50 protein-coding genes are annotated in these 50,376 nt (G+C 65.0%); 32 read left to right on the top strand and 18 right to left on the bottom strand.

Annotated elements, in window-relative coordinates; all coding sequences use genetic code 11:
- From OEL49_RS15630 to OEL49_RS15580, 11 genes are all read left to right on the top strand, one after another.
- The coding region (locus OEL49_RS15630) for an SEL1-like repeat protein (protein WP_287875558.1) at positions 1-987 on the top strand (987 nt) is incomplete at its 5' end.
- Between the two features lie 6 nt (positions 988-993).
- Positions 994-1,521 carry a DUF2345 domain-containing protein gene (locus OEL49_RS15625; RefSeq protein WP_287875556.1) on the top strand — a complete coding sequence of 176 codons (528 nt, stop codon included), beginning with the start codon at positions 994-996 and terminating at the stop codon, positions 1,519-1,521.
- Entirely contained in the window at positions 1,518-3,146 is a 1,629-nt protein-coding gene (locus OEL49_RS15620; RefSeq protein WP_287875554.1) for an esterase/lipase family protein, read from the top strand. The genes OEL49_RS15625 and OEL49_RS15620 overlap by 4 nt, the downstream gene beginning before the upstream one ends.
- A 111-nt stretch (positions 3,147-3,257) precedes the next feature.
- Entirely contained in the window at positions 3,258-4,247 is a 990-nt protein-coding gene (locus tag OEL49_RS15615) for a T6SS immunity protein Tli4 family protein (RefSeq protein ID WP_287875552.1), read from the top strand.
- 39 nt (positions 4,248-4,286) lie between these two features.
- Positions 4,287-4,475: a hypothetical protein gene (locus OEL49_RS15610; protein WP_287875550.1), complete on the top strand. Its 189-nt coding sequence runs from the start codon at positions 4,287-4,289 to the stop codon at positions 4,473-4,475.
- A 65-nt stretch (positions 4,476-4,540) separates the two neighbouring features.
- On the top strand, positions 4,541-5,575 hold the full coding sequence (locus OEL49_RS15605) for a T6SS immunity protein Tli4 family protein (protein WP_287875548.1): 1,035 nt from the start codon (positions 4,541-4,543) through the stop codon (positions 5,573-5,575).
- A 53-nt stretch (positions 5,576-5,628) separates the two neighbouring features.
- Positions 5,629-5,757 (top strand): hypothetical protein, encoded by a 129-nt coding sequence (locus tag OEL49_RS15600; protein ID WP_274412995.1) that lies wholly within the window; start codon positions 5,629-5,631, stop codon positions 5,755-5,757.
- A gap of 65 nt (positions 5,758-5,822) precedes the next feature.
- Complete coding sequence (locus OEL49_RS15595) at positions 5,823-6,857, top strand: T6SS immunity protein Tli4 family protein (RefSeq protein WP_232058851.1); 1,035 nt, start codon at positions 5,823-5,825, stop codon at positions 6,855-6,857.
- A gap of 67 nt (positions 6,858-6,924) precedes the next feature.
- Positions 6,925-7,275: a hypothetical protein gene (locus tag OEL49_RS15590; RefSeq protein WP_205230089.1), complete on the top strand. Its 351-nt coding sequence runs from the start codon at positions 6,925-6,927 to the stop codon at positions 7,273-7,275.
- Positions 7,272-8,351, top strand: coding sequence for a T6SS immunity protein Tli4 family protein (locus OEL49_RS15585; RefSeq protein WP_014237339.1), 1,080 nt, complete (start codon positions 7,272-7,274; stop codon positions 8,349-8,351). The genes OEL49_RS15590 and OEL49_RS15585 overlap by 4 nt, the downstream gene beginning before the upstream one ends.
- Before the next feature lie 270 nt (positions 8,352-8,621).
- Complete coding sequence (locus OEL49_RS15580; RefSeq protein WP_157870620.1) at positions 8,622-9,509, top strand: DUF4123 domain-containing protein; 888 nt, start codon at positions 8,622-8,624, stop codon at positions 9,507-9,509.
- 26 nt (positions 9,510-9,535) lie between these two features.
- Here the strand turns inward: OEL49_RS15580 and OEL49_RS15575 are convergent, their stop codons facing one another.
- Positions 9,536-10,330: an alpha/beta fold hydrolase gene (locus OEL49_RS15575; RefSeq protein WP_014237341.1), complete on the bottom strand. Its 795-nt coding sequence runs from the start codon at positions 10,328-10,330 to the stop codon at positions 9,536-9,538.
- 157 nt (positions 10,331-10,487) lie between these two features.
- Between OEL49_RS15575 and pepN the strand changes: the two genes are divergently transcribed.
- Positions 10,488-13,097: an aminopeptidase N gene (gene pepN / locus OEL49_RS15570; protein WP_287875541.1), complete on the top strand. Its 2,610-nt coding sequence runs from the start codon at positions 10,488-10,490 to the stop codon at positions 13,095-13,097.
- Between the two features lie 111 nt (positions 13,098-13,208).
- Here the strand turns inward: pepN and OEL49_RS15565 are convergent, their stop codons facing one another.
- From OEL49_RS15565 to OEL49_RS15535, 7 genes are all read right to left on the bottom strand, one after another.
- Positions 13,209-13,883 carry a PqiC family protein gene (locus tag OEL49_RS15565; RefSeq protein WP_287875539.1) on the bottom strand — a complete coding sequence of 225 codons (675 nt, stop codon included), beginning with the start codon at positions 13,881-13,883 and terminating at the stop codon, positions 13,209-13,211.
- A 14-nt stretch (positions 13,884-13,897) separates the two neighbouring features.
- Positions 13,898-15,469 (bottom strand): intermembrane transport protein PqiB, encoded by a 1,572-nt coding sequence (locus tag OEL49_RS15560; protein ID WP_287875537.1) that lies wholly within the window; start codon positions 15,467-15,469, stop codon positions 13,898-13,900.
- On the bottom strand, positions 15,462-16,127 hold the full coding sequence (locus OEL49_RS15555) for a paraquat-inducible protein A (protein WP_152089315.1): 666 nt from the start codon (positions 16,125-16,127) through the stop codon (positions 15,462-15,464). Before OEL49_RS15555 ends, OEL49_RS15560 begins: the two co-directional genes overlap by 8 nt.
- Positions 16,124-16,756, bottom strand: a complete 633-nt coding sequence (locus OEL49_RS15550; protein ID WP_287875534.1) for a paraquat-inducible protein A — start codon at positions 16,754-16,756, stop codon at positions 16,124-16,126. Before OEL49_RS15550 ends, OEL49_RS15555 begins: the two co-directional genes overlap by 4 nt.
- Before the next feature lie 37 nt (positions 16,757-16,793).
- Positions 16,794-17,033 (bottom strand): RNA recognition motif domain-containing protein, encoded by a 240-nt coding sequence (locus tag OEL49_RS15545; protein ID WP_014237347.1) that lies wholly within the window; start codon positions 17,031-17,033, stop codon positions 16,794-16,796.
- Between the two features lie 169 nt (positions 17,034-17,202).
- Positions 17,203-18,987: a PHA/PHB synthase family protein gene (locus tag OEL49_RS15540; RefSeq protein ID WP_287875530.1), complete on the bottom strand. Its 1,785-nt coding sequence runs from the start codon at positions 18,985-18,987 to the stop codon at positions 17,203-17,205.
- 51 nt (positions 18,988-19,038) lie between these two features.
- Positions 19,039-19,536 (bottom strand): phasin family protein, encoded by a 498-nt coding sequence (locus OEL49_RS15535; RefSeq protein ID WP_014237349.1) that lies wholly within the window; start codon positions 19,534-19,536, stop codon positions 19,039-19,041.
- A 223-nt stretch (positions 19,537-19,759) separates the two neighbouring features.
- Between OEL49_RS15535 and OEL49_RS15530 the strand changes: the two genes are divergently transcribed.
- Positions 19,760-20,347 (top strand): TetR/AcrR family transcriptional regulator, encoded by a 588-nt coding sequence (locus OEL49_RS15530; RefSeq protein ID WP_043798111.1) that lies wholly within the window; start codon positions 19,760-19,762, stop codon positions 20,345-20,347.
- Between the two features lie 304 nt (positions 20,348-20,651).
- Positions 20,652-21,251 carry a chemotaxis protein CheD gene (locus tag OEL49_RS15525; protein WP_235832392.1) on the top strand — a complete coding sequence of 200 codons (600 nt, stop codon included), beginning with the start codon at positions 20,652-20,654 and terminating at the stop codon, positions 21,249-21,251.
- Between the two features lie 159 nt (positions 21,252-21,410).
- On the opposite strand, the gene OEL49_RS15520 is transcribed toward OEL49_RS15525, so the two are convergent.
- Both OEL49_RS15520 and OEL49_RS15515 read right to left on the bottom strand, forming a co-directional pair.
- A complete protein-coding gene (locus OEL49_RS15520) occupies positions 21,411-23,381 on the bottom strand; it encodes an acetoacetate--CoA ligase (RefSeq protein WP_287875526.1) in 1,971 nt (656 codons plus the stop codon).
- Between the two features lie 65 nt (positions 23,382-23,446).
- Positions 23,447-23,857, bottom strand: coding sequence for an acyl-CoA thioesterase (locus tag OEL49_RS15515; protein WP_130458382.1), 411 nt, complete (start codon positions 23,855-23,857; stop codon positions 23,447-23,449).
- A gap of 114 nt (positions 23,858-23,971) precedes the next feature.
- On the opposite strand from OEL49_RS15515, the gene OEL49_RS15510 reads away from it, so the two are divergent.
- From OEL49_RS15510 to OEL49_RS15500, 3 genes are all read left to right on the top strand, one after another.
- Positions 23,972-25,618 (top strand): electron transfer flavoprotein-ubiquinone oxidoreductase, encoded by a 1,647-nt coding sequence (locus tag OEL49_RS15510; protein ID WP_014237354.1) that lies wholly within the window; start codon positions 23,972-23,974, stop codon positions 25,616-25,618.
- Positions 25,619-25,675: 57 nt separating this feature from the next.
- The gene (locus tag OEL49_RS15505) at positions 25,676-26,368 is read left to right on the top strand and encodes a hypothetical protein (RefSeq protein WP_287875523.1); all 693 of its coding nucleotides are present in this window, start codon (positions 25,676-25,678) and stop codon (positions 26,366-26,368) included.
- Between the two features lie 179 nt (positions 26,369-26,547).
- On the top strand, positions 26,548-28,962 hold the full coding sequence (locus tag OEL49_RS15500) for an EAL domain-containing protein (RefSeq protein WP_014237356.1): 2,415 nt from the start codon (positions 26,548-26,550) through the stop codon (positions 28,960-28,962).
- Between the two features lie 73 nt (positions 28,963-29,035).
- Here the strand turns inward: OEL49_RS15500 and OEL49_RS15495 are convergent, their stop codons facing one another.
- From OEL49_RS15495 to OEL49_RS15480, 4 genes are read right to left on the bottom strand one after another with little or no spacing between them, the layout of a single operon-like run.
- Positions 29,036-30,829, bottom strand: a complete 1,794-nt coding sequence (locus OEL49_RS15495; RefSeq protein WP_014237357.1) for an acyl-CoA dehydrogenase — start codon at positions 30,827-30,829, stop codon at positions 29,036-29,038.
- Positions 30,830-30,868: 39 nt separating this feature from the next.
- Positions 30,869-31,534 (bottom strand): energy-coupling factor ABC transporter permease, encoded by a 666-nt coding sequence (locus OEL49_RS15490; protein ID WP_014237358.1) that lies wholly within the window; start codon positions 31,532-31,534, stop codon positions 30,869-30,871.
- Positions 31,535-31,563: 29 nt separating this feature from the next.
- Complete coding sequence (locus tag OEL49_RS15485; RefSeq protein ID WP_014237359.1) at positions 31,564-32,493, bottom strand: electron transfer flavoprotein subunit alpha/FixB family protein; 930 nt, start codon at positions 32,491-32,493, stop codon at positions 31,564-31,566.
- The gene (locus OEL49_RS15480) at positions 32,493-33,242 is read right to left on the bottom strand and encodes an electron transfer flavoprotein subunit beta/FixA family protein (RefSeq protein WP_014237360.1); all 750 of its coding nucleotides are present in this window, start codon (positions 33,240-33,242) and stop codon (positions 32,493-32,495) included. The genes OEL49_RS15485 and OEL49_RS15480 overlap by 1 nt, the downstream gene beginning before the upstream one ends.
- 200 nt (positions 33,243-33,442) lie before the next feature.
- Between OEL49_RS15480 and OEL49_RS15475 the strand changes: the two genes are divergently transcribed.
- Positions 33,443-34,027, top strand: coding sequence for a TetR/AcrR family transcriptional regulator (locus OEL49_RS15475; RefSeq protein ID WP_014237361.1), 585 nt, complete (start codon positions 33,443-33,445; stop codon positions 34,025-34,027).
- Between the two features lie 31 nt (positions 34,028-34,058).
- Here OEL49_RS15475 and OEL49_RS15470 read toward each other — a convergent pair whose 3' ends face one another.
- Positions 34,059-34,736, bottom strand: coding sequence for an ABC transporter ATP-binding protein (locus OEL49_RS15470; RefSeq protein WP_152089306.1), 678 nt, complete (start codon positions 34,734-34,736; stop codon positions 34,059-34,061).
- Here OEL49_RS15470 and OEL49_RS15465 point away from each other — a divergent pair.
- Entirely contained in the window at positions 34,735-35,358 is a 624-nt protein-coding gene (locus OEL49_RS15465) for an arylesterase (RefSeq protein ID WP_130458389.1), read from the top strand. The two genes, OEL49_RS15470 and OEL49_RS15465, sit on opposite strands and share 2 nt — an antisense overlap.
- Here OEL49_RS15465 and selD read toward each other — a convergent pair.
- Positions 35,345-36,391, bottom strand: coding sequence for a selenide, water dikinase SelD (gene selD / locus OEL49_RS15460; protein WP_287875518.1), 1,047 nt, complete (start codon positions 36,389-36,391; stop codon positions 35,345-35,347). The genes OEL49_RS15465 and selD overlap by 14 nt on opposite strands.
- A gap of 70 nt (positions 36,392-36,461) precedes the next feature.
- On the opposite strand from selD, the gene mnmH reads away from it, so the two are divergent.
- The 10 genes from mnmH (at position 36,462) to OEL49_RS15410 (ending at position 45,179) form a co-directional block, all read left to right on the top strand.
- Entirely contained in the window at positions 36,462-37,517 is a 1,056-nt protein-coding gene (gene mnmH, locus OEL49_RS15455) for a tRNA 2-selenouridine(34) synthase MnmH (protein WP_287875516.1), read from the top strand.
- A gap of 40 nt (positions 37,518-37,557) precedes the next feature.
- Positions 37,558-38,100, top strand: coding sequence for a hydrolase (locus tag OEL49_RS15450; protein WP_287875514.1), 543 nt, complete (start codon positions 37,558-37,560; stop codon positions 38,098-38,100).
- A 207-nt stretch (positions 38,101-38,307) separates the two neighbouring features.
- Entirely contained in the window at positions 38,308-39,090 is a 783-nt protein-coding gene (locus OEL49_RS15445) for a 3-hydroxybutyrate dehydrogenase (protein ID WP_014237367.1), read from the top strand.
- A gap of 144 nt (positions 39,091-39,234) precedes the next feature.
- Complete coding sequence (locus OEL49_RS15440; protein WP_014237368.1) at positions 39,235-40,875, top strand: CTP synthase; 1,641 nt, start codon at positions 39,235-39,237, stop codon at positions 40,873-40,875.
- Entirely contained in the window at positions 40,872-41,711 is an 840-nt protein-coding gene (gene kdsA / locus OEL49_RS15435; RefSeq protein ID WP_014237369.1) for a 3-deoxy-8-phosphooctulonate synthase, read from the top strand. Before OEL49_RS15440 ends, kdsA begins: the two co-directional genes overlap by 4 nt.
- The gene (locus OEL49_RS15430) at positions 41,711-42,004 is read left to right on the top strand and encodes a Dabb family protein (protein ID WP_014237370.1); all 294 of its coding nucleotides are present in this window, start codon (positions 41,711-41,713) and stop codon (positions 42,002-42,004) included. Before kdsA ends, OEL49_RS15430 begins: the two co-directional genes overlap by 1 nt.
- A gap of 10 nt (positions 42,005-42,014) precedes the next feature.
- Positions 42,015-42,305: a DUF1330 domain-containing protein gene (locus OEL49_RS15425; protein WP_014237371.1), complete on the top strand. Its 291-nt coding sequence runs from the start codon at positions 42,015-42,017 to the stop codon at positions 42,303-42,305.
- A 39-nt stretch (positions 42,306-42,344) separates the two neighbouring features.
- On the top strand, positions 42,345-43,628 hold the full coding sequence (eno, locus tag OEL49_RS15420) for a phosphopyruvate hydratase (protein ID WP_014237372.1): 1,284 nt from the start codon (positions 42,345-42,347) through the stop codon (positions 43,626-43,628).
- A 79-nt stretch (positions 43,629-43,707) separates the two neighbouring features.
- Positions 43,708-44,046: a cell division protein FtsB gene (gene ftsB / locus OEL49_RS15415; RefSeq protein WP_014237373.1), complete on the top strand. Its 339-nt coding sequence runs from the start codon at positions 43,708-43,710 to the stop codon at positions 44,044-44,046.
- 173 nt (positions 44,047-44,219) lie between these two features.
- The gene (locus tag OEL49_RS15410) at positions 44,220-45,179 is read left to right on the top strand and encodes a bifunctional helix-turn-helix transcriptional regulator/GNAT family N-acetyltransferase (protein ID WP_014237374.1); all 960 of its coding nucleotides are present in this window, start codon (positions 44,220-44,222) and stop codon (positions 45,177-45,179) included.
- A gap of 152 nt (positions 45,180-45,331) precedes the next feature.
- Here the strand turns inward: OEL49_RS15410 and OEL49_RS15405 are convergent, their stop codons facing one another.
- The gene (locus tag OEL49_RS15405) at positions 45,332-46,510 is read right to left on the bottom strand and encodes a DUF2863 family protein (protein WP_014237375.1); all 1,179 of its coding nucleotides are present in this window, start codon (positions 46,508-46,510) and stop codon (positions 45,332-45,334) included.
- A gap of 52 nt (positions 46,511-46,562) precedes the next feature.
- Positions 46,563-48,638: a site-specific recombinase gene (locus OEL49_RS15400; RefSeq protein WP_287875507.1), complete on the bottom strand. Its 2,076-nt coding sequence runs from the start codon at positions 48,636-48,638 to the stop codon at positions 46,563-46,565.
- Positions 48,639-48,683: 45 nt separating this feature from the next.
- Between OEL49_RS15400 and yaaA the strand changes: the two genes are divergently transcribed.
- The 3 genes from yaaA to OEL49_RS15385 are packed head-to-tail and all read left to right on the top strand — an operon-like array spanning position 48,684 to position 50,360.
- On the top strand, positions 48,684-49,460 hold the full coding sequence (gene yaaA, locus OEL49_RS15395; RefSeq protein WP_287875505.1) for a peroxide stress protein YaaA: 777 nt from the start codon (positions 48,684-48,686) through the stop codon (positions 49,458-49,460).
- A gap of 3 nt (positions 49,461-49,463) precedes the next feature.
- The gene (locus tag OEL49_RS15390; protein WP_014237378.1) at positions 49,464-49,937 is read left to right on the top strand and encodes an AtaL-like protein; all 474 of its coding nucleotides are present in this window, start codon (positions 49,464-49,466) and stop codon (positions 49,935-49,937) included.
- A gap of 54 nt (positions 49,938-49,991) precedes the next feature.
- Positions 49,992-50,360 carry a hypothetical protein gene (locus OEL49_RS15385; protein WP_287875503.1) on the top strand — a complete coding sequence of 123 codons (369 nt, stop codon included), beginning with the start codon at positions 49,992-49,994 and terminating at the stop codon, positions 50,358-50,360.
- The last annotated feature ends 16 nt before the right edge of the window (positions 50,361-50,376 follow it).

Below are 50,376 nucleotides of genomic sequence, written 5' to 3'. Positions count from 1 at the left end.
GGCCTCACCGCCTGCGATGCCTTTGGAGACCGTTCCGTGCCCGACCTGCCCGCCATCCAGGCCAAACTGGCCTTCACCTGCACCCACGAGGCCGAGCGCCTGCCGCCCCTGCCGCCGGAGGCCGACATCCTCTTCAACTACGCCCGCTGGCTGCAGCGGGAGAATCTGGTCAAGGAAGACCCGGTGGTGGAGCGGGAGGTGGGGCGCCTGTACCGTATCGCCGCCGCCCAGGGCCACCACAAGGCCCTGTTCAACCTGATCAACGGTATTTCCGGCGGCAAGTTCGACGGCACCGTGGAAGAAATGCTCGATTTCAATGACGCCCTCCTGAAAGCCGGCGTCCCCATGGCCTACTACAACCTGGGGCATTTCCTGGAAAACGGCATGGGAGTCAAGGAAGACCCGGACCTGGCCTTGAAGTATTTCCGCAAGGCGGCGGACCTAGGGAATCCCCATGCCCAGTACTACGTGGCGGAGAAGCTGGCGCCCATTGATGCCGCCCCGGATATTGCCCGCCAGATGCGTCGCTGCGCGGCAGAGCAGGGACATGGCAAGGCGGCTTTAGCCTTAGGCATCAACCTCAAAAATCGAAAGAACTACAAGGAAGCCGTTGAGGCTTTCCAACTCGGCGTCAAGGCAGGAAATGAAAATGCGGCTTCATTTCTTGAAAACGGGTTTAAAGCCCCCCCTCCCACCAAAGACCTTTACTACCTCGACCTGCCCAAGGACGACGAACGCAGCCGCCGCTATAAGGAAATTGGCGATGTGCTGCACGACTACTCCTACCTCAACCCGGTGGTTCCGGAACTGGACGAGATTGTTCCCCTGCCGCCGGCCAAGCTGCCGCCCTGGGATGGCAAGCTGCAATGGCGCACCGAATTCCAGGCCAATGTACCGCCACCCAAGCCCACGGATGACCTGATCGCCCGCCTGGCCCGGGACAAAGGCCTGGACCCGGCCTCCGGTATGCCGATCCGCAAGCGCTGACTCCCCGTGGCACGCAACGTCCTCCTGTTCCTGCTCCTCGCCGGCCTTTCCGCCTGCGACGCCTTTGGAGACCGTTCCGTGCCCGACCTGCCCGCCATCCAGGCCAAACTGGCCTTCACCTGCACCCATGAAGCTGAGCGCCTGCCGCCCCTGCCGCCGGAGGCCGACATCCTCTTCGCCTACGCCAAGGAACACATCACCTTCGCCTGCGGCGGCGCCTACATCAAGATCGCCGGCGGCAATATCGACATCCACTGCCCGGCCACGGCCAGTTTCAAAGCGGGGGACTACAAGATCGAGGGGCCGACGAGCCTGGCACAGGCGATGAATTCATGGCCGGACGGCAAATTCGACGAAGGTTTTGTTCTCCAGCAAGAAAACGGAAAACCCGTGGTCAACCGCAAATTTGAAGTCATTCGAGAAGACGGCACCAAGCTCCGGGGCCAGACCGATGCGCAGGGACAAACCGGCCTTCAGAAGAGCCTGTTCCTGGAAAACGTCACTGTTCGCATCCTGCCGGAGAATTCTCAATGAGCACCGTCAAGACACGCATCGTGCCAACCCTCTATGACGACAAGGGGCGCCCGTACTGCAAATCCATCATGAGCCGGACCGAGAACACGGTCCGGGCCAAATGCATCATTCCCCCCGACCATGTCATTCCGGTGATCTTCGTGCCGGGCATCATGGGGTCCAACCTGAAAAGTACGGCTAAGAAGAGCATTGACGGAAAAGCCTGGATGCCAGATAGCTTTAAATGGGCTAAAAAAATCATGTTTTACGAACCTGCTGAGCGGCAGATCCTGCTCAATCCCGCCCTGGCCAGCGTGGACGACAGCAGCGATGTTCCCAACGCAGAGGCTTCCTGGTTCAGTGATATGGGTGCTGACGTGCAAGCCAACTGGAAAGCCGAATTCAAGCGGCGGGGCTGGGGGACTGTCATGCTTTCCAGCTACGGCCCATTGCTCTATCACCTGGAATACCACCTGAACCGCATGTACCAGAACGGCAAGGTTGCCGAACCCTGGCAGGCATTGATGAAGGATCAGGGCAAAGGCTGGGGAGAACTGAAAGGCTTTGCCGCATTGATGGAAAAGGAACTGCTCGACGCTTCCGACCACTGGTTTCCGGTGCATGCCGTCGGCTACAACTGGCTGGAGAGCAATGACCAGGCAGGGAAGTATCTAGCGGGCAAGATCGAACAATTCATCGCCCATTACCGCAAGCAGGGTTACCCCTGCGACAAGGCCATCCTGGTGACCCACTCCATGGGAGGGCTGGTCGCCCGGGCGGCGTGCCATCCCAAAATCGGCAATGCGGCTAGCAAGGTGCTGGGCGTCGTCCATGGCGTGCAACCGGCCACCGGCGCCGCAACGGCGTATAAGCGGGTCCATGCCGGTTTCGAGGCCGGCCTGGGTAAAGATGCCCTCGTCGCCAAAGTGCTGGGCTGGACAGGGGCGGATGTCACTGCAGTTTTTGCCAACGCGCCCGGCGCCTTGCAATTGCTGCCCAACAAGGTTTACCCCTCTGGCTGGCTGAAGGTCTCCCGCACCGGTACTGGCACCAAGGCGCAGGACATTCTTTCCTCACCCAAAGCCGATCCCTACCAGGAGATTTATCGGGAAAAGGACAAATGGTGGCGGCTGATTCAGCCTGAATGGATTGATCCTTCGGGGAAACTTGTGAACGAAAGCAAAGACCCATGGGAACGATACTTAGATAATCTTGATAAAGCAGAACAATTCCACGACACCCTAGGCGATTATTACCACCCCAGTTCCTGGGTTCATTACGGTGCCGATGAAGATCACCGGGCCTGGGGGCGCGTGCGCTGGTATCCGGTCAGCGAAATTCGCTATATCAAGGATGGGGAAATCGAAAACGCCCGTCTCAAGGCCGACAACAGTCTGGGAAGGCTGGTGCTGGAGTCGCCGGAGATTCGGCGCAACACCTTGACGCCCTGGTGGAACCAGGAAATGGAACCTCCTCACTCCTCAGGCGATGGCACAGTGCCGGAAGAATCCGGCCGGGCACCCCAAGACAAGGTGAAATTCATCGCGAGGATGCGGGGCTTCGATCATCAGGGCAGCTATCAGCATGCCCAGGTGCAGGCGCTGACCCTTTACTGTATCGCCAAGATCGCTGGAGGGAGTGCCTGAATGCCCTGTTTCCCTAAACGCACCTGGGCCGTCGCCGCCCTTCTTGTCGCCGTCTTCGTGTTCTGGATTTATCCAGCCCTTCGTGCCGCATTTCCCAATTACGAGCATGCCATGAACGACTTTACCCGCCATACCCGCCCAGTCTGCATTGGCCGTTTTCTTGTCGACGTCCCTACTCAGTTGGTAACTCAGCAATATTGGCAAAGCATTGGAGGAATGGGTGAGATCACTTTAGTCGCTTCTGAAGGTCAAACCCTCACTAGCATGCGAACACAGGTAACCCGCCGAGAAACAGAGTTACGCGCCACCCCACATACTAAGGAAGGCAGTGTTTTCCGGGAGGTGATTTCCCTCGCAGATACTGTTCGCTTACTTATCTTTCGTGGGAATGGTGTTAGTACACGAAGCTTTGAGTTTGAAACCTATCTCCTGAAAGAGGGGCGCTTGTTCAAGCTCATTTATGGGGCAAGCAATGCACGTCTGGAAGCGGCGAAGAACGATGTCAAAGAAGCGATTTCGAGTATCCACATTCGTAGCAATGACAGCATCCCCTCTGGCAAAGGTCTATGCATAGATAACGGCCTTGTCAGTGATTCTCCAGAATTCCGCCTGGAAAGCACTTCGGTCAAATTCATCCTGCCGGACTATCCGGGATTTGAATTCAGCGTAGACGTCAACAGCACTAACTCGCCAACGGAACGGGGGCTGTTCGAGCGCGTTTCTGGACCGTTACAGATGTTCAGTTCGGTCTACCCTGGTGCAACGCTCTCCACCAAGCGCAAGGCAAAACGAACGCTGGCCGGAATGGAAGGGGAGGAACTCGTCACGGAAATGGTTGCCGAGCGAAAGGGGCTCTCTCCCGAGACCGGCATTACGGGTCGATGGGAGTATCGAGGGCAAGCAAAATCACTGGGCCAACCAGAGGTCATAATTGACTTCGATTATGACTTTGGAACGAACGCAGCCCGTCTGGCCCGCGAAGCGGCAATGAGCGCTGGCAAAGAACTTCCGCCGCCGCCCAAACGCTTGACCCAGGAAGAGGTGATGGCGATCTGGGATTCGGTGCTGGCCTCGTTCCGGCCACGCCCTGGGGCATTCTGATCGGATGAGTAGTCATGGTGTTTGAACATAGGGGGGGCGGTGCCCCACCGTTCGAGCATCGCTCCGCGCGCCTATTGCACAAGCCTGCTCCAGGTCAACGTGGAACACGAACCGGCCTACCGGCACGGCGAAGGGGCCGACAACCTGCGGGCCTGCCGCTTCACCCTGCGGGCCATCGTCAAGATTGCCCAAGCAGCACAACAGACCAGCCTGCGTTACGACCAATGAAACCCTTTCTGCCTCTCTTTCTCCTGCTCGGCGTAACGACCGCCTGCGCTCCCGAGATGCCCCCCATGACGCCCGAAGAAACCCAACGCATGAACCAACTGACATCAACGATGACGACACGCTGCGTCGGCCGCTACTTGATTGACCTGCCCGATGCGTTTGTGCTCAATGAAATTTCCACGACGAAGCTGGAGGACGTCGAGATACTCAAGATCAAGCCGATGCATAAAGTGGATTTTCAGCTTCTTCTGGAGCAGCGGGACCGTGAGCTGAAAGCCACACATATGGATGGTGAGCCGTCCAATCCCTTCCTGAAAAAATACGAAATTCTTCCACCGGGTGGCATTGGGAAAATTTTCAATCGTGCATCTGAAACAGGGTCCGCAGATTTTGGGCGAACGCTGGAATTGATGGCATGGAAAGACGGTTACTTATTTTCAGCAACTATTGAAGCAACGGACAGTACAGGAACCGCTTATGCCAATAAGCCTTGGATCAAAGAGTTCCCCAACGACATTCCTCAAAAACGTGCTCATCTGCTGGACGTCTACAACCGCCTTCAAGGTCGCAAAGATACGGAAGTCCCCAGTGGTCCGGGCGTTTGTTTCCCCAATGGCTTCCTGCGCGGCTCGGCAACCGATCATGAGCAAATCGATCTGCATTACCACCTCAAGACCGTCGAAGATGTTTATTTTGGCTTTCATTACCTAACCGATATTGGCCCGGAAAAAGACACCCTACTTGAGCGTGGGAAAGCCATCGAAAAATCGGTAAAGCAATATAACGGGCATACCTTGCGCAAGGGGAAGCGCGAAGCCAACGGGCTGTCGTTTGAAGAATGGCTATCGGTGCAGGAAACCGATCCAGGCGTGAAGGACTATGACTTAACCTTGGAAATGAATAGCAAGCATGGTGATGCGTACAACCCCTTGTTTATTACCGATTTCTACAGCGGCGTTCGTCACCCCCGCCCCACTCCAAGTTTGGAGGAAGTTGCGGTGAGAAAAGCGATTGCCAAAGCCTCCCTGGGTGAAGCTGAGTCCATTGCCTTGTGGGACAAGGTTACGACAACGCTACGTCCCCGCCCAGGGGCATTCTGAGAAGCAAAGAGTGACATGAGGGCACCCATTGCACAAGTTGTCTCCAGGTTGACGTGGAACACGAACCGGCCTACCGGCACGGGGAAGGCGCCGACAACCTACGGGCCTGTCGCTTCACCCTGCGGGCCATCGTCAAAATTTCCCAAGCGGTACAACAGACCAGCCTGCGTTACGACCAATGAAACCCTTTCTACCCCTCTTGCTCCTGCTCGGCGTAACGACCGCCTGCGCTCCCGAGATGACCCCCATGACGCTCGAAGAAACCCAACGCATGAACCAACTGACCGCAACGATGACGACACGCTGCATCGGACGTTACCTGATCGATTTGCCAGAGACGTTTGTGCTCAATGAAATTTCTACGACGAAGCTGGAAGACGTGGAGATACTCAAGATCAAGCCGATGCATAAAGTGGATTTTCAGCTTCTTCTGGAGCGGCGGGATCATGAGTTGAAAGCCACACATATGGATGGTGAGCCGTCCAATCCCTTCCTGAAAAAATACGAAATGCTTCCACCGGGGGACATTGGGAAAATTTTTAATCGTGCATATCAATCAGGTGCCGCTGATGTTGCGCGGGTGCTGGAACTAATGGCTTGGAAAGATGGTTACTTACTGTCAGCCACAATCCGGGCGAAAGATAGTACCGGGACTGCTTATGAAAATGAGCCTTGGGCTAAAAGCTCACCTAATGATGTCCCCCAAAAACTTGCTCATCTGCTGGACGTCTACAACCGCCTTCAAGGCCGCAAAGATACGGAAGTTCCCAGCGGTCCGGGCGTTTGTTTCCCCAATGGCTTCCTGCGTGGCCCTGCGACGGATCATGAACAAATCGATCTGCATTACCACCTGAGCCAGTCCAAGGATGCTTACTTCTCATTCCATTCATTGAGTGACCTCGTGCAAGAAACTGAACTCTTGGACAGAGGCCCCGCCATTGAAAAGGCGCTGAAACAAGCCTCAGGCCGAACGCTGCGAAAGGGCAAGGTCACCGGCCCCATTCCCTCTGCCCAGGAATGGTTGCTGACACGTAAATCGGAAGAATCCGATCTGATGCTTTTGGATTTCACCCTGGAAGCGAACGCCAAAGCTGGTTCTGCTCAAACCCCCGTGTTGGTCCTTGATTTTGTCTCGGGAGTAGAGGCTCCTGGGCCCGCGCTGACTCTGGAAGAGGTGGCCGTCCGCAAACCGCTATCCAGCAAACCATTCAACGAGGCGGAATCCATCACTCTCTGGGACACGGTGGCGCCTACCCTGCGCCCCCGCCCCGGGGCGTTTTGAGCAGCAGCAAGCGCCATGATGACCATTCTAAGATTTTTCCCAAAGTCAGCGTGGAATTTACGGGCTTATGGCCTGTATGTGTGCCAAGCGCAATGCAGTCATCTCCACGGACCTGATGCGAGGTAGCTGCGAAATTCGCGATCCCCAGAGTGCCGGCAGTGTCTGGGTCAATCGGGGAGGTGTGGGCGTGACGGCCCAATCCCAGGGCAGCTTTTACCGTGCCTGGTTGAGCGACAAGGATGATGCCGGGGATGCCACGGTGCCCGCCCATTCTGGCCTGGCGCCCCGCACCCATGTGCCTTTCTTTGCCCAGATGCGGGGGTTCGAGCATCAAGGAAGCTACAAGGATGGGCCTGTGCAGGCGGTGACCCTCTATTCCCTGATCTCCCTGGCCTGCAAAGCGGAGAAGCCTGCATGACCCCCTCTTTGCGCCGTGTAGCCTGGGCAGGCCTGTTCCTCTTCATCGCCTGGGCCATTTTCAAGTCCTATGCCCTTTTTCGCATTCATTTCCCGATTCGAGACCACGCCATGATTCCCCCCTTTCAAGAAATGCAGACCTTTTGTGTGGGCCGTTATCTCATTGACCTGCCCAAAGGCAGCGTGCTGTTCCGGGCGGAAAGTTCGGCAGGCGGGGAGGCAGACGCAGATTTTTTTGCAGACCATTCCGTAACTCACTCACAATTTTTGGAAAGGGTTCAAGCCCGTTGGGCAGAGCTCAAGGAACTAAAGCAGGATAAACGTGAAGTTTTTGAGAAGCCCTCCGAGAGAATCGAAGCTGTACAGGATGGGGTGGTATTCACGTTTCGCCATACTTCGTATTACCTAGATGAATGGCCCGGAGGTGATAAAGGGCTACAACATTTTTACGAGACGGAAGGCTATTTGTGGCGGAACAACGTGTTGTACAGGTTCAGCGATGCCACAACCAAAGAAGAAGTTGTTTCCTCCATGAAACGCTTGGGCTTTCGCCAAGACGACGAGATACCTTCTCACCAGGGTTTCTGTGGGGGGCGAAGCTTTTTCCCCGGACCGCCTCAAGAAAGGGAGTCGGTTAATTTCGCCTTCCGCTTGCCGACAAATCCACCCATAGAACTTCGCATTAACATGCCATCCGGGCGCCCTCCCAAACAGAATTTAGCTCTTTTCAATTCCAATGATTTCAAGGCCAGCATGGTCCGAGACGCAAAACTTTCCATTGGTAGCATGGGGGGGGAGGAATGGATTACAACCTCAACCGAAAGTAAATTTGAAAATCGGTATAACTCGTCAATGGATGCCCATTGGTACTACGTGAAGGAAACGATCCAGGCTCCTCTGCCAGGGGAGCTTGGTATCCATGTACGCATGGAATTCGATGTGGACACCGAAACGCCCCCTACCACCTTCGGCGAACTTCCTCCCGCCAAGGCAGAAGGCGAGGTTGGTAAGGAGGAATTCCTCGCCCTGTGGGACGGCATCCTCAAAACCCTGCGTCCCCGTCCCGGAGCATTTTAGGTGGAGTGCTCCATTATTTTGAGCGGCCATAAAGCTTGACCAGATTTCATAGCGAAGCGGATTTGAAAGCACTCAGCCTTCTGTTGCGGCGGGTCTTCCGGGGCGGCCTGATCGTCTTCATCGTCTGGGGATTAGTTAAGTTCTCCTTGGCCTTTCGTCTTTATGCCCCGGGTCAGGATTGGGCCATGATTTTTTCCTCACCAGCGATGCAGGCCTCTTGCGTGGATAGGGGCTGTCCCCAAAGTCAAACGTTGGATGGATGGTTGCATCATGGGTAAGTCGATTTCAATTCCGCTGAACGATGCTGCTCACCTGCGGGCCTGGCTGTCGGCTGAGGGGCAGATGATTTCGGCTCAACTGGAAATGCCGCGGCTGTATGTACTGCTGGACGATGACCCAGCCGACCCGCAGAGCCTGGCCTGGTTGCAGGGCCTGGTGCAGCATGGAGCGCCAGTTATCCGCCTGAGTCGCGACGATGGCGGCGGCGCGGATGCGGCGGGGCCTTTGTTTGCCGAAGTGGAAAAGGGACCGTCGGTTTTGTCGCAACTGGCCGAGCGGGCGCTGACCCGGGGTGGCCTGCATTTTCTGCTGAGTTTTGCCGGGGCGGATGAGGTGGTTCGGCATCTCAGACTCTTGCGGAACCTGGCTCTGACGGAAGGTCCTGCGGTGCTCTTTCCCTACGAGAAAGTGCAGGCGGTGGCGGCCCTGATGCCGTCGTTGGAGCCCATGCAGCGGTCGGCCTTCATGGGGCCGGTTGAAAAATGGGCTGTCGTCGATGCCTGCAGCGTCCTGCACAGCCTGGTTGCAGCTCCCAAGCGGGTGACGGCCTGGGCCCTGCGCTTGAACGGCGTACAGATGGCGGTGCTTGAGGAGAGTCTTTTCCCGGGCGTTGTCATGGTCCAGTCCCATGCTGTCGATCCCGATCTGTTGGCCGGCTTTACGCCCTGCGCGGCTTTTTCCCTGATACGGCAGCGCATTGCCCAGGCCAGGGCCTGGGGCCTGGTACGGAGAAAGGACATCGCCCTCTACTGCATTCTCAGCTTGCAGCAGCCGGAAGGCTTCGAATCCACGGCCCCTTACAAGCAGGCCCTGGAGGCCGCCAGGGACTGGGGCCAGCCCCTGGCCGAACAGCTGCCCTCGGTGGCGCCCCAGTGCTGAGATTTTGACGGTGGAGGAGGGCGACCTTAGCGCATTTCCAGCCACTGCAGGATTTCCGCCGCCGCCTTGGGCCAGGGATGGTCGAGCATGAGCATGTGGCCGCAGTGGGGGATGATCTTGAAGTCGCCGTTCCAGCGCAGGGCGGTGAAGCCGATGCTGGAGGGGGGGAAGACGGCGTCGAACTGGCCGCCCATGACCAGCACCGGCAGTTCGGGCCGGGAGCGGTAGCTGCGGTAACCGAGGCCGGCCATGTCGGCGGCGGCTTCGGCGGATTCGGGCTGGATCAGATGGGCAAACTGCAGCAGGCCTTCGGGCGGCATGTCGGGGGAAAAGTAGATATCCCGCATCAGGAGCAGGCTGGCTTCGTCCATCTCGCCCTGGCTGATGGCGGGAATCTTGGCGAAGAAATCCGGATGTTTGAGGGCCAGGCTCATGATGGAACCCTGGGTGCCGGAAGTGGGTACCGGGGCCAGCAACACGGCGGCCGGGGCACCCTGGCATTCGAGCACCCGCTCGATGACGGCGCAGCCCATGGAGTGGCCGATGAGAATGGGTGGCCGGGGCAGCTTGGCCATCACCTGCAGCACGTCGTCGGCGTAGTCATCCAGGCCGAAGCGGTCGAGCCGTTCCCGGCCTTCGCTCTGGCCGTGGCCGGAAAGATCGAGGGCGACGCAGTCGTAGCCGGCGGCGTTGAAGCGGGGCAGGAAATTGACGTCCCAGCAGCGGCTGTCCATGTAGCCGCCGTGGACGAAGAGGCAGGGGGGCTGGCCGTTGGGTTTGGCGGCCGGACGGTGCAGGGTGTGGATCTGGCGGGGTTTCATGGTGGAGGAGCCGGGACGGCGAGTGGGAAATGGTTTATGCCGGAACGATAACACCTTTGTTTTTAATCTGTGTGACGCTCCGGGCGCGGTGGAGGGCTGGCGTATCATTGCCGCCTGTTCCCCATTTTCACGGCTGCACTCGCGGCCCCCGCCGACCATGAAGACCGAAACGCCCCAGACCATTTACCTGAAGGACTACACCCCGCCCGCCTATCTGGTGGACACGGTGGACCTGGATGTGGACATCCGCCCCGGCAGCACCACCGTCACCGCCACCCTGGCCTGCCGCCGCAATTCGGCGGCCGCCGCAAATCAGCCTCTGGTGCTGGACGGCGAGGATCTGGAAACGGTGTCCGTGGCCATCGACGGCCGGGTGCTAGCTGCGGGCGAATACACAGTTGGCGTCGAAACCCTGACCATCCCTGGGGTGCCCGAGCAGTTCACCCTGCAGACCGTGGTGCGCATCGAGCCGGAAAAGAACACCCAGCTCTCGGGCCTCTACCGTTCCACCGACGGTTACTTCACCCAGTGCGAAGCCCAGGGTTTCCGCCGCATTACCTGGTTCCCGGACCGGCCCGACGTCATGGCCACCTTTACCGTCACCCTGCACGCCGACAAGGCAGCCCTGCCGGTGCTGCTGGCCAACGGCAATCCCGTCGCCAGCGGCGACGAGGCCGATGGGCGTCACTGGGCCCGCTGGCAGGACCCCTTCAAGAAGCCCTGCTACCTCTTCGCCGTCGTCGCCGGCAAGCTGGACGTGCTGCGCGACACCTTCACCACCGCCAGCGGCCGCACGGTGCAGCTGGCCATCTACGTGGAGCCGGGCAAGCTGGACCAGTGCCCCCACGCCATGCTGGCCCTGAAGAAGTCCATGGCCTGGGACGAGCAGCGCTTCGGCCTGGAATGCGACCTGGACCACTACATGATCGTGGCCGTGGGCGACTTCAACATGGGGGCCATGGAGAACAAGGGCCTCAACATCTTCAACACCAAATACGTGCTGGCCCGGGCCGACGTGGCCACCGACGTGGATTTCGAGAACATCGACCGGGTGGTGGCCCACGAGTATTTCCACAACTGGACCGGCAACCGGGTCACCTGCCGGGACTGGTTCCAGCTCTCCCTGAAGGAAGGTCTGACGGTTTTCCGCGACCAGGAATTCGGCGCCGATCTGCACAACCCCACCACCGCCCGCATCCGCGAGGTGCGCGGCCTGCGCGCCGCCCAGTTCCCCGAAGATGCCGGCCCCATGGCCCATCCGGTGCGTCCCGCCTCCTACATGGAGATCAACAACTTCTACACCGCCACGGTCTATGAAAAGGGCGCCGAGGTGGTGCGCATGATCCAGACCCTGATCGGCCGCGAAGCCTTCCGCGCCGGCATGGACGAATACTTCCGCCGCCACGACGGCCAGGCCGTCACCTGCGACGATTTCGTCGCCGCCATGGCGGCAGCCTCGGGCTTCGACTTCACCCAGTTCATGCGCTGGTACAGCCAGCCCGGCACGCCCCAGGTCAAGGCCGAGGCTGCCTACGATGCCGCGGCGAAGCGCTACAGCCTGAGCTTCACCCAGAGCAACCCCAAGGCTTCGGACAACGCACCCTACCTGATCCCCATCCGCGTCGCCCTGTTCGACCGCCAGGGCCAGGAACTGGCCGGCCACAGCCGCACCCTGCTGCTCACCGAGAGCACCCAACGCTTCGATTTCGAGGACGTGGCAGAGGCTCCGGTGCCTTCCCTGCTGCGGGACTTCTCCGCCCCGGTGGTGCTGGATTTCGCCTACAGCGACGCCGACCTGACCCTGCTGCTGGCCCACGACAGCGACCCCTTCAACGCCTGGGAAGCGGGGCAGCGCCTGGCCTCCCGCCTGATCCTGGAAGCCACCGCGGCCATCGCCGCCGGTAAGGCGCCGGTGGTGCCGGAAGGCTTCATCGCCGCCGCCCGCCGTCTGCTCAGCAGCCATGAAGAGGCCGGCGCCGCCTTCGTCGCCGAAGCCCTGACCCTGCCCGGCGAGGCCACTCTGGCCGAGATGCTGGAGGAGGTGAATCCGGATGCCCTGCACGCCGCCCGCAACCATCTCCGCCTCTCCCTGGCCGAGGGCCTGCGGGCCGAGCTGGCCGCCGTCTATGCGGAACTGGCCCCCAGCGGCCCCTACCAGCCCAGTGCCGAGGATGCGGGCCGCCGCGCCCTGCGCAACCTGTGCCTCTCCTACCTGCTGGAATTCAACACCGCCGGCATGCGCCAGCTGGCCGTGCGCCAGTTCGAGGACGCGGACAACATGACCGACCAGTTCGCTGCCCTGGCCGCCCTGGCCAACGTGCTGGGCGACTGCCCCGAGCGGGAGACGGCCCTGGCCGCCTTCTACCAGCGCTGGCAGGGCGAGGCCCTGGTGGTGGATAAATGGCTGGCGGTGCAGTCCTCCAGCCGCCAGCCCGACACCCTGGCCACGGTGCAGCGCCTCACCGGCCACCCGGCCTTCGACCTCGGCAATCCCAACAAGGTCTATGCCCTGCTGCGCACCTTCGGTGCCAACCTGGTGCGCTTCCACGCTGCCGACGGCGCCGGCTATCGTTTCTTCGCCGAGCAGATCAAGGCCCTGGACGCCCGCAATCCCCAGGTGGCTTCCCGCCTGGCTCGCTGCTTCGATCGCTGGAAGAAGTTCGACGCCGGTCGCCAGGCCCACAGCCGGGCGGCCCTGGAAAGTCTGCGGGACCATCCCGGCCTGTCCCGGGACGTGTTCGAGATCGTCACCCGGGCCCTGGGTTAAGGCAGGGATAGTCGGGGCCGCCGCCCAGCAAGGTGGCGGCTTGAAAAGAGGGTGGCCGGGAAGGAGCATGGCGCCTTGCTCCCGGCCTGCTGTGCCTGAAGGTGGCCGTCCCTATTGGGCTGCAGCCGGCAGGGGCTGGCTCCGGATGGCCGCGGCTATCTCGGCGGCGGCCTGACTGAGAGCCCGGCGCTGGGCCGCCACCAGGGCGGCGGCGCCGCCGTCGCCCGTCATGGTTTCGTTCCCCGCCGCCAGCGGCTCGTGCACCTGGCTGCGGCCGAGCAGCTCCTTGCCCTGCCGCGGCTGCAGGGTCCACAGCAGATCCAGATCGACGCCCCGGCCCACCTGGGCCTCCAGGCGCTGCACGTGCAGGGTGAGGCGGAAGTCGGCGTCGAAATGGGGGGCGCCGTTGGGCAGGGCCGCCACCCGGGAAGAGGCCAGCAGGCGTCCCAGGTCGGCGGCGATGCTGCGGGCGATGCCGCTGCGCAGGGGCTCGGCCCAGCGCTGCTGTTCGCTGAGCAAGATGCGCTGGTCCGGGCCCCGCAGCACCAGCTGGGGCCGGTCCAGCAATTCGGGCAGGCTGGCGCTGAGCAGCAGCACGCTGGGGCCGTTGCCCTGGCCGCCGGGGCGGCCGTCGTCCAGGGTGTAGAGGCTGGCCTTGGGCGTGGTGCCGCAGGCCGCCAGGAGCAGGGCGGTGCCCAGGATGGCGAGGGCGCCGCGCCGGCCGGCGGCGAAGGCGGAAAGGGTAGAAGGGGCGGCGATGGGGCGGCGCGTGGGCATGGTCGGCATTTCTCTCAATCCTCTCAATCGTCCTTCTTGCCCTTGAGCAGGGCTTCGGGCTGGCGTTCCAGCAGGTCCGCCAGGTTGCGCACGGCGCTGGCGGCCCGGCCCACTTCCCGCAGGGTGTCGCGCACTTCCTGCTGCATCGGGGCGTCGCTGGCCAGGACCTTGTTGGCCTGGTCCAGGGCCTTGCGGGCATCGCGCAGGGTGTCGGCCAGTTCCGGCACCACTTCCCGGTCCAGGCGGGTGATCAGCTTGTCCGTGTGCTGCAGGGTGTGCTGCAGAGTCGTGGCGATGGTTTCCAGCTGGTCCTGCAGGGAGTCCAGGCTGCCGGGCTGGGTCGGCAGTTCGGCAATGCCCTTGCCCCAGCGCATGGCGGCGGGCTTGGCGTTGGGGAAGTAGTCCAGGGCCACGTAGCGCTGGCCGCTGACGATGTTGCCGGTGCGCAGTTGGGCGCGGAAGCCCCGGGCCACCATGGCGTTGAGCACTTCCCGGATGTCCTTGCGGCTGGGTTCCGCGTTGCCCATGCCGCGGCTGCGGCGACTGAGGCGTTCCGGGTAGAGCTTGATCTCCACCGCCATGGAAAAGTTCTTGGTGGTCTGGTCGAAATCCAGGTCGATGCGGGACACCTCGCCGGCGGTGATGCCGCGGAAATCCACCGGGGCGCCCACCGTCAGGCCCCGCACCGATTCGCGGAAGATGAGCACGTACTTCTGGTAGCTGCTGTCGGGAATGCGCTGAGCCGTGGCCTGGTCCGGATGGAGGACGAAGGTGCTGGCGGCGGGGGCCGCTGCCGGCGTCTCGCCGGGCTCCCCTTCGGGGCTGGAGAAGGCGACGCCGCCCAGCATCAGGCTGAGCACGGACTGCATGTTGAGCTTGACCCCGTCCGCATCCATGGCCACATCGACGCCGCTGGCGTGCCAGAAGCGGGAACTGGGACTGACGAAGCGGTCGTAGGGCGCATCCACGAAAATCTGCACATCGACGCCGCGGCCATCGGGCTGCATGGCGTAGCCGATGACCCGACCCACCGGGATGCGTCGGTAATAGACCGGGGCGCCGATGTCGAGGGAACCCAGGGTGTCGCTGCTGAGCTTGAACTGGCTGCCCCGGGTGTCGCTGGTGATTGCCGGCGGTTCCTCCAGGCCGACGAATTCCCGGGCGTCGCTGCCGGAGTGGCCCGGGTCGATGGCGATATGCACCCCGGAGAGCAGGGTGGCGAGGCCGGAAACGCCGCCCACGGTGACCCGGGGGCGCACCACCCAGAAGCGGCTGTCCTCCACCAGCAGGCCCTTGGCGCTGTTATTCACCTGGACCTTGACCTGGACCGAGCTGCGGTCCGGGCTCAGGGTGATGTCCGTCACCGTGCCGATGTCCACGTCCTTGTACTTGAGGCGGGTCTTGTTGGCCTCCAGACCTTCGGCCCGGGCGAACTGCAGGGTGATCTGGGGCCCCCGCTCGAGCAGGGCCTTGATGCCCAGGCCCAGGCTGAGGGCCACCGCCAGCAGGGGAATGATCCACACCAGGGTGGGGCGGCGGCGGGGCGGGGTGACGCGGACCGTCTCGGCGGCGGGCAGGGGCGTGTCGTCAGGCATGGCGGTGTTCCTCGGCGGAGGCGGCAGAAGTGTCAGGGGGTACGGTCTGGGGAACGGCCCGGTCCCATATGAGGCGCGGGTCGAAGGCCATGGTGGCGAGCATGCTCAGCACCACCACGGCGCCGAAGGCCACCACCCCGGGGCCGGGGGAAATGATGGCGAGGGACTGGACCTGGACCAGGGCCACCAGCAGGGTGACCACGTAGACGTCGAGCATGGACCAGCGGCCGATCAGTTCCAGCAGCCGGTAGAGCCGGGCCCGCTGCCGGGTGTTGCGGTGGGAGCCGCGGTGCACGCTGAGCAGCAGGTAGGTGAGGGAAAAGAGCTTGAGCATGGGCAGCACGATGCTGGCGCAGAAGACCACCAGGGCCAGTTCCCAGGAGCCCGTGTCCCACAGCACCACCACCCCGCTCATGATGGTGTCGTGCTGGGTGCCGAAGGGGGAGCGGGTCTCCATGATGGGCAGCAGGTTGGCCGGCAGGTAGAGCACGTAGGCGGCCAGCATCAGGGCCCAGGTGCGCGCCAGGCTGTCCGGCTTGCGCAGGTGCAGGGGCGCCTGGCAGCGGGGGCAGTGTTCGTGCTGTTCCAGGGAAGCCAGCTGGCCGCATACCTCGCAGACGGCGAGCCCTTGGCTGGCGGCGGTATGGCGGCGGCTCATGCCGGCTTGGCCCCGTCGTCCGGATGCGCCTCGTCCCAGGCCTGCCACAGGGTATGGCCGTCGAGCAGGCCGGCCAGGGCGGCCAGCAGCAGCATGAGTCCGCCGAAGCACCAGATGGCCGGCCCCGGCAGCACGTCGGCGAGGTGGGCCAGCTTCACCAGGGAGACCAGGACGCCGAGGATGAACACTTCCACCATGGCCCAGGGATGGGCCAGGCGGAAGGCGCGAAAGACCGGGGCGAAGGCCGGCGAGCGGCGGCCCTGCCACAGGGGCAGCACCAGCCACAGCACCGCGCCCAGCTCGATGGCCGGCATCAGTACCGTGGTCAGCAGCACCAGGCCGCCCAGGGCCTCCCGGCCATCCTGCCAGAGGTGCCGGACGGCGCCGATGACGGTGGTTTCGGTGTAGTTGCCCTGAATGTTGAGGCCGACGATGGGGTACAGGTTGGCAGTGAGCAGCAGCACCAGGGCCGCCAGGGTCAGGGCCAGGATTTTCTCCAGCCGGTCCCGGTGAAAGCTGTAGAGGCGGGCGCCGCAGCGGGGGCAGTGGGCCCGGCTGCGGGGCACCGTCAGGGCCACTGGCTGCAGCAGCAGGTCGCACTCGTGGCAGGCGGTGAGGGGGGCGGGCATGGCGGCCTCGCTCGGCGGTGCAGGCATGGGGCGCGTTTTAGTGCAGCAGCACCCAGGCGTTGATGCGCCGGCCGTCGTGCCAGATGTCGGTGATGCGGGTGGTGAGGTCGAAGGCGGCCTGGTCGGTGATGCGCATCTCGACGATGGCGATGGGCTGTTGCGGGTCGCCGTCGCGAACGATGGCGATCTCGCCGACGGGGCCGAAGCGCGCCAGGGCCTGACGCAGTCCGCTTTCGCTGACGTCGGCGGGGAGGCCGGAGAACATGATCTTTTTCATCGGAAGTCCAGGGGCTGGTGGAAGGGTGGCGCTTGTCAGGGGCGCCCGGTGGCGCTCCGGGGCGGGCCGCCAGGCCGGGCGGTCGTCCGGGGGCCTGATGGCATATTACCCGCAGCGCGGCGGGGGCGGCGGGAGCGCAGCCCCGGGGAAAGGCCCCGGAGCCGGCTGCCTACTTCAGCAGGACGTAGCTGCCGGGGGCGTCTTCCAGGGGCGGATAACGCTTGGAGCCGGTCTTGGCCGGCGCGGCGGGGGCGGCGGAGCGGGCCGCCAGCCATTCCTGCCAGGCGGTCCACCAGGAGCCTTCCCGGGTGGGCGTTTCCGTCAGCCATTGCTCGGGAGCCACGTACACCTCGCCGGCGGGCCGGGTGTGGAGGCGGTAGTGGCGGCGCGGGTGGCCGGGCTCGCTGACGATGCCGGCATTGTGGCCGCCGCTGGTGAGGACGAAGGTGACTTCGGCCGGGCTCAGGTAGTGGATCTTGTGCACCGAGCGCCAGGGCGCCACGTGGTCGCTTTCCGTGCCCACGGCAAAGACGGGGATGGTGATGTCGCCCAGGGACACGGGCCGGCCGCCGACCTGGTAGCGGCCTTCGCTGAGGTCGTCGTTGAGGAACAGCTGGCGCAGGTACTGGCTGTGCATGCGGGCCGGCATGCGGGTGGTGTCCGCATTCCAGGCCATCAGGTCGTTCATGGCGCCCCGTTCGCCCAGCAGGTACTGGCTTACCATGCGCGACCACAGCAGGTCGTAGGAGCGCAGCAGCTGGAAGGCGCCCGCCATCTGGCCGGCGGAGAGGTAGCCCTTTTCCGCCATCTGGGCCTCGAGCAGGCTGATCTGGCTGTCGTCGATGAAGAGGGCCAGCTCCCCCGGCTCGGTGAAGTCGGTCTGGGCGGCCAGGAGCGTGATGGAGGCCAGGCGCTCGTCCCCGTCCCGGGCCATGGCAGCGGCGGCAATCGCCAGCAGGGTGCCCCCCAGGCAGTAGCCGGTGGCGTGCACCCGGCGCTTCGGCACGATGTCGTTGATGGCCTGCAGGGCGGCGAAGAAGCCGTTTTCCAGGTAATCGTCCATGCCCTGGTCCCGGTCTTCCTCGTCCGGATTGCGCCAGGAAATGCAGAAGACGGTATGGCCCTGGTCCACCAGGAACTTGATCAGGGAGTTGTGGGGCGAGAGGTCCAGGATGTAGTACTTCATGATCCAGGCCGGCACGATGAGGATGGGCTCGGGATGGACCTTGGCGGTGGTGGGGGAGTACTGGATCAGTTCCATCAGCCGGGTGCGGGCCACCACCTTGCCCGGGGTGATCGCCACGTCCCGGCCTACCACGTAATCCTCGCTGCCGGCGGGGGGCTCGTTGTTCATGGCCCGTTGTAGGTCCTCCTGCAGATGGGCCATGCCGCGCCACAGGTTTTGGCCGCCTTCGCGGATGGTGTGTTCGAGCACCACCGGATTGGTGAGGGGGCTGTTGCCGGGGGAGAGCAGGTCAAGAATCTGCCGGGCGGCGAAGGAGACGATGCGTTCGTGGTGGGCGGAGACCCCCCAGATGCCGTGGGTCGCCGCCTTCCACCAGCGCTCGGTGAGGAGGAATGACTGCTGCATGACATTGAAGGGCCAGCGGTGCCAGGCATCTTCCTTGAAGCGGCGGTCGGTACTCCAGGGGGCGACGAAGTCCGGCCCCTCGTTGAGCATGGAAAGCTGGGCCGCCTGCAGGGCGGCGGCTTCCGTCGCCGCCAGCTTGAGCAGTTCCAGCTGTTTGCCGGGGGAGACGGCCAGATGCCCGGCCCAGTCGATCATGGCCATGGCCATGGTGAGGGGCGAGAGGGAGTTGGTGAGCTGGGCGATGGTGGCGTGCACGTGCTGATCCAGGCGCTGGGTGGCGCTGTCGGCCTGCAGGGGCGTCAGCACCTGGGCGGCCGGGGAGATCAGGGGCAGGAGGGAAGAGGTGGCGACGGCGGGGGGCATGGGGTCTCCTTTCTATCGGGCGGGGGCCGCTGGCGGCCCCCGGGGAGAACATCATTTTTTGCTTTTTGCGGCCGCTTTCGGCATGGCGGCGGCGACCTGCTGCAGCGACTGGGTCAGGGCGCCACCCTGCTTGATGGCGGCCAGGGCCAAGTCCTTGCCGAAGGGCAGGGTGGCGGCGGTCTGGCGGGCGCCATCCTCCACGGCTGCCTGCCATTCTACATATTGACTTTGCATGACGGGGGCCAGTTCTCCGGCGGCGGTCGTGGTCAGCTCGTAGGCGGCCTGGGCATAGGCGGTGCCGTTTTTCAGCAGGGTATGGGCCAGGCCGGTCTGGATATCCACCGCCTGTTGGACGCTGGTGCTGCCGAGCAGTTGCTTGTAGCCCGCCGCCTCGTCTTCCAGCATTTGCCGCACGGCGCCGAAATTGAGTTCGGCCAGGTTCTGGATGGTGTCGAAATAGACCTGGGTGGCCCCCAGGAAGGAGGTGGCCAAGGCGTTGTTGGCCTGGGAAAGCGAGGCCAAGGAGGCGAAGTTCAGCTTTTCTGACATGAGTGACTCCTGTTCTTGGATTGGATGGAAAGCCGTCCCGGAGCCTGATGGTCGGCCATTTGCAGGCCGGCCCCGGGTCGATCCATTATTCAGCGATCGTTTAATAATGACAAGGGGCTCTTTGTAACCGTCTGTGCCTGGCCGAACGTGATATCTTTGCGCTCCGAATATGAGCTCGCCACCTTCATCCCCGCGCCGTCCCGGGCGCCCCCGCAGCACCGATGTGGACAGCCGCGAAAAGCTGCTGGCCGCCGCCTTGCTGGCTTTCTCCGAACTCGGTTTCGCCGGCGCCAGCCTGCGGGCCATTGCCGTCTCGGCGGGCTTCGACGTGGCCATGATCTTCCACCACTTCGGCTCCAAGGAGGGGCTGTGGCAGGCGATGGTGGAATCCATGGCGGCCGATTTCCAGCAGTCCCTGAGCCATGAGCTGGTGCCGCTGATGGAAGGGGATTGGCCCATCGCCGAGCGGGTCACCCGGGTGCTGGACGTGTTCGTGGAAAAGCTCATCGAGCGGCCCGCCGTGACCATGCTGATCATGCGCGAGATGCCGCTGCCGGGGGAGCGTCGCGACTTCCTGGTGGCCCGCCTGCTGCGTCCCTCCTGCGACGGCCTGGTGCCCTTCTGGCTGGAGGCCATGGAGGCGGGGCTGCTGCGTCCTTCCGACCCGGTGCTGTTCCACGTCGGCATTTTCGGGGCCATGGCGATGATCCTGGCCTTCCGCGACGTCCTGCCCCGGCTGGGCTCGGCGGAGATGGACCTAGCGGAGATCAAGGCCCATCTCTACCGCGGCCTGCTGGCCGATCCGGCCTGAGACGCGGGCAAAAAAATACCGGACGATGGAATCCGTCCGGCCAAGGGGGAGCCTACGTGCAGGCTCTGTTCGGAGCGCCCGGGGGAGTCGGTACTGCAGCGCCCATTTCTATTAATAGATGGCATTGGAATATTTGTCGATGCTTTTTTAGGTCGGCGACGATTCCTTTTTCCCGGGTGGCATACGGGGCGACAGATGGGCCGCCGGTGGCGGAAGGCCGCCCCATGCGGAATTTCTGCCTATGCTGGCGGTCGTATCTGATATACCTTCTGGCCCTGTTTTCTTTTTTCAGCGTGCAGGCCCCGTGACTCCCACCCCCGACTATTCCAAGATGACCGGCAAGGAACTGGATCGCATCGCCCATGTGATCCGTCCTGGCGGCTGGTCCGTGGCCGGGGGGCGGCCCATTTCCACCCTGCTGGGGTCCTGTGTGGCGGTGTGCCTGTTCGATCCCCAGCTGAAGATCGGCGGCATGAACCACTTCCTTCTGCCCAGCCGGGGCAAGGACCGGGAGCTGGACCCGGATACCATCCTCTCCGGCGACTATTCCATGGAAGTGCTGGTCAATGCCCTGCTGGCCCAGGGCGGCCAGAAGCGGCGGCTGGTGGCCAAGATGTTCGGCGGCGGCAACATCGTTTCCGCCATCCTCACCTCCATCGGCGAACGCAATGTGGAATTCGCCACCGAGTGGCTGCAGCGGGAAAACATCCCGGTGCTGGCTTCCGACGTGCTGGGCCCCTGGTCGCGCAAGGTGGTGTTCGTGCCGGGCACCGGCGACGCCTTCTGCATGCGCATGCCGGTGACCCAGAGCATTGTCGCCCAGGTCAGCCGGGAGGAAGAGGCCTACGCGAACAGCCTCTCCAAGCCGGCACCGCCGGCAGGCAAGAAAATCGAGCTGTTCTGAAGTCCATGCCCCGGGATGCCCGGGGGTCGGGCATCTTGCGGCATCATGCTCCGTCTGCCGCGTCCCTGCTGCTTTCCAGACCAGGTGCCATGAGGGGAGCCCTCCGGGGCCGGTCCGGGGGCTGGCGCCGCGTTGCCGCTGCCCCCGGATGGCTTTCTCTCAGCTGGCCAGTTCCGGCCGTTCCCGGAACTCTTCCAGGGCTTCCGGATTGGCCAGGGCCTCGACGTTCTTCACCGGCCGCTGGTGCACCACGTTGCGCACCGCCAGTTCCACGATCTTGCCGCTCTTGGTACGGGGAATGTCCCGCACCTGCACCACCTTGGCCGGCACGTGGCGCGGCGTGGTGTTGCGGCGGATCTGTTCCTTGATGCGCACGCTCAGGGCGTCGTCCAGGGTGAGGCCGTCGCGCAATTTCACGAAGAGCACCACCCGCACGTCGTCGTACTTGCCCGGGGGCCAGTCCTGGCCGATGACCAGGGATTCCACCACTTCCTCCAGCTGTTCCACCTGTCGGTAGATTTCCGCCGTGCCGATGCGCACGCCCCCCGGGTTGAGGGTGGCATCGGAGCGGCCGTAGATGACCATGCCGTTGTGCTCGGTCAGCTCGGCGAAGTCGCCGTGGCACCAGACGTCGGGGAAGCGCTCGAAGTAGGCGGCGTGGTACTTGGCCCCGTCGGGGTCGTTCCAGAAGCCCACGGGCATCACCGGGAACGGCTTGGTGCATACCAGTTCGCCCTTTTGCCGGCGCACCGGGTTGCCGTCGTCGTCGAACACGTCCACCGCCATGCCCAGTCCCCGGCACTGGATTTCGCCGCGGTAGACGGGCAGGGTGGGGGCGCCTAAGACGAAGCAGGAAATGATGTCGGTGCCGCCGGAAATGGAGGCCAGCTGCAGTTCCGGCTTGATGTCCCGGTACACGTAGTCGAAGCCTTCCGGGCTCAGGGGGCTGCCGGTGGAGAAGAGGGCGCGCAGGGCTTGCAGCTTGTGAGTCTCCCGGGGCTTGAGGCCCATCTTGGCGGCGGCATCGATGAATTTGGCCGAGGTGCCGAAGTGGGTCATGGCTTCCGCATCGGCGTAGTCAAAGAGAACCTTACCCTGATCAGCAAAGGGGCTGCCGTCGTAGAGCAGCAGGGTGGCGCCGGAAGCCAGGCCCGAGACCAGCCAGTTCCACATCATCCAGCCGCAGGTGGTGAAGTAGAAGACCCGGTCGCCGGGCTTCACGTCGCCCTGCAGCTGGTGTTCCTTGAGGTGCTGCAGCACGGCGCCGCCGTGGCAATGGACGATGCACTTGGGCACGCCGGTGGTGCCCGAGGAATACATGATGAAGAGGGGATGGCTGAAAGGCAGGCGGGCAAAGGCCGGCGCCGTGGCGGAGAAGGGCGCCAGGGCGTCATTCCAGGTCACGGCCTTGGGGATGGCGCCGATGTCGGGCGTGGCGGCCAGGTAGGGCACCACCACCACCTTTTCCAGGCTGGGCAGTTGGGCGGCGGCCTCGGCGTTCTTGGCCAGGCAATCCACGGCCTTGCCGTTGTACCAGTAGCCATCCACGCAGACCAGGACCTTGGGGCCGATCTGGCCGAAGCGGTCCAGCACGCCCTGGACACCGAAGTCCGGCGAGGCGGAGGACCAGATGGCGCCGAGTGAGGCGGCAGCCAGCATGGCGATCAGGGTTTCCGGCAGGTTGGGCAGGTAGCCCGCCACCCGGTCCCCGGGCTGCACGCCGGCGTCCTCAAGGAACTGCTGGAAGCGGGAGACTTCCGCCCGCAGCTGGTCCCGGGAGAGGCGGCGCTTGACCTTGTCCTCGCCCCAGAAGACCAGGGCGTCCTCCGGGCCGGCAAAGCGCAGCAGGTTTTCCGCGTAGTTGAGGCGGCCTTGCGGGAACCAGCGGGCGCCGGGCATTTTGTCGCCGTCTTCGAGGACGGTGCCGCCCTTGTCACCCACCACGCCGCAGAAGTCCCACAGCAGGGACCAGAAGGCGGCGGGCTGGTCCACGGACCATTGCCAGAGGGCGTCGTAATCGTTGAGGGGAGCGGCGGCTGCCTGGCTGGCGGCGCCCATGAAGCGGGTGAGGTTGGCGGCGGCCACCCGTTCGGGGCCGGGCCGCCACAGCAGATCGTGGGCGGTGTTCATCTTGTCTCCATCGTTTTTATGGGAGACGGAGGTACGTTGCCCCCGTCTCCGGGTGCTGCCGGGATCTAGAGGTCTTGCAGGCTGGCCCGCAGGCTTTCCGGAATGGGGGCCGACTTGCCGCTGCCGGTGTCGATCCACACCACCTTGGATTCGCCGGTGGCGTAGAGGGTGTCGTCCCCCACCAGGCGCAGTTCGTAATGGGTGGGAATGGAGGAGCGCCCGGGATGGCCGGCGAAGAGCTTGACCTCCACTGTGCCCGGGTAGGTCAGGGGCAGCAGGAAGGTACAGGAGGCATTGACGATGACCGGGCCTTCGCCCACCGGGCCCACGGTGTAGCCCAGCTGTTCCAGCCATTCGCAGCGGGCCTGTTCCATATAGCGGAAGTACACCGTGTTGTTCACATGCCCGTAGGCATCCATGTCGCCCCAGCGGATGGGGATATGGCTGGTGAGGATGAGTTTACGTTTTGTCTCCATGGTATTTTCTTGTGTGGTTTGGGGTGATTGAAACGCTACCATACGTTAGCGTATAGTATTCGCAAATTTTGGCTTGTAACAATCCCATAACAACAATCTGAACGGAGCGAGGACATGCAACGCGAATCCATGGAATACGATGTGCTGATCGTCGGCGGCGGCCCGGCCGGTCTGGCGGCGGCGATCCGCCTGAAGCAGCTGGCGGCCGCCAACGGGCAGGAATGCGGTGTCTGCCTGATCGAAAAGGGCTCCGAAATCGGGGCCCACATTCTGTCCGGCGCGGTGATGGACCCCAAGGCCCTGACCGAGCTGATCCCCGACTGGAAGGAGCAGGGCGCTCCCCTCAATGCCCCGGTCTCCGAAGACCGCTTCTTCATCCTCTCCGAGGACGGCGGCTGGCAGGTGCCCAACGGCCTCCTGCCCGGCTGTTTCCACAACGAAGGCAACTACGTCATCTCCCTCGGCAACGTCTGTCGCTGGCTGGGCCAGCAGGCCGAAAACCTGGGCGTGGAAATCTACCCGGGCTTTGCCGGCGCCGAAGTGCTCTATAACGAGGACGGCTCCGTCAAGGGCGTGGCCACCGGCGACATGGGCCGCCTGAAGGACGGCAGCGAAGGCCCCGCCTTCCAGCTGGGCATGGAGCTGCATGCCAAGTACACCCTCTTCGCCGAAGGCTGTCGCGGCCACCTGGGCAAGCAGATCCAGGCCAAGTTCAACCTGGCCTCCGACGCCGATCCCCAGGTGTACGGCATCGGCATCAAGGAACTGTGGGAGATCAAGCCCGAGAAGCACCAGACCGGCCTGGTGGTGCACACCGGTGGCTGGCCCATGGACAACGACACCTACGGCGGCGGCTTCCTCTACCATATGGAAGACAACCTGGTTTCCGTCGGCTTCGTCGTCGGCCTGGGTTACGACAATCCCCACCTGTCTCCCTACGAGGAGATGCAGCGCTTCAAGACCCATCCGAAGATCCGCGAATTCCTCGAAGGCGGCAAGCGCGTCTCCTACGGCGCCCGGGCCATCACTGCCGGCGGCCTGCAGTCCCTGCCCAAGCTGACCTTCCCCGGCGGCGTGCTGATCGGCGACGATGCCGGCTTCCTCAACGCCTCCCGCATCAAGGGTTCCCACTGCGCCATCAAGAGCGGTTCCCTGGCCGCCGAAGCCTGTTTCGAGGCCCTGGCCGCCGAGCGCAGCTTTGATGAACTGACCGCCTATCCGGAGAAGTTCAAGGCCTCCTGGCTCTACGAGGAACTGTACAAGGCCCGCAACTTCAAGCCCTGGATGAGCAAGGGCCTGCACTGGGGCGGCTTCATGTTCGGCGTGGATCAGAAGCTGTTCGGCGGCAAGGCGCCGTGGACCCTGCACCACAGCGGCCCGGACCACCTCAAGCTGAAGAAGGCCAAGGACTGTACCCCCATCGCCTATCCCAAGCCCGACGGCGTGCTTACCTTCGACCGGCTGTCCTCCGTCTTCCTCTCCAACACCAATCATGAGGAAGACGAGCCCTGTCACCTGCAGCTGAAGGATGCTGCCGTGCCGATCCAGGTCAACCTGGCCCAGTACGACGCGCCCGAGCAACGCTACTGTCCGGCCGGGGTGTACGAAATCCTGCGGGAGGCCGACGGCTCCAATCCCCGCCTGCAGATCAACGCCCAGAACTGCGTGCACTGCAAGACCTGCGACATCAAGGACCCGACCCAGAACATCACCTGGGTGGTGCCCCAGGGCGGCGAAGGGCCGAACTACCCCAATATGTAACCGTACGGTCACCTTCTTGTCCTAAAATGCGCCGTCCCCGAGACGGCGCTTTTTTTTATGTTCATCCGTTGCCTTGCCCTGTTCCTGCTGTTGCCTTCCCTGGCCTTTGCCGCCCGGCCCTTCGTCACCGACGATGCCCGGCTGACCACGGCCGGCAGCTGCCAGCTGGAAAGCTGGGCCCGCATCTATCCCCAGAGCCGGGAACTGTGGATGCTGCCGGCCTGCAATCCGGGCGGCAATTTCGAGATCACCGCCGGGGCCGGCATGGCCCACAACGATCACGCTCCCCGCAGCGACGACTATGTGCTGCAGGCCAAGACCCTCTTCAAGCCCCTGGAAAGCAACGGCTGGGGCTGGGGTCTGGCGGTGGGGAAGATCGCCCATCCGGGCGTCAATGCGGGGCCCAACCTGCTGGGCAATACCTACGCCTACCTGCCGGCTTCCTTTTCCTTCCTCGACGACCGGGTGGTGCTGCACACCAATGTGGGCTGGCTCAAGGACCGGGCCAGCCAGCGTCACAACCTGACCTGGGGCCTGGGGGGCGAGTGGTGGGTGCATGAGCGGGCCAGCCTCATTGCCGAGTCCTTCGGCGACAACCGGGTCAAGCCCTACTGGCAGACCGGCCTGCGTTTTTTCGTGGTGCCCGAGCGGGTCCAGGTGGATGCCACGGTGGGCCGCCAGGTGGACGGGGGGCGGGACAGCCAGTGGTTTTCCGTGGGTCTGCGGCTGACTCCGGATCACTTCTTCTGAGTCAAACGCACCATCCCGGTGCCCACCGGGAAAGTCGGCGAAGGGTTGCTCCATCCTGGTGCGTTGATGGCGGTTGCGGTGCGGGGTGGATGTCCGGCACAGCCCGTAATTCGGTCAAAGGCCGGGGTGGCCCGGGGGTTGCTAAGCAAAGCTGTCATCTCTCCTGGCTCTGCATCCCCATGTGTCTCTTTCTCAAGTACGACGGACCCTACGTTCCCTCCCTCTGGCCGATGCTCGGCGGCCGCCAGGTCGATCGCCACGTGTGGCGCTTCGACGCGGCGGACAACGCCGCCCTGGACCAGCTCATGGAAAGCCTGGCGGCGGAAACCAACCGGGAAACCCTGAAGGAAACCCTGGCCGTCCACTGCGACCAGAGCGAGGCCAGCCTGGGCCTGGTGCCCACCCTGCAACTGGCCCTGCCTTTCAACACCCTCTACGCCCGCCGGCTCCACGCCTGGATGCTGGGGGACCTGCGGCCCCATGTGCGCATGCACTTCCAGCCCCTGGTGGACATGACCCAGGACGGCCAGGTGTTCGCCCTGGAAGCCCTGTGCCGTCTGGAGCATCCCCAGGGGCGTCTGCTCAGCGGCGCCGAGGCCTTCCATCTGGCCGGGCAGCTGGGGCGGGAGGCGGACCTGGACCTGGAGTGCCAGTTCATGGCCCTGGAGGCCAAGGCCAACCGCATTCCGGCGGGCACGCCCCTGTTCCTCAACGTGCTGCCCCAGAACATGCTGCACAGCCAGTGGACCCAGCGCATGGTGGAGCACCTCAACCGCCTCGGCATCGACCGGCGCGAGGTGGTGATCGAAGTGGTGGAGTCGGAGCGGGTGGACCCCAATGTCCTCGCCGACAGCTGCGAAGCCCTGCGCACCCTGGGCTTTCGCATCGCCCTGGACGACATGGGGGCCGGCTTCAACGGCCTGTCCACCCTGGCGGCGGTGCGGGCCGACTTCATCAAGGTGGACCGCAGCATCGTGCACGGTGCCCAGGGCAGCCGGGTGCGCTCGGTGCTGCTGGAGGCCATCGTCTCCATGGCCCAGCGCCTTGGCGCCACGGTCATTGCCGAAGGCCTGGAACGGCCGGAGGACGTCAATTTCGTGCGCGACATGGGCATCAGCTATGCCCAGGGCTTCTACTTCGCCCAGCCCCAGCTGCTCACCGAGCCGGAGGTGGCCCCCCTGCCGCGCCAGGACGATTCCTGCCGCTCCCGGCCCCGGGACCGTTTCCAGCTGACGGACCTGATGGACCCCTGGCAGTCCATCGACCTGCGCGCCTCGGTGCCGGAGGCGCGGCAGATCTTCCAGGAAGCCCCGTCCCTGCCCCTGGCCATCGTCACCGACCAGGGCCAGCCCATCGGCCTGGTGCGGCGGGGCAAGGTGCTGTCGGCGGCGGCCCGCACCCTGGGCAAACTGTGCGAACCGGTGGCGCGCAATCTGCCGCACCGCCTGACGACGCCGGCCCTGGCCCGCATCCTCTACCACGACCGCAAGGATTCGGATCCCTGGGTGGTCACCTCCAACGAGGGGCAGTATCTGGGGGTGATCCATCCCATGACCCTGATCGCCCAGATGCTGGCGCGGCGGGAAAACGGCAGCAACCTGCATCCGCTCTCCCACCTGCCCACCGGCCCCAGCCTGCGCCATACCCTGGAATCCCGTCTGGCGGAGAACCAGACCGTGTGCCTGGTGTATATCGACCTGGACCACTTCAAGGCTTACAACGACCGCTACGGCTTCATCCGCGGCGATGCCATGATCCGCACCCTGGCCGAACTGCTGCGCCATACCTTCGTCGGCCGTCCCGAATGTCTGCTCGGCCACATCGGCGGCGACGACTTCATCCTGGTCATGGAAAGCATGGGGCCGGGGCTCACCGACGAGCTGCTTTCCATCATGGAACAGTTCCAGGCCCTGGCCTCCCACCTCTACGACCACGAGGACATCGCCCGGGGTCATTTCCTCACCGACGACGGCTTGGCCCATCCCATCGCCAGCATTTCGGTGGCGGTGGTCAATGCCAGCACCGGCCGCCTGGCCAATGCGGTGGCGGCGGCGGAACGGGCGGCGGCCCTGAAGAAGGTGGGCAAGGTGGAGCAGGGCAGCGTCATCGTGGTGGAAGGCGTGCCGCCGGCCATGATCAAGCAGCAGCACAACCACGGCCTGGGCCTGTGGAAGGAAAACGCCATTGCCGCCCTGGCCGACTTCATCGGCGCGCCCCGCAGCCGGGACCCCCACGCCCTGGATGCCTGGTTCCGCAGCTATCCCTTCTTCGAGATGGTGTTCGAACTGGATGGTGCCGGGGTGCAGCGCTACCCCAACTGGATCAACCCGGACATGTACGGCCGCATCAAGGCCGGCGGCGTCGGCGTGGACCGCAGCGAACAACCCTATTTCGCCCACGTGGCCGAAGGGGGCCAGCCCTACGTGTCGGAAATCTACCTCTCTTCGGCCACCGAGGATTTCTGCATCACCCTGGCCGTGCCCCTGCGGGAAGGCAGCGTCATCGACGGGGTGCTGGTGGCGGACATCAACATCAGTTCCATGGCCAGCCTGACCCGGCGCTTCCATCTGGACCACGAGGCCCAGGCCGCCTGATTGGTTCCGGTGGCAGAAAAGACAACGGGCCCCGCAGGGCCCGTTGTGAGGTGCAGCGACTGCCGCTAGGGGATCAGAACAGCTCTTCCGCCAGGGCCAGGGTGCCGGTGGCGCCATCGACGATGGAGTCGGTCAGGCCCTGGGCCTTGGTCAGCTGGTGATCGGCGAAGAAGCGGGCGGTGACGATCTTGGCAGCGTAGAACGGGTCGCTGTCGCCGCCGGCGATCTTCTCCTGGGCCACCAGGGCGGCCCGGGCCATCTGCCAGCCGCCGGCAACGATGCCCAGCAGACGCAGGAAGGGCACGGAACCGGCGTGGGCTGCCTTGATGTCGTCCTTGAAGATGGCGACGATCCAGTTGGCGGCCTGTTCCAGGGCATCCACGCCAGCGGCGAAGCGCTTGCGGATGGCGACGAAGTCGGCGCCGTTCTGGGCTGCCAGCTTGGCGTCCAGCTTGCGCATCTCGGCGATCACGGCCTTGATGGTGGCGCCGCCTTCGCGGGCCATCTTGCGGCCGATCAGGTCGTTGGCCTGGATGGCGGTGGTGCCTTCGTAGATGGCGGTGATGCGGGCATCGCGCAGGTGCTGGGCGGCGCCGGTTTCCTCGATGAAGCCCATGCCGCCGTGCACCTGCACGCCTTCGGAGGCCACCTCGATGGACATCTCGGTGCTGTGGCCCTTGACCACGGGGATCATCAGGTCGGCGAAGGCCTGGTTGGCAGCGCGGACGGCTTCGTCCGGATGGTGCTTGGCGGCGTCCATGGCGGCGGCCACCACGTAGGCCAGGGCCCGGGCGGCTTCGGTCTGGGAACGCATGCTCATGAGCAGGCGGCGCACGTCCGGGTGCTTGAGGATGGAGACCTTGGGGCCGCCGCGCACGCCCAGTTCGGTACCCTGGATGCGGTCCTTGGCGTACCACACGGCCTGCTGGTAGGCACGCTCGGCCAGGGCCACGCCTTCCATGCCGACGGCGAAGCGGGCGGCGTTCATCATGATGAACATGTATTCCAGGCCGCGGTTTTCCTCGCCCACCAGGTAGCCGACGGCACCGCCGTGGTCACCGAAGGCCATGACGGCGGTGGGGCTGGCGTGGATGCCCAGCTTGTGTTCGATGGAGACGCAGTAGGCGTCGTTGCGTTCGCCCAGGGAGCCGTCGTCCTTGACCATGAACTTGGGCACGACGAAGAGGGAGATACCCTTCACGCCTTCCGGTGCATTGGGCAGGCGGGCCAGCACCAGATGCACGATGTTCTCGGTCATGTTGTGGTCGCCGTAGGTGATGAAGATCTTCTGGCCGAAGATCTTGTAGCTGCCATCACCCTGGGGCTCGGCGCGGGTGCGCACGGCGGCCAGGTCGGACCCGGCGCTGGGCTCGGTCAGGTTCATGGTGCCGGTCCACTCGCCGCTGACCATCTTCGGCAGGAACTTCTGCTTCAGGGCGTCGGAGCCGGCGGTCATCAGGGCCTCGATGGCTCCGGTGGTGAGCATGGGGCACAGGGAGAAGGCCATGTTGGCCGACTTCCACATTTCATTGACGGCGGTGGAGATCAGCTTGGGCAGGCCCTGGCCGCCGAACTCGGGGGAACAGGCCAGCGCGGTCCAGCCGTTCTCGGCGAACTGGGTATAGGCTTCCTTGAAGCCGGCGGGCACGGTGACGGCCTTGTCGTGCCACTTGGAGCCTTCCTGGTCGCCGCTGAAATTGATGGGGGAGAGGACGTTGCCGGCAAACTTGGAGGCTTCCTCCAGAATGGCGTCGGACAGGTCCGTGTCCACTTCCTCGTAGCCCGGCAGTTGCACGACCTGTTCCAGGCCGGCCAGCTCTTTCATGACGAAGTGCATGTCACGCAGGGGGGCATTGTATTGACTCATTCGCGCTTTCTCCTTTGATTAATGGTTGTTGCTTTTGGGTTACTTCTTGGCGAGATAGATGGAATCGTCGAAGGTGCTGATCCACTGGGGGCGGTACACCACCAGGATGGTGACGACCATTCCCGTCAGCCAGGCTTCGGAAAAGCCCAGCAGCAGGAAATAGGGCAGGTAGTCGTCGAGCAGCTTCTCCAGCGGGTAGGCCCCGCCCAGGTAGAGCAGGGCGCTGGCGGCGACGCCGGTGGCCAGGATGGTCAGGGCCGAACCGAAGAAGCCGTTGGCGAAGATGAAGACGAAGGGGTTCTTGCTCAGCCGGCGCTGGTTGAAACGGTAGATGCCGTAGGCCAGTAGCACCGGCAGGCCGGCCATGACCAGGGCGTTGAGGCCGAAACTCTCCCAGCCGGCGGCACCGTTGACCGTGATCCCGGCCAGCACCAGGGAAAGGCCGACGAAGGCCAGCCAGGGGCCGAACTCCAGGGTGAAGGTCATGGCGCCGAGGAGGTGCAGGTCGAGCCCGGGCAGGACGCCGGCCTTGATGCTCCACAGCAGGGTGAGGATGACGATGGTGCCCAGCCAGACGTTGGACTGGGCACTGTCGCCGAGCCGGCCCCAGGGGGCGCGGCGCAGGGCCAGCAGGAAGACTGCGGCGAACAGCCCCCAGCCCAGCCAGTGCAGGGCCGGGTCGAGGAGGTTGTCCGGCAGGTTCATGCCCGGCTCCTGCGGTGCTTGCGACTGCCTTAGACGGCGGCGGCCAGTTGGGGCACGACCTCGAACAGGTCGGCCACCAGACCGTAATCGGCCACCTGGAAGATGGGAGCTTCCGGGTCCTTGTTGATGGCGACGATGACCTTGGAGTCCTTCATGCCGGCCAGGTGCTGGATGGCGCCGGAAATGCCGATGGCGATATACAGCTGGGGCGCGACGATCTTGCCGGTCTGGCCCACCTGGTAGTCGTTGGGCACAAAGCCGGCATCCACGGCGGCGCGGGAAGCGCCCAGGGCGGCACCCAGCTTGTCGGCCAGGGGCTCCAGCAGGGTCTTGTAGTTCTCCCCGTTACCCAGGCCGCGACCACCGGAAACGATGATCTTGGCGGCGGTCAGCTCGGGGCGCTCGCTCTTGGTCAGTTCCCGGGAGACCAGCTTGGACTTGCCCAGGTCGGGACCGGCGGCGATGGCCTCGACTGCGGCGGAACCGCCTTCGGCCACGGCTTCAAAGCCGGTGGTACGCACGGTGATGACCTTCACGGCATCGGCGGACTGCACCGTGGCCAGGGCATTGCCGGCGTAGATGGGACGCACGAAGGTGTCGGCGGACTCGACCCCGACGATGTCGGAGATCTGGGCCACGTCCAGCAGGGCGGCGACGCGGGGCGCAAAGTTCTTGCCGTTGGTGGTGGCGGGGGCAACGATGTGGCTGTAGCCGGCCGCGTTGGCCACCACCAGGGCAGCGATGTTTTCGGCGGTCTGGTCGGCGTAGTGGGCGGCATCGGCCACCTTCACCTTGGCCACACCGGCCAGCTTGGCGGCTTCGGCAGCGGCGTTGGCACAGCCGGAACCGGCCACCAGCACATGGATTTCACCACCGATCTTGGCGGCTGCGGTGACGGCGTTCTTGGTCGCCGCCTTCAGGGATTGGTTGTCGTGTTCGGCAATGACGAGGATAGCCATTAGATCACCTTCGCTTCGTTCTTCAGCTTGCTCACCAGATCGGCCACGTCGGCCACCTTGACGCCGGCCTGGCGCTTGGCGGGCTCGGCCACCTTCAGGGTCTTCAGACGGGGGGCCACGTCCACGCCCAGGTCTTCCGGCTTGATGGTTTCCAGGGGCTTCTTCTTGGCCTTCATAATGTTGGGCAGGGTGGCGTAGCGCGGCTCGTTGAGGCGCAGGTCGGTCGTCACCACGGCCGGCAGGGCCATTTCCAGGGTTTCCAGGCCGCCGTCCACTTCACGGGTCACGGTGGCCTTGCCGTCGGCGATCACCACCTTGGAGGCGAAGGTGGCCTGGGGCCAGCCTTGCAGGGCGGCGAACATCTGGCCGGTCTGGTTGGAGTCGTCGTCGATGGCCTGCTTGCCGAAGATCACCACCTGGGGCTGTTCCTTGTCGGCCACGGCCTTGATCAGCTTGGCCACGGCCAGGGGCTGCAGGTCGGCGTCGGATTCGATCAGGATGCCGCGGTCGGCACCGATGGCCATGGCGGTGCGCAGGGTTTCCTGGCAACCGGCGACACCGGCGGAGACCACGATCACTTCGCTGGCGATGCCGGCTTCCTTGAGGCGAACGGCCTCTTCGACGGCGATTTCGTCGAAGGGGTTCATGGACATTTTGACGTTGGCAATATCAACGCCGGTACCGTCGCTCTTGACGCGCACCTTGACGTTGTAATCCACCACCCGCTTTACTGGTACCAGGACTTTCAATGTATCCTCCTTGGGACTACGCGAATTTGTCTGATGAATCTATCTGAGTATCCTACTCCGTCGGCCACCTTTGTGGGGCGTCTCCCGGCCTGCTCCGGGGAGTTTGACAGCCCCCGGCCCGAACCGCAGAATAGGCCCATACTCGCTGGTATGGATCAGCATACGGTAGCGTACGGAAAAACCCTTGTCAACGGCTTGAGATGAAACAGGAAAAAACAACAAAAGTCCGCACCCAGCTTGACCGCAGCGACTGGATCGAAGCGGCCATCAACGTCCTCGCCGACGAGGGAACCGACGGCCTGCGGGTGGAGGTCCTGGCCAAGAATTTCGGGGTGACCAAGGGCAGTTTCTACTGGCACTTCAAGGACCGTCAGGACCTGCTCATGGCCGTCCTGGAAACCTGGAAGGAAGGCCGCATCAAGGACATCATCAAGCAGACCACGGCCCAGCCCGGCAAGGAACGGGAACAGATCTACCACGTGATCCAGGTGTACAGCCTGGCGCGCAACCGCAAGGGCATCCCCATCGAGCTGGCGGTGCGCGACTGGGCCCGGCGCGATCCCCAGGCGGCGGCCATCGTCGAAGAGGTGGATACGTCGCGGCTGGAGTGCACGCGCAAGCTGTTCGTCGCCTGCGGTCTCTCCGAGAAGGAGGCGAAGAGCCGCAGTCTCATGCTCTACGCCTACGTCTTCGGCCAGAGCCTGATGATCTACGACCATTTCGACGACAACCTGGGCGCCCTGCGCGACTGGATCGCCGACCGCATCGTCCTGCCGACTCCCTGAGCTTTGCCGGACCGCCTGCCTGGCGGTCCTTTCACTCCCGCATCAGTTTCCCTTCCTGCATGCGCAGGCGCCGGCCGCAGCGGGCGGCGATTTCCTCGTCGTGGGTAACCAGCACCAGAGTGGTGCCCTGGTCCGCATTGAGCTTGAACATCAGGTCCACGATCTGGTGGCCGGTATGGCCGTCCAGGTTGCCCGTCGGCTCATCGGCCAGCACCAGCTTGGGCTCCAGGGCGAAGGCCCGGGCCAGGGCGACCCGCTGCTGCTCGCCGCCGGAAAGGTGCTTCGGGTAGTGGCGCAGGCGCTGGCTCAGGCCCACCCGTTCCAGCCATTGCCGGGCCTTGGCCGCGGCCTCCCTGATGCCGGCCAGTTCCATGGGCAACATGACGTTTTCCTCCGCAGTGAGGGAGGGCAGCAGCTGGAAGGACTGGAAGACGAAGCCCAGCATGCGGCCCCGCAGGCGGGCCCGGGCGTCTTCGTCGAGGTCGTTGAGATTCTCGCCGTCGAGGCGGACGGAGCCGCTGCTGGGCGAATCCAGGCCGGCCAGGAGGCCGAGCAGGGTGGATTTGCCGGAGCCGGAGGCGCCGACGATGGCCACGGTTTCCCCCGCACTCACGCTGAATTCGATATCGTGCAAAATGGTCAGGGGCGTATCGCCGTTGCTGACGGTCTTGCCCAGACCCACCACTTCCACCAATGAATGTTCGGACATGCGGGAAAAAATCCTCGTCGTTTTGAAGTTGCTGCCCTGGCTGATGCTGCTGGCGGCGCCTGAAGTCATGGCCAGGACCATCCTGGTCTTCGGCGATTCCCTTTCCGCCGGCTACGGCATCCGCCAGGAGGCGGCCTGGCCGGCCCTGCTGCAGAACCGGCTGCAGGAAAGGCGTTTCGATTATAGCGTCGTCAATGCCAGCATCTCCGGCGAAACCACTGCCGGCGGCCGTTCCCGCCTGGAGGCCGCCTTGAGCAAGCACCAGCCTTCGGTGCTGGTGCTGGCCCTGGGGGCCAACGACGGCCTGCGGGGCCTGCCCCTGGCGGTGATGCGGGACAACCTGGCGGCCATGATCAAGGCGGCCCGCCGGCAACAGATCAAGGTGCTGCTGGTGGGCATGCGCCTGCCGCCCAATTTCGGCGCCTATGCCGACGACTTCCACCGCAGCTTCGCCGAACTGGCCCGGCAGGAGAAGCTGGCCTACGTGGATTTCCTGCTGGACGGCGTGGCGGACAAACCCCAGCTGTTCCAGGCGGACAACCTGCATCCCCTGGCCGAGGCCCAGCCGCGCCTGCTCGACAATGTGTGGGCGGGCCTTGCGCCCCTGCTCAGCGGGCGCTGACTGTGAGCCCCGGGGTGCCCGGGGGTAGCTCGCCGATCACGGCCGCTTCGCCGAAACCGGCGTCGCGGAAGGCTGCCAGCACTTCCGCCGCCGCTTCCGGGGCGCAACTCACCAGGAGGCCGCCGGAGGTCTGGGGGTCGGTGATGAGCTTCTGCTGCCATTCCTCCAGCCCCGCCTCCAGGGCCACTTCATGGCCGTAGCCGGCCCAGTTGCGGTTGGAGGCGCCGGTGGCGATGCCGGCCTGCACGTGTTCCACCGCCTCGGCGATGAGGGGCAGGGCGGCGAAGCGCACATGGGCCGCCAGCCCGGAGCCGCGGCAGATTTCCAGCAGATGGCCGGCCAGGCCGAAGCCGGTGACGTCGGTCATGGCGTGCACCGCCGGCAGTTCGGCCAGCCGGGTGCCGACCCGGTTGAGCTGGGTGGTGTAGGCGATCATGCGGCCATAGCCCTCGGCGGAAAGCCTGCCCTTCTTCAGGGCGGCGGAGAGGATGCCCACGCCCAGGGGCTTGCCCAGGATCAGCACGTCGCCCGCCTTGGCGCCGCTGTTCTTCTTCACCTTGTCCGGATGCACCAGGCCCAGGGCCACCAGGCCGTAGATGGGTTCCAGCACGTCGATGGAGTGGCCACCGGCGATGGGGATGCCCGCCTCGGCACAGACCGAGGCGCCGCCGGAGAGGATGCGCTCGATCACCGGCAGGGGCAGCTTGTCCAGGGGCATGCCCACCAGGGCCAGGGCCAGGATCGGCGTGCCGCCCATGGCGTAGATGTCGGAAATGGCGTTGGTGGCGGCGATGCGGCCGAAGTCGCGGGGATCGTCCACGATCGGGGTGAAGAAATCGGTGGTGGCCACCAGGGCCTGGCTGTCGTTGAGCTTGTAGACCGCCGCGTCGTCGGAGGACTCGGTGCCCACCAGCAGCTGGGGCGGAATGAGGGCCGCCGGGGTGGCGGCGAGGATCTGGGAGAGCACGGCCGGGGCAATCTTGCAGCCGCAGCCGCCGCCATGGGAAAAGGAGGTGAGTTTGATGTCGTCCATGGGGTTTGCCGTGGGAAGGTCGGGGAGGGGCGTTAGAATGGCGCCTCTTCCGGAAAAACGCCACCCCGACATGAAACATCCCGCCCTCGCCAGCGTTGCCCAACTGGGTGACTACGATGCCATCATCGACGTCCGCACGCCGGCCGAATTCGCCGAGGACCACGTACCCGGGGCCATCAACTGTCCGGTGCTGTCCAACGAGGAGCGCGTCACCGTGGGCACCCTGTACAAGCAGGTGTCGCCTTTCGAGGCGAAGAAGGTGGGGGCGGCCCTGATCTCCATCAACATCGCCCGCCACCTGCAGGAGCGTTTCCGCGACATGCCCAAGGAGTGGCGGCCCCTCATCTATTGCTGGCGCGGCGGCCAGCGCAGCGGGGCGATGCAGATCATCTTCCGCCAGATCGGCTGGCGGGCGGACAAACTGGACGGCGGCTACAAGGCCTTCCGCCAGCACGTCATAGAGCAGATCGACGCCCTGGCGCCACGCTTTACCTACCGGGTGGTCTGCGGCGCCACCGGCAGCGGCAAGACCCGCATCCTCCAGGCCCTGGCCCGGCAGGGCGCCCAGGTGCTCGATCTGGAAACCCTGGCGGCCCACAAGGGCTCGGTGCTGGGGGTGCTGCCGGGCGAGCCCCAGCCGGCCCAGAAGGGCTTCGAGACCGCCCTGTGGCAGGCCCTGGCCGGTTTCGACAGCTCCCGGCCGGTGTTCGTCGAGGCCGAGAGCCGCAAGATCGGCCGCCTGCATCTGCCCGACGCCCTGCTCGAGGCGGTGCGGGGCGGCGAGTGTCTGGAGGTGGCGGCCAGCCTGCCGGCCCGGGTGGAATTCCTGCTGCGGGATTACGACTACTTCCTGCAAGACCCGGAATGGCTGGTGCGCCGCCTGGACAACCTGAAGGAACTGCAGGGCAAGGAAACCGTGGCCCGCTGGCAGGCCCTGGCCCGGGAGGGCGGCTGGTCCCAGCTGGTGCAGGAACTGCTCGACCTGCATTACGACCCCCACTATCGCCGCTCCCAGGGCCAGAACTACCAGGGCCGCCGGCGTCACGATCCTTTCGTCAGCGACGACCTGAGCGACGCCGGTATCGAGGCCCTGGCCGCCAGCATGCTCGCCGCCGCCGGCGCGTGATAGTCTGGCAGGCCCGTCCCCTGGACTTTCCGGAGGTGCCATGCTGATCAAGGCCGACCAGTCCCTGTTGCTGATCATCGACATCCAGGAGCGCCTTGCCCCGGCGATCCACGAGGGCGAGGCCGTCATCGCCCACAACCGGTGGCTGACCGGGGTGGCCCGCCGCCTGGCGGTGCCGGTGCTGGCCACGGTCCAGTATCCCCGGGGCCTGGGCGCCACGGTGCCGGCCCTGGCGGAAATGCTGGCGCCGGAGGAGGTGGTGGAGAAAATCCATTTTTCCGCCGTGGCCGACGGCTGCCTCGACGAGCTGCCCGCCCTGGCCCGCCGCCAGGTGGTCATCACCGGCACCGAAACCCATGTCTGCGTGCTGCAGACGGCCCTGGACCTGCTGGGCCGGGGCAAGGAAGTGTTCGTGGTGGCCGAGGCGGTAGGCTCCCGCCGGCCCGAGGACAAGGCCCTGGCCCTGGAGCGCCTGCGCCAGGCCTGCTGCGTCATCGTCTCCCGGGAGATGGTGGCCTTCGAATGGCTGCACCGGGCCGGCACCGACCTGTTCCGGGCGGTGAGCCGGGACTTCATCCGCTAGCCTCCGCCAAGGGCAGGGCCGGCAGGCGCGTCCGGCGGTGTTCTCCGGGCGGCCTTCCCGGCAAGGCAGCAAGGGCGCCATGTTCCAGGTAGGTGCCTTCAAGATCGTTACCCGGTGCGCTTCCCGCTCTGGTGGTGGCCGGGGCATGCCGGCTCCGGCTTTCATCCCTTATCCTTCATTCCGATTCCATCCCCACAGGAGATGTCCATGCTCAGCGGAAAAATCGCTCTCGTCACCGGTTCCACCTCCGGCATCGGCCTGGCCGTGGCCCGGGCCCTGGCCCGTAACGGCGCCGCGGTGATGCTCAACGGTTCCCGTCCGGCGGCCGAGGCGGAAGGTCTGCGGGCGGCCATGGCCGCCGAGTTCGGTGTCAAGGTGGCCTACACCTCGGCCGACCTGGCCGATGCGGCCTCGGTGCGGGCCCTGGCGGCCGCCGCCGAGAAGCAGCTGGGAGTCGTGGACATCCTGGTGAACAACGCCGGCATCCAGCACGTGGCGGCGGTGGATGAATTCCCCGAAGAGAAGTGGGACCAGCTCATCGCCATCAACCTGTCCTCCGTCTTCCATGCCACCAAGGCCGTGCTGCCGGGCATGAAGGCGCGCAACTGGGGCCGCATCGTCAATATCGCCTCGGCCCACGGCCTGGTGGCCTCGCCCTTCAAGGCGCCCTACACCGCCAGCAAGCACGCGGTGGTGGGCTTTTCCAAGGCGGTGGCCCTGGAGGTGGCGGAGACCGGCATCACCTGCAACGCGGTGTGCCCCGGCTATGTGCGCACGCCCCTGGTGGAAAAGCAGGTGGCGGCCCAGGCCAAGGTGCACAACCTGCCGGAGGATCAGGTGATCCGCGACGTGATCCTGGCGGCCCAGCCCAACAAGCGCTTCCTTGAGGCCGACGACCTGGCCGAGTTCGTGCTGTTCCTCTGTTCCCCCGCCGGCGCCGGCATGACCGGCGCCGCCCTGCCCATGGACGGGGCCTGGACCGCCCGCTGAGGCACGCCGGGGCAGGGCAGGGCGCCCGGCCCCGATTTTCCGGCGTTGGTGGTGCGTTCGCCGGTGTTGGCCGCCCGTTGCCGGCAGGTTTGGAAGGCGGCCGGGTTATCGGCTACAATTCGGCTTTCCCGCAGCTATATCGTCATGACCAAATACGTCTTCGTCACTGGCGGCGTGGTTTCTTCCCTGGGTAAGGGAATTGCCGCTGCCTCTCTGGGTGCGATTCTCGAATCCCGCGGAATCACCGTCACCCACCTCAAGCTTGATCCCTACATCAACGTCGACCCGGGCACCATGAGCCCCTTCCAGCACGGCGAGGTGTTCGTCACCGAAGACGGCGCCGAGACCGACCTGGACCTGGGCCACTACGAGCGCTTCACCAGCGCCAAGATGGGCAAGCGCAACAACTTCACCACCGGCCAGATCTACGACACGGTGCTCAAGAAAGAGCGCCGCGGCGAGTACCTGGGCAAGACCGTGCAGGTCATCCCCCACATCACCGACGAGATCAAGGCCCACATCAAGCGTGGCGCCGAAGGGGCCGACGTGGCCATCGTCGAGGTGGGCGGCACCGTGGGTGACATCGAGTCCCTGCCGTTCCTGGAAGCCATCCGCCAGATGGGCTTCGAGGAAGGCCGCAACAACACCTGTTTCCTGCACCTGACCCTGCTGCCCTACATTCCCACCGCCGGCGAGCTGAAGACCAAGCCGACCCAGCATTCCGTCAAGGAACTGCGGGAAATCGGCATCCAGCCCGACGTGCTGCTGTGCCGCGCCGACCGGGAAATCCCGGAAGACGAAAAGGGCAAGATCGCCCTGTTCTGCAACGTCCAGCGGGAAGCCGTGATCGAGGTGCTGGACGCCGATTCCATCTACAAGATCCCGGCCATGCTGCACGACCAGATGCTGGACGAGATCGTCTGCCACAAGCTGGACATCCTGGCCAAGGCCGCCGACCTCTCCGTGTGGAACGGCCTGGTGGACGCCCTGGAGCACCCCCAGCACAGCGTGGAAATCGCCTTCGTCGGCAAGTACGTGGACCTTACCGAGTCCTACAAGTCCCTCATCGAGGCCCTGAAGCACGCCGGCATCCACACCCGTTCCAAGGTCAACATCCACTACCTGGATTCCGAGGACATCGAGAAGAACGGCTGCGGCGCCCTGAAGGGCATGGATGCCATTCTGGTGCCCGGCGGCTTCGGCAAGCGCGGCACCGAAGGCAAGATCGCCGCCATCCGCTACGCCCGTGAAAACAAGGTGCCCTACCTGGGCATCTGCCTGGGCATGCAGCTGGCCGTGGTGGAGTTCGCCCGGGACGTGGCCGGCATGGCCGGTGCCCACTCCACCGAATTCGAGCAGAACAGCCCCTTCCCGGTGATCGGCCTGATCACCGAATGGCAGGATGCCTCCGGCAAGGTGGAAAAGCGCGACGAAAATTCCGACCTGGGCGGCACCATGCGCCTGGGCGGCCAGCTGTGCCAGCTGGCCGACGGCACCCGGGCCCGCCAGATCTACGGCGCCCCCGAGATCGTCGAACGCCACCGCCACCGCTACGAAGTGAACAACACCCTGCTGGCCCAGCTGGAAGCCAAGGGCCTGGTCGTCGCCGGCCGCGCCCCCGGCACCGACCTGTGCGAAATGGTGGAACTGCCCGCCGACGTGCATCCCTGGTTCGTCGGTTGCCAGTTCCATCCGGAATTCACTTCCACCCCGCGCAACGGCCATCCCCTGTTCACCTCCTTCGTCCAGGCTGCCCTGAAGCAGCAACAGGCGACCGCCAAATGAAACTGTGCGACTTCGAGGTTGGCCTCGACCAGCCGATTTTCCTCATCGCCGGCCCCTGCGTCGCCGAGTCCGAGCAGCTGTGCGTGGACGTGGCCGGCCAGATGAAGGAAGTCTGCGGCCGCCTGGGCATCCCCTACATCTTCAAGGCGTCCTACGACAAGGCCAACCGCAGCTCCGGCAAGAGCTTCCGCGGCCTGGGCATGGATGCCGGCCTGAAGATCCTGGAGAACGTGCGCCGCCAGATCGGCGTGCCGGTGCTCACCGATGTGCACACCGAAGCCGAGGTACCCGCCGTGGCCGCCGTGGTGGACGTGCTACAGACCCCGGCCTTCCTCTGCCGCCAGACCGATTTCATCCACGCCGTGGCCGCTTCCGGCAAGCCGGTGAATATCAAGAAGGGCCAGTTCCTGGCCCCCGGCGACATGAAGAACGTGGTGGACAAGGCCCGGGAAGCCAACGGCGGCGCCGACACCATCATGGTCTGCGAGCGCGGCGCCTCCTTCGGCTACAACAACCTGGTCTCGGACATGCGCTCCCTGGCCATCATGCGCGACACCGCCTGCCCGGTGGTGTTCGACGCCACCCATAGCGTGCAGCTGCCCGGCGGGCAGGGCACCGCTTCCGGCGGCCAGCGCGAGTTCGTGCCGGTGCTGGCCCGGGCCGCCGTGGCCAGCGGCGTGGCCGGCCTGTTCATGGAAACCCATCCAAACCCGGCCTGCGCCATGTCCGACGGCCCCAACGCCTGGCCCCTGGACCGCATGGAATCCCTGCTCCGGGTGCTGGTGGGCATCGACCGTCTGGTCAAGTCCGGCCCCCTGGAAGAGCTGAGCCTCTGATGATCGCCCACGTCGTCCTGTTCAAGACCAAGCCCGGCATCGCCACCAACGATCCCCGGGTGGTGGCCCTGCTGGGCGAGCTGGACCAGTTGCCCAAGGCGGTGCCGGGCATCGTCACCTGGAAGCACGGCCCCAACGTGACCCTGGACCCCCAGGCCTGGGATTACGCCGTCTATGCCGAGTTCGAGACGGAAGGGGCGCTGCAGCGCTACTACGACAACGAGGTTCACGCCGACATCGTGCGGCGCTGGGACGAGATCGGCATGCTGCTCTTCTCCGACGTGAAGCTCTGAGATTTCCGCCATGGCCGCTTACCTCCTCGCCGAAGCCAGCGTCACCGATCCGGTGGCCTACGAGACCTACAAGCAGCTGGCCCAGACCGCCATCGCCCAGTACGGCGGCCGCTACCTGGTGCGGGGCGGCGCCAGCGAGGTGCTGGAAGGGGGCTGGAGCAAGCCGCCGCGGCTGGTGGTGGTGGAGTTCGAGAGCGTGGAGCAGGCCAAGAAATTCTACGATTCCCCGGAATACCGGGCGGCTCGTGCAGCAAGAAAAGAGGCGGCGGACATGAACATGCTCGTCGTCCAGGGTGTTTGAAGTTTTTAGTTTGCAACTTTTAAGAGCAAAGGGAGAAACATGAGCTCTGTCGTTGATGTCGTCGCCCGCGAAATCCTGGATTCCCGCGGCAATCCCACCGTTGAAGTCGATGTGCTGCTGGAATCCGGCGTCATGGGCCGTGCCGCCGTGCCGTCCGGCGCCTCCACCGGTTCCCGGGAAGCCATCGAACTGCGCGACGGCGAAGCCGGCCGCTATCTGGGCAAGGGCGTGCTCAAGGCCGTCGAGAACGTGAACACCGAAATCTCCGAGGCCATCATCGGCCTGGACGCCCAGGAACAGGCCTTCATCGACAAGACCCTGATCGACCTGGACGGCACCGAAAACAAGTCCCGCCTTGGCGCCAACGCCATGCTGGCCGTCTCCATGGCCGTGGCCAAGGCTGCTGCTGAAGAAGCCGGCCTGCCCCTGTACCGCTACTTCGGCGGCATGGGCCCGATGCAGATGCCGGTGCCGATGATGAACATCATCAACGGCGGTGCCCACGCCAACAACAGCCTGGACATCCAGGAATTCATGGTCATGCCCGTGGGCGCTTCCACCTTCCGCGAAGCCCTGCGCTGCGGCGCCGAAATCTTCCACGCCCTGAAGAAGCTGCTGGACAAGAAGGGCTTCTCCACCGCCGTGGGCGACGAAGGCGGTTTCGCTCCCAACCTGGGCAGCCACGCCGAAGCCATCCAGCTGTGCATGCAGGCCATCGAGAACGCCGGCTACACCCCGGGCCAGGATGTGCTGATCGCCCTGGACTGCGCCGCTTCCGAGTTCTACAAGGACGGCAAGTACCACCTGGCCGGTGAAGGTCTGCAGCTGACCTCCGCCCAGTTCGTGGACTACCTGGCCAACCTGGCCGACCAGTTCCCCATCGTTTCCATCGAGGACGGCATGGCCGAAGGCGACTGGGACGGCTGGAAGCTGCTGACCGAGCGTCTGGGCCAGAAGGTGCAGATCGTCGGCGACGACCTCTTCGTCACCAACACCAAGATCCTCAAGGAAGGCATCGACAAGGGCATCGCCAATTCCATCCTGATCAAGATCAACCAGATCGGTACCCTGTCCGAAACCTTCGCCGCCGTGGAAATGGCCAAGCGCGCCGGCTACACCGCCGTCATCTCCCACCGCTCCGGTGAGACCGAAGACAGCACCATCGCCGACATCGCCGTGGGCCTCAACGCCGGCCAGATCAAGACCGGCTCCCTGTCCCGCTCCGACCGCATCGCCAAGTACAACCAGCTGCTGCGCATCGAAGAGGACCTGGGCGATACCGCCTCCTACCCCGGCCGCGAAACCTTCTATAACCTGAAGTAAGGCCGACAGGGCCGGGAAGTTCCAATCCCGGCCCTTTTCGCATCCGACTATCGCCCGATCTCACCAATCACCCCATTCCATGCGCTGGCTCACCATCGGACTCATCGCCCTCATCACCCTGCTCCAGTATCCCCTGTGGCTGGGCAAGGGCGGCTGGCTGAAAGTCTGGGACGTGGACCGGCAACTGCAGCAGCAGAAGGACGCCAACCGCAAGCTGGAAGTGCGCAACGGCGGCCTCGATGCGGAAGTGCGGGATTTGAAGCAGGGTTACGACGCCATCGAGGAACGGGCCCGTTTCGAACTGGGCATGATCAAGGGCGACGAGGTCTTCGTGCAGTTGCCGGAGAAGGCGCCGGAACGGCCCGCCGAGCCGGCACCGGAAGTGCCGCCGGCGAAGAAGGCCCGGGCCTCCCGCTAGTCGTGGTGCAGCACAAGGAAAGGCAGCCATCCGGCTGCCTTTTTTCTTTGCTCGGTGGGGCTGCTGCAGTCGGTCGGCGGCAGCCCGGCCATTGCCGTCCTCTCCGGCAGCAATGGGCTTGGCGTCGCAATGGTTGTATAGTGCAACCATATTTCAGCCCGTCGGGAGGCGACATGGCAGATCCGGAACAGGCCCTGGTGGATGGCATCCGCGCCGCCTCGCGCCAGATGGTGCGGGAACTGGGATTCATGCAGGCGACCCTGGCTGCCACCGACTACCCGGCCTCCGCCGTGCATGCCCTCATCGAACTGGGCAAGCACGGCAGCATGAGTGCCGCGGCCATTGCCGCCTGTCTCGGCCTGGACAAGTCCAGCGTCAGCCGCATGCTGCGCAAGCTGGTGGATGCCGGCGAACTGACGGAGACGGTGAGCGATCACGATGGCCGCATCAAGAATCTGTCTTTGACGGGCCGGGGCCGCCGCACCCTGGCGGCGGTGGAGGCCTATGGCCGGCGGCAGGTGGAGGAGGCGCTGCAGCACATGGCGCCGGAGGCCCGCGGACTGGTCCACGCCGGGCTCGAAGCCTATGCCCGGGCCCTTGCCCAGGCGCGCAGCGGCGCCGCCGGAGCGGTCATTTCCCCGGTGCGGATCTGTCCGGGCTATCGGGTTGGGGTGATCGGCCGGGTGACCGAGATGCACGGGCTTTTCTACGCCCGCCACGCCGGTTTCGGCCAGTATTTCGAAAGCCAGGTGGCGACCGGCCTGGCGGAGTTCTGCGGGCGGCTGCAGCGCCCGGGCAACGGCCTGTGGGTCGCCTTGCAGGGGGAGCGTATCGTCGGCTCGGTGGCCATCGACGGCGAGGATCTGGGGCCCGGCCTCGCCCATCTACGCTGGTTCATCGTCGACGGGGCGGTGCGCGGCGGCGGTGTCGGCCAGCGTCTGCTGCAGGCGGCGCTGGCCCATTGCGACGGCTACGGCTTTGCCGAGACCCGGCTGTGGACCTTTGCCGGCCTCGAGGCGGCCCGCCATCTCTACGAGGCCAGGGGCTTCGTGCTGGGGGAGGAGCGCCAGGGCCGGCAGTGGGGCGAGACGGTGACGGAGCAGCTGTTCGTCCGCCCGGGCGTCGCGGGGTAAGTCCCAGGAGCGCCGTCGGCTGGCGAAATGGGTTGAGAAGCGGGGTTGAGAAGCGGGGTTGAGAAGCGGGCTGAGGAGCGGGCTGAGGAGCGCCTCTGCCCCCGTTTGGAAGGGGGCAGCCGTTCAGCTATCCGGAGGTCTTGCCGGGGGGCTCAGTGCAGCAGGCGCGGCGGCTGTTCCGCCTGTTCTTCCGGAATTTCCGTGTGCATCAACTCGCCCTCGCCGTTGGGATAGAGGGGGGCGCCGCAGTCGTCGCAGAATTCGAAGGGGAAACGGTGGTCGTGCACCACGATGTCGGTGACGCCGCATTCCCGCAGCACGGTTTCCATTTCCGCCACGGATTCGCTGTTTTCGTCCTCGGTGCCGATGAGGGCCCAGACGACGCCGTGGATGACCTTGTCCGCCTGGGACTGGAGGGAGAAGCCGAGGCGGTATTCCTCCAGGCGCTGGTCGTGGAAGGGGCCGATGGCCACCCGCAGGGAGGCCGGCTCGACGCCCATGACGGTCTGCAGGAAGGCGACGGAGGCGCGCAGGGAATAGGGCCGGGAATCCTTGTCCGCCTGGCGGCAGGCGGCATGGTAGGCGTCGGGCAGCAGGGCCTCGTAGGCGCAGCCGGTGAGCAGGGGCTCCAGGGCGGCGCCGCCCTGCTGGCGCCACTGCTGGCGTGCCACTTCCCGGTTGCCTTCCACCTCGTGCCAGTAGAAGAGGGGGCTGTGGCGGGGCACGGCGATGGCGGCCAGAAGGTAGCGGGTGTCGGAGAGGAAACGGTTGGTTTCCGGCATTTCCCGGGTGTCCAGGGCCATGTCCTGGCCGGCCAGGGCGCAGCGGCCCAGCTCGTTGGTGAGGCGGTAGGTGTCGCTGTAGCTGCGGGGCAGTTGGTCCGGGCTGAAGAGGAAGTCCACCACGGCGACGCGGGCCTCGGCCGCCAGGACGTGACCGCACAGCTGGGCCTTGAGGGCGGCCAGGGTGCCGGCGGGGATGTTGGCGGTGGGAATGCCGAAGCGGGACCAGGCCAGCACCGGCGCCGCCACCAGCAGCACGTCATAGTCCTGGCCCTGGTGGCTGACGAGGCACGACTCGGCCCGGGATTCCACCATGTCCGCCAACTCGTCGTGGGCCTGGGCGTTGGCCTCGTAGAGGCGGTCCAGGGCTGCGGTCAGTTCCTCCTCGTTGCCGTCGGCCAGCAGCTGCTCCACCAGGGCCGCCAGGCGCGCTTCCCAGAAGGCATCCTCCAGCTTGCCGCCGGATTCGGCGAGGCCGGTGGCTAGCCAGGAGAGTTGGGAAACATCGCGGGAGACGCGGGAGCGGGAGCCGAAGCGGGGTCGTTTCATGGTGATGAACTGCTCGAGGTGCCGGAACAAAGCGGGCGAAGCCGTAATTCTATCAACCCGCGGGCTGGTCCCGGGATTCTTCTGTGTCCTGGGGACGAGGCGGCATGAGGAATTCCCGGGGGGCCTGCCGGAAACGGGCGAACAGACTGGCGATCAGGCGACGCCCCTGGGCGAAGGAGACCTGGCGCGCCTTGAGGGCCACATACAGCGCCAGGGCAAAGCTGACGCCGAGATTGGCCGTGCCCACCAGGGCCACTCCCAGGCCTGCCAGGGCCAGTTCCTGCCAGGGTGCGGCGAAGTCCAGGGCGACGGCGGCGTAGCCCAGGTAGGCGGAGGAGAAGGCGATGTGGCGGATGTCCACCGGCAGGCCGAAGAGCACGCCGATGGCGGTCATGCCGCCGAGGAGGAAGCCGAAGAAGAAATTGCCGGCCAGGGCGCCCAGGTTGTTTTCCACGTAGGCGGCGACCCGTCGCATGCGGGCTTCGCCGAACAGGCGCTGGGGCCATTCCAGCTGCAGCAGGCGCTGGGGGATGCGGTTGTAGGCGGCCAGGTTGTCGTAATAGCCGGCGATGAGGCCGGCGAGGAACAGGCAGACCCCGGCCACGCCGGCGTAGAGGATGGCGCCGCTGTGCCAGGGATGCACGTCGGCCAGCAGGTGGTGGGCCTTTTCCGGTCCGATGAAGGGCGTGCCGCCCATGCTGCCGAGGACGAAGGCGATGAGCATGGCCATGGGAATGGCCAGGCCCACGTTGCCGATGATGGCGGCGATCTGGCTGCGGCAGGTGCGGGCCACCAGGCCGGCCAGGTTGTCCAGGTTGCGCGGTGTGGCGTTGCCGCCGGGGCCGGTGGCCTCGTCGATGCTGGCGGCGATGGCGTTGGCGGTCATGGCCGGCTGCTTGGTGGCGACGGTGCCATGGAGGATGTGGATGAGGACGAAGCCCAGGCCGTAGTTGAGGCAGAAGGCCAGGGCCTCGGTCAGGGGCGGCAGGTGCAGCTTGGCCAGTTCCAGCTTGATGAGGGCCATGAAGGCGATGACGAAGCCGCCGAGCAGGGCCGAGCGCAGGAGGGCGAAGTATTCGCTGCGGCTCTCGGTGATGTAGTGCTCGCCGGTGCGGCCCGCATTCTCGGTGACGCGGCGGGCCAGCAGTTCCATGTTCTGGCGCCAGTAGGTGCCCAGGTCGTTCTTGCGGCACTCGGCCCGCACCAGCTGCTTGAACAGGGTCACCAGGGCCGGCAGGGCATCCTGCAGGCAACGTTCCTGGCGCAACTGGCGCAGGACGGCGAGGAGGGCCTCGGCCCGCTCCAGATGCTGGCGCAGCCGCTGCAGGTGGAAGGTGAGGGAGAGGCTGGTGCCTTCCCGGGCGGCCCGGTTGCGGATGCGGTCGCCGATGCCGCGGCACTGGTCGAACAGCACCAGCAGCTGGCGGTCGTCCTCCGCCGCAAATTCCGGCTCCCGCCACCACTGCTCGAACTGCTTGAGGAAGCGCAGCATCTCGGCGTTCTGGGCCAGGAAGGGGGACTCGAAGTTCTCGATGCTCGGCTCCACCCGCAGCAGTTCCGGCTCCAGGCCGATGGCGCTGATGCGGTAGGAAATGACCAGCAGGCCTTCCAGCAGCTGGGCCAGGGCCGGCGCCATGGGGGCGCCGCGGACGCTGCTGCGGCCCAGGTCGAGCAGGGTGAACAGGGCCAGCCATTCGGCGTCGGCGATGCCGTCCACCCACACCTCGTCGTCCGGCTCGGGGAAGAGCAGGCCGAGCACGTCCTTCAGGTATTCGGGCGCCACCACGTCGGGCAGCAGGGTGCGGGAGAGGCGGCGGGCGGTCTCGGAAAAGAAGCCGGTGTTGGGAAAGACGCCGGCATCCACATAGAGGGAGACCTGCTTTTTCTCGGCGAAGAGGCGCAGCAGGGCCAGGCGCAGGCCGTCCCGCAGCTCGGGGCGGGTCTGCAGCAGGTAGCAGAGGGCGTGCAGGGCCTGGGTGGCGGCCGCCGTGTCGTCGCTGTCGGCGGGACGCAGGGCGTCCACCAGTTCGATGAGGGGGGGAAGGAGGTCGCCGTCGGGGTTGGCGGCCAGGTCGCAGAGGCGCTGCAGCAGGGTTTCCAGGGGCTGGGGGGAAAGGGAGCGTGTCATAATGTTCTAATTCGTCCTTTTGACTTTCCGGTAGAAGATTTTGCCATGATTTTCGTCATCTCCCCGGCCAAGAGCCTGGATTTCGACACTCCGCCGGTGACGGCGGAATATACCCAGCCCGACTTCCTGGAGCGTTCCGCCGTCCTCGTGCAGCGCCTGCGGGAACTGTCGCCGGCGGACCTGTCCCGGCTGATGGACATCTCCGATGCCCTGGCCGTGCTCAACGTCACCCGCTACGCCGAATGGGCGCCGCCCTTCACCCCGGCCAACGCCAAGCAGGCCCTGCTGGCCTTCAATGGCGACGTCTATGAGGGCCTGGATGCCGCCTCCCTGCCGCCTGCCGGCCTGGCCTGGTGTCAGCAGCATCTGCGCATCCTCTCCGGCCTCTACGGCCTGCTGCGGCCCCTGGACCTGATCCAGCCCTACCGCCTGGAAATGGGCACCAAGCTGAGCAACGCCGCGGGCAAGGACCTCTATGCCTTCTGGGGCGAGGACATCACCCAGGCCCTCAATGCCGCCATGCCCCAGTCGGGGCCGGCAGTGCTGGTGAACCTGGCTTCCGAGGAATACTTCAAGGCGGTCAGGCCCAAGGCCCTCAAGGCCCGCATCGTCAATTGCGTCTTCGAGGACTGGAAGGGCGGCCGCTACAAGATCATCAGCTTCTACGCCAAGCGGGCGCGGGGCCTCATGGTGCGCTATGCCGCCAGCCACGGCCTGACCCAGCCGGAAGGGCTGCAGGGTTTCAATGTGGACGGCTACGCCTTCGTTCCCGAGATTTCCGACGCGGATACCTATATTTTCCGGCGCCGGGTGGAGGCTTAAGGCATGCGTTTCGAACATCTGGTGGAAGTGAACGATCCGGACAATCCCCTGGCCTTCACCCTGGAACGGGAGCACCTGTGGGCCGGCCTCATGGCCCGGGTGGAGGATTCGGTGCCCTTCCTGCCCGGCATGGTGGAATGCCGCATCCTCTCCCGGGAAGCGGGGGCGGTGGAGCGCCTGCTGGTCTTCGGTGCCGCCGAGGTGCGGGACCGGGCCAGCTATGTGGAGGCCGAGTGGGTCTGCTTCGAGACCCGGCGCACGGCCCAGCATGCTGGCGGCAGCCTCACCATCCGCATCGAGGAGCCGGAGGCGGGGCGCCTCTTCCTGCGCTTCACCTACGAGACTTCCTTCGCCGAGCCGGGGGACGATCCGGAGGCCGTCGCCTACGTGGATTACATCCGGGCGGCCTACCATGCGGCAGACCTGGACACCCTGGCGGTGATCCGGGAACTGGCCATGGCCCGCGCCACCCACTAGACTGAAGGCATGAATTTCATCCATCCCGCAAGCCTATTTCGACGGAGGCGCGCCATGAACACACGCATCTGCACCGCCCTGGTCCTGGGGCTGCTGGCCACGGCCGCCCAGGCCCAGAACAGCACCCAGATCTACCAGATGCCCAAGGAGCAATCCATCGAACTGGGGGACGGCCAGACCCTCTACCCCTACAAGAAGGCGCCGCCGATGGGCACGGTGATCGAGCAGGGCAACGCTACGCCCGGCATTCCCACCACCGGGGTGCAGCCGTTGCCCACGATTCCCGGCGCCCGTACGGCGCCGCGCAGCCCCAGCTACCGCTACTACCAGCCCCACAAGGACGGCAAGGGCACTTCCGTCATCGGTCCCGACGGAGTCACCTACTGTCGCAGCCCCAACGGCAAGCTGGTGGTCTGCTACTGAGGCGGCAGCCTCCCGC

This window comes from Azospira sp., from assembly GCF_030247495.1.
In the GTDB taxonomy this organism is placed as follows: Bacteria; Pseudomonadota; Gammaproteobacteria; order Burkholderiales; family Rhodocyclaceae; genus Azospira; species Azospira oryzae.
The sequence above is the reverse complement of the archived record's forward strand: the minus strand, read 5'-3'. Positions and strand labels throughout refer to the sequence as shown.

Excerpts from the sequence above, each read along its gene's own strand:
- OEL49_RS15620 (WP_287875554.1), top strand. The coding sequence starts at position 1,518 with ATGAGCACCGTCAAGACACGCATCGTGCCAACCCTCTATGACGACAAG.
- OEL49_RS15615 (WP_287875552.1), top strand. The coding sequence starts at position 3,258 with ATGAACGACTTTACCCGCCATACCCGCCCAGTCTGCATTGGCCGTTTT.
- OEL49_RS15605 (WP_287875548.1), top strand. The coding sequence starts at position 4,541 with ATGACGCCCGAAGAAACCCAACGCATGAACCAACTGACATCAACGATG.
- OEL49_RS15595 (WP_232058851.1), top strand. The coding sequence starts at position 5,823 with ATGACGCTCGAAGAAACCCAACGCATGAACCAACTGACCGCAACGATG.
- OEL49_RS15590 (WP_205230089.1), top strand. The coding sequence starts at position 6,925 with ATGGCCTGTATGTGTGCCAAGCGCAATGCAGTCATCTCCACGGACCTG.
- OEL49_RS15585 (WP_014237339.1), top strand. The coding sequence starts at position 7,272 with ATGACCCCCTCTTTGCGCCGTGTAGCCTGGGCAGGCCTGTTCCTCTTC.
- OEL49_RS15580 (WP_157870620.1), top strand. The coding sequence starts at position 8,622 with ATGGGTAAGTCGATTTCAATTCCGCTGAACGATGCTGCTCACCTGCGG.
- OEL49_RS15575 (WP_014237341.1), bottom strand. The coding sequence starts at position 10,330 with ATGAAACCCCGCCAGATCCACACCCTGCACCGTCCGGCCGCCAAACCC.
- pepN (WP_287875541.1), top strand. The coding sequence starts at position 10,488 with ATGAAGACCGAAACGCCCCAGACCATTTACCTGAAGGACTACACCCCG.
- OEL49_RS15565 (WP_287875539.1), bottom strand. The coding sequence starts at position 13,883 with ATGCCGACCATGCCCACGCGCCGCCCCATCGCCGCCCCTTCTACCCTT.
- OEL49_RS15560 (WP_287875537.1), bottom strand. The coding sequence starts at position 15,469 with ATGCCTGACGACACGCCCCTGCCCGCCGCCGAGACGGTCCGCGTCACC.
- OEL49_RS15555 (WP_152089315.1), bottom strand. The coding sequence starts at position 16,127 with ATGAGCCGCCGCCATACCGCCGCCAGCCAAGGGCTCGCCGTCTGCGAG.
- OEL49_RS15550 (WP_287875534.1), bottom strand. The coding sequence starts at position 16,756 with ATGCCCGCCCCCCTCACCGCCTGCCACGAGTGCGACCTGCTGCTGCAG.
- OEL49_RS15545 (WP_014237347.1), bottom strand. The coding sequence starts at position 17,033 with ATGAAAAAGATCATGTTCTCCGGCCTCCCCGCCGACGTCAGCGAAAGC.
- OEL49_RS15540 (WP_287875530.1), bottom strand. The coding sequence starts at position 18,987 with ATGCCCCCCGCCGTCGCCACCTCTTCCCTCCTGCCCCTGATCTCCCCG.
- OEL49_RS15535 (WP_014237349.1), bottom strand. The coding sequence starts at position 19,536 with ATGTCAGAAAAGCTGAACTTCGCCTCCTTGGCCTCGCTTTCCCAGGCC.
- OEL49_RS15520 (WP_287875526.1), bottom strand. The coding sequence starts at position 23,381 with ATGAACACCGCCCACGATCTGCTGTGGCGGCCCGGCCCCGAACGGGTG.
- OEL49_RS15515 (WP_130458382.1), bottom strand. The coding sequence starts at position 23,857 with ATGGAGACAAAACGTAAACTCATCCTCACCAGCCATATCCCCATCCGC.
- OEL49_RS15510 (WP_014237354.1), top strand. The coding sequence starts at position 23,972 with ATGCAACGCGAATCCATGGAATACGATGTGCTGATCGTCGGCGGCGGC.
- OEL49_RS15505 (WP_287875523.1), top strand. The coding sequence starts at position 25,676 with ATGTTCATCCGTTGCCTTGCCCTGTTCCTGCTGTTGCCTTCCCTGGCC.
- OEL49_RS15500 (WP_014237356.1), top strand. The coding sequence starts at position 26,548 with ATGTGTCTCTTTCTCAAGTACGACGGACCCTACGTTCCCTCCCTCTGG.
- OEL49_RS15495 (WP_014237357.1), bottom strand. The coding sequence starts at position 30,829 with ATGAGTCAATACAATGCCCCCCTGCGTGACATGCACTTCGTCATGAAA.
- OEL49_RS15490 (WP_014237358.1), bottom strand. The coding sequence starts at position 31,534 with ATGAACCTGCCGGACAACCTCCTCGACCCGGCCCTGCACTGGCTGGGC.
- OEL49_RS15485 (WP_014237359.1), bottom strand. The coding sequence starts at position 32,493 with ATGGCTATCCTCGTCATTGCCGAACACGACAACCAATCCCTGAAGGCG.
- OEL49_RS15475 (WP_014237361.1), top strand. The coding sequence starts at position 33,443 with ATGAAACAGGAAAAAACAACAAAAGTCCGCACCCAGCTTGACCGCAGC.
- OEL49_RS15465 (WP_130458389.1), top strand. The coding sequence starts at position 34,735 with ATGCGGGAAAAAATCCTCGTCGTTTTGAAGTTGCTGCCCTGGCTGATG.
- OEL49_RS15470 (WP_152089306.1), bottom strand. The coding sequence starts at position 34,736 with ATGTCCGAACATTCATTGGTGGAAGTGGTGGGTCTGGGCAAGACCGTC.
- selD (WP_287875518.1), bottom strand. The coding sequence starts at position 36,391 with ATGGACGACATCAAACTCACCTCCTTTTCCCATGGCGGCGGCTGCGGC.
- mnmH (WP_287875516.1), top strand. The coding sequence starts at position 36,462 with ATGAAACATCCCGCCCTCGCCAGCGTTGCCCAACTGGGTGACTACGAT.
- OEL49_RS15450 (WP_287875514.1), top strand. The coding sequence starts at position 37,558 with ATGCTGATCAAGGCCGACCAGTCCCTGTTGCTGATCATCGACATCCAG.
- OEL49_RS15445 (WP_014237367.1), top strand. The coding sequence starts at position 38,308 with ATGCTCAGCGGAAAAATCGCTCTCGTCACCGGTTCCACCTCCGGCATC.
- OEL49_RS15440 (WP_014237368.1), top strand. The coding sequence starts at position 39,235 with ATGACCAAATACGTCTTCGTCACTGGCGGCGTGGTTTCTTCCCTGGGT.
- kdsA (WP_014237369.1), top strand. The coding sequence starts at position 40,872 with ATGAAACTGTGCGACTTCGAGGTTGGCCTCGACCAGCCGATTTTCCTC.
- OEL49_RS15430 (WP_014237370.1), top strand. The coding sequence starts at position 41,711 with ATGATCGCCCACGTCGTCCTGTTCAAGACCAAGCCCGGCATCGCCACC.
- OEL49_RS15425 (WP_014237371.1), top strand. The coding sequence starts at position 42,015 with ATGGCCGCTTACCTCCTCGCCGAAGCCAGCGTCACCGATCCGGTGGCC.
- eno (WP_014237372.1), top strand. The coding sequence starts at position 42,345 with ATGAGCTCTGTCGTTGATGTCGTCGCCCGCGAAATCCTGGATTCCCGC.
- ftsB (WP_014237373.1), top strand. The coding sequence starts at position 43,708 with ATGCGCTGGCTCACCATCGGACTCATCGCCCTCATCACCCTGCTCCAG.
- OEL49_RS15410 (WP_014237374.1), top strand. The coding sequence starts at position 44,220 with ATGGCAGATCCGGAACAGGCCCTGGTGGATGGCATCCGCGCCGCCTCG.
- OEL49_RS15405 (WP_014237375.1), bottom strand. The coding sequence starts at position 46,510 with ATGAAACGACCCCGCTTCGGCTCCCGCTCCCGCGTCTCCCGCGATGTT.
- OEL49_RS15400 (WP_287875507.1), bottom strand. The coding sequence starts at position 48,638 with ATGACACGCTCCCTTTCCCCCCAGCCCCTGGAAACCCTGCTGCAGCGC.
- yaaA (WP_287875505.1), top strand. The coding sequence starts at position 48,684 with ATGATTTTCGTCATCTCCCCGGCCAAGAGCCTGGATTTCGACACTCCG.
- OEL49_RS15390 (WP_014237378.1), top strand. The coding sequence starts at position 49,464 with ATGCGTTTCGAACATCTGGTGGAAGTGAACGATCCGGACAATCCCCTG.
- OEL49_RS15385 (WP_287875503.1), top strand. The coding sequence starts at position 49,992 with ATGAACACACGCATCTGCACCGCCCTGGTCCTGGGGCTGCTGGCCACG.